The 57,671-nt window shown below is 34.1% G+C and carries 47 protein-coding genes (1 of these 47 running past the window's edge); 26 read left to right on the plus strand and 21 right to left on the minus strand.

Annotation, left to right across the window (positions count from 1 at the left end):
- Positions 1-606 precede the first annotated feature (606 nt).
- Positions 607-1,287 (minus strand): DUF4294 domain-containing protein, encoded by a 681-nt coding sequence (locus ABXT06_RS07175; RefSeq protein WP_502909022.1) that lies wholly within the window; start codon positions 1,285-1,287, stop codon positions 607-609.
- An 81-nt stretch (positions 1,288-1,368) separates the two neighbouring features.
- Between ABXT06_RS07175 and ABXT06_RS07180 the strand changes: the two genes are divergently transcribed.
- The 6 genes from ABXT06_RS07180 (at position 1,369) to ABXT06_RS07205 (ending at position 10,092) form a co-directional block, all read left to right on the plus strand.
- Positions 1,369-2,457 carry a M42 family metallopeptidase gene (locus tag ABXT06_RS07180; RefSeq protein ID WP_354590119.1) on the plus strand — a complete coding sequence of 363 codons (1,089 nt, stop codon included), beginning with the start codon at positions 1,369-1,371 and terminating at the stop codon, positions 2,455-2,457.
- Positions 2,458-2,521: 64 nt separating this feature from the next.
- Positions 2,522-3,202 (plus strand): response regulator transcription factor, encoded by a 681-nt coding sequence (locus ABXT06_RS07185; RefSeq protein WP_354590120.1) that lies wholly within the window; start codon positions 2,522-2,524, stop codon positions 3,200-3,202.
- The gene (locus ABXT06_RS07190; RefSeq protein WP_354590121.1) at positions 3,199-4,560 is read left to right on the plus strand and encodes a sensor histidine kinase; all 1,362 of its coding nucleotides are present in this window, start codon (positions 3,199-3,201) and stop codon (positions 4,558-4,560) included. The genes ABXT06_RS07185 and ABXT06_RS07190 overlap by 4 nt, the downstream gene beginning before the upstream one ends.
- Before the next feature lie 84 nt (positions 4,561-4,644).
- The gene (locus tag ABXT06_RS07195; protein WP_354590122.1) at positions 4,645-5,892 is read left to right on the plus strand and encodes a TolC family protein; all 1,248 of its coding nucleotides are present in this window, start codon (positions 4,645-4,647) and stop codon (positions 5,890-5,892) included.
- Between the two features lie 12 nt (positions 5,893-5,904).
- Entirely contained in the window at positions 5,905-6,990 is a 1,086-nt protein-coding gene (locus ABXT06_RS07200) for an efflux RND transporter periplasmic adaptor subunit (RefSeq protein WP_354590123.1), read from the plus strand.
- A 3-nt stretch (positions 6,991-6,993) separates the two neighbouring features.
- A complete protein-coding gene (locus ABXT06_RS07205; protein WP_354590124.1) occupies positions 6,994-10,092 on the plus strand; it encodes an efflux RND transporter permease subunit in 3,099 nt (1,032 codons plus the stop codon).
- 165 nt (positions 10,093-10,257) lie between these two features.
- Here the strand turns inward: ABXT06_RS07205 and ABXT06_RS07210 are convergent, their stop codons facing one another.
- Positions 10,258-10,638, minus strand: a complete 381-nt coding sequence (locus ABXT06_RS07210; RefSeq protein ID WP_354590125.1) for an ankyrin repeat domain-containing protein — start codon at positions 10,636-10,638, stop codon at positions 10,258-10,260.
- Between the two features lie 383 nt (positions 10,639-11,021).
- Between ABXT06_RS07210 and ABXT06_RS07215 the strand changes: the two genes are divergently transcribed.
- On the plus strand, positions 11,022-11,558 hold the full coding sequence (locus ABXT06_RS07215) for an SRPBCC family protein (RefSeq protein WP_354590126.1): 537 nt from the start codon (positions 11,022-11,024) through the stop codon (positions 11,556-11,558).
- A 55-nt stretch (positions 11,559-11,613) separates the two neighbouring features.
- On the opposite strand, the gene ABXT06_RS07220 is transcribed toward ABXT06_RS07215, so the two are convergent.
- The 8 genes from ABXT06_RS07220 to ABXT06_RS07255 all read right to left on the minus strand — a co-directional run bounded on the left by ABXT06_RS07220 (position 11,614) and on the right by ABXT06_RS07255 (position 17,697).
- Positions 11,614-12,015: an ankyrin repeat domain-containing protein gene (locus ABXT06_RS07220; RefSeq protein WP_354590127.1), complete on the minus strand. Its 402-nt coding sequence runs from the start codon at positions 12,013-12,015 to the stop codon at positions 11,614-11,616.
- 153 nt (positions 12,016-12,168) lie between these two features.
- Complete coding sequence (locus ABXT06_RS07225) at positions 12,169-12,549, minus strand: ankyrin repeat domain-containing protein (RefSeq protein WP_354590128.1); 381 nt, start codon at positions 12,547-12,549, stop codon at positions 12,169-12,171.
- A gap of 278 nt (positions 12,550-12,827) precedes the next feature.
- Positions 12,828-13,781 carry a phosphoribosylaminoimidazolesuccinocarboxamide synthase gene (locus tag ABXT06_RS07230; RefSeq protein ID WP_354590129.1) on the minus strand — a complete coding sequence of 318 codons (954 nt, stop codon included), beginning with the start codon at positions 13,779-13,781 and terminating at the stop codon, positions 12,828-12,830.
- An 86-nt stretch (positions 13,782-13,867) separates the two neighbouring features.
- On the minus strand, positions 13,868-14,461 hold the full coding sequence (locus ABXT06_RS07235; RefSeq protein WP_354590130.1) for a hypothetical protein: 594 nt from the start codon (positions 14,459-14,461) through the stop codon (positions 13,868-13,870).
- A gap of 110 nt (positions 14,462-14,571) precedes the next feature.
- Positions 14,572-15,402, minus strand: coding sequence for a Cof-type HAD-IIB family hydrolase (locus ABXT06_RS07240; protein ID WP_354590131.1), 831 nt, complete (start codon positions 15,400-15,402; stop codon positions 14,572-14,574).
- A 138-nt stretch (positions 15,403-15,540) separates the two neighbouring features.
- Positions 15,541-15,903, minus strand: coding sequence for a DUF1801 domain-containing protein (locus ABXT06_RS07245; RefSeq protein ID WP_354590132.1), 363 nt, complete (start codon positions 15,901-15,903; stop codon positions 15,541-15,543).
- 12 nt (positions 15,904-15,915) lie between these two features.
- Positions 15,916-16,605 (minus strand): hypothetical protein, encoded by a 690-nt coding sequence (locus ABXT06_RS07250; protein WP_354590133.1) that lies wholly within the window; start codon positions 16,603-16,605, stop codon positions 15,916-15,918.
- Positions 16,606-16,746: 141 nt separating this feature from the next.
- Positions 16,747-17,697, minus strand: coding sequence for a PhoH family protein (locus ABXT06_RS07255; protein ID WP_354590134.1), 951 nt, complete (start codon positions 17,695-17,697; stop codon positions 16,747-16,749).
- 267 nt (positions 17,698-17,964) lie between these two features.
- On the opposite strand from ABXT06_RS07255, the gene ABXT06_RS07260 reads away from it, so the two are divergent.
- From ABXT06_RS07260 to ABXT06_RS07285, 6 genes are all read left to right on the plus strand, one after another.
- Positions 17,965-18,792 carry an SAM hydrolase/SAM-dependent halogenase family protein gene (locus tag ABXT06_RS07260; protein WP_354590135.1) on the plus strand — a complete coding sequence of 276 codons (828 nt, stop codon included), beginning with the start codon at positions 17,965-17,967 and terminating at the stop codon, positions 18,790-18,792.
- 333 nt (positions 18,793-19,125) lie between these two features.
- Positions 19,126-19,422: a putative quinol monooxygenase gene (locus ABXT06_RS07265; protein WP_354590136.1), complete on the plus strand. Its 297-nt coding sequence runs from the start codon at positions 19,126-19,128 to the stop codon at positions 19,420-19,422.
- A 78-nt stretch (positions 19,423-19,500) separates the two neighbouring features.
- A complete protein-coding gene (gene gldF / locus ABXT06_RS07270; RefSeq protein WP_354590137.1) occupies positions 19,501-20,226 on the plus strand; it encodes a gliding motility-associated ABC transporter permease subunit GldF in 726 nt (241 codons plus the stop codon).
- Positions 20,226-21,911: a gliding motility-associated ABC transporter substrate-binding protein GldG gene (gene gldG, locus ABXT06_RS07275; protein WP_354590138.1), complete on the plus strand. Its 1,686-nt coding sequence runs from the start codon at positions 20,226-20,228 to the stop codon at positions 21,909-21,911. Before gldF ends, gldG begins: the two co-directional genes overlap by 1 nt.
- A gap of 108 nt (positions 21,912-22,019) precedes the next feature.
- Positions 22,020-23,138, plus strand: a complete 1,119-nt coding sequence (gene dnaN, locus ABXT06_RS07280) for a DNA polymerase III subunit beta (RefSeq protein ID WP_354590139.1) — start codon at positions 22,020-22,022, stop codon at positions 23,136-23,138.
- 432 nt (positions 23,139-23,570) lie between these two features.
- Positions 23,571-24,200, plus strand: coding sequence for a DsbA family oxidoreductase (locus tag ABXT06_RS07285; protein WP_354590140.1), 630 nt, complete (start codon positions 23,571-23,573; stop codon positions 24,198-24,200).
- Positions 24,201-24,288: 88 nt separating this feature from the next.
- Here the strand turns inward: ABXT06_RS07285 and ABXT06_RS07290 are convergent, their stop codons facing one another.
- Entirely contained in the window at positions 24,289-24,420 is a 132-nt protein-coding gene (locus tag ABXT06_RS07290) for a hypothetical protein (RefSeq protein ID WP_255596598.1), read from the minus strand.
- A gap of 225 nt (positions 24,421-24,645) precedes the next feature.
- Here ABXT06_RS07290 and ABXT06_RS07295 point away from each other — a divergent pair, with 225 nt between their 5' ends.
- From ABXT06_RS07295 to pdeM, 6 genes are all read left to right on the plus strand, one after another.
- Positions 24,646-24,966 carry a hypothetical protein gene (locus ABXT06_RS07295; protein ID WP_354590141.1) on the plus strand — a complete coding sequence of 107 codons (321 nt, stop codon included), beginning with the start codon at positions 24,646-24,648 and terminating at the stop codon, positions 24,964-24,966.
- A 17-nt stretch (positions 24,967-24,983) separates the two neighbouring features.
- Positions 24,984-25,370 (plus strand): YidH family protein, encoded by a 387-nt coding sequence (locus ABXT06_RS07300; RefSeq protein ID WP_354590142.1) that lies wholly within the window; start codon positions 24,984-24,986, stop codon positions 25,368-25,370.
- A gap of 20 nt (positions 25,371-25,390) precedes the next feature.
- Positions 25,391-26,395, plus strand: a complete 1,005-nt coding sequence (locus ABXT06_RS07305) for a ligase-associated DNA damage response exonuclease (RefSeq protein ID WP_354590143.1) — start codon at positions 25,391-25,393, stop codon at positions 26,393-26,395.
- Positions 26,396-26,603: 208 nt separating this feature from the next.
- Complete coding sequence (locus ABXT06_RS07310) at positions 26,604-28,205, plus strand: ATP-dependent DNA ligase (protein WP_354590144.1); 1,602 nt, start codon at positions 26,604-26,606, stop codon at positions 28,203-28,205.
- The gene (locus tag ABXT06_RS07315) at positions 28,205-30,664 is read left to right on the plus strand and encodes a ligase-associated DNA damage response DEXH box helicase (RefSeq protein WP_354590145.1); all 2,460 of its coding nucleotides are present in this window, start codon (positions 28,205-28,207) and stop codon (positions 30,662-30,664) included. The genes ABXT06_RS07310 and ABXT06_RS07315 overlap by 1 nt, the downstream gene beginning before the upstream one ends.
- Positions 30,665-30,669: 5 nt before the next feature.
- Positions 30,670-31,302, plus strand: coding sequence for a ligase-associated DNA damage response endonuclease PdeM (pdeM, locus tag ABXT06_RS07320; protein ID WP_354590146.1), 633 nt, complete (start codon positions 30,670-30,672; stop codon positions 31,300-31,302).
- A gap of 272 nt (positions 31,303-31,574) precedes the next feature.
- On the opposite strand, the gene ABXT06_RS07325 is transcribed toward pdeM, so the two are convergent.
- The 4 genes from ABXT06_RS07325 to ABXT06_RS07340 form a co-directional block, all read right to left on the minus strand.
- A complete protein-coding gene (locus ABXT06_RS07325) occupies positions 31,575-32,705 on the minus strand; it encodes an efflux RND transporter periplasmic adaptor subunit (protein WP_354590147.1) in 1,131 nt (376 codons plus the stop codon).
- 1 nt (position 32,706) lies between these two features.
- Positions 32,707-37,083, minus strand: a complete 4,377-nt coding sequence (locus ABXT06_RS07330) for a CusA/CzcA family heavy metal efflux RND transporter (RefSeq protein WP_354590148.1) — start codon at positions 37,081-37,083, stop codon at positions 32,707-32,709.
- Between the two features lie 80 nt (positions 37,084-37,163).
- Positions 37,164-37,424, minus strand: coding sequence for a hypothetical protein (locus tag ABXT06_RS07335; protein WP_354590149.1), 261 nt, complete (start codon positions 37,422-37,424; stop codon positions 37,164-37,166).
- A 191-nt stretch (positions 37,425-37,615) separates the two neighbouring features.
- A complete protein-coding gene (locus ABXT06_RS07340; protein ID WP_202006421.1) occupies positions 37,616-37,912 on the minus strand; it encodes a winged helix-turn-helix transcriptional regulator in 297 nt (98 codons plus the stop codon).
- A 90-nt stretch (positions 37,913-38,002) separates the two neighbouring features.
- Between ABXT06_RS07340 and ABXT06_RS07345 the strand changes: the two genes are divergently transcribed.
- The 7 genes from ABXT06_RS07345 (at position 38,003) to ABXT06_RS07375 (ending at position 52,724) form a co-directional block, all read left to right on the plus strand.
- A complete protein-coding gene (locus ABXT06_RS07345; protein WP_354590150.1) occupies positions 38,003-38,251 on the plus strand; it encodes a hypothetical protein in 249 nt (82 codons plus the stop codon).
- Positions 38,252-38,355: 104 nt separating this feature from the next.
- Positions 38,356-40,710 carry a mechanosensitive ion channel family protein gene (locus ABXT06_RS07350; RefSeq protein WP_354590151.1) on the plus strand — a complete coding sequence of 785 codons (2,355 nt, stop codon included), beginning with the start codon at positions 38,356-38,358 and terminating at the stop codon, positions 40,708-40,710.
- A gap of 228 nt (positions 40,711-40,938) precedes the next feature.
- Entirely contained in the window at positions 40,939-41,532 is a 594-nt protein-coding gene (locus tag ABXT06_RS07355) for a phage tail protein (RefSeq protein WP_354590152.1), read from the plus strand.
- Between the two features lie 53 nt (positions 41,533-41,585).
- Positions 41,586-42,713, plus strand: a complete 1,128-nt coding sequence (locus ABXT06_RS07360; RefSeq protein ID WP_354590153.1) for an ABC transporter substrate-binding protein — start codon at positions 41,586-41,588, stop codon at positions 42,711-42,713.
- Positions 42,714-42,727: 14 nt separating this feature from the next.
- On the plus strand, positions 42,728-50,536 hold the full coding sequence (locus tag ABXT06_RS07365) for an MBG domain-containing protein (protein ID WP_354590154.1): 7,809 nt from the start codon (positions 42,728-42,730) through the stop codon (positions 50,534-50,536).
- Positions 50,537-50,565: 29 nt separating this feature from the next.
- Positions 50,566-51,885: an OmpA family protein gene (locus tag ABXT06_RS07370; protein ID WP_354590155.1), complete on the plus strand. Its 1,320-nt coding sequence runs from the start codon at positions 50,566-50,568 to the stop codon at positions 51,883-51,885.
- A 242-nt stretch (positions 51,886-52,127) separates the two neighbouring features.
- Positions 52,128-52,724, plus strand: a complete 597-nt coding sequence (locus tag ABXT06_RS07375; RefSeq protein WP_354590156.1) for a Crp/Fnr family transcriptional regulator — start codon at positions 52,128-52,130, stop codon at positions 52,722-52,724.
- Between the two features lie 140 nt (positions 52,725-52,864).
- Here the strand turns inward: ABXT06_RS07375 and ABXT06_RS07380 are convergent, their stop codons facing one another.
- The 6 genes in view from ABXT06_RS07380 to nosZ are tightly spaced (at most 54 nt apart) and all read right to left on the minus strand, a layout consistent with a single transcriptional unit that may run on beyond the window.
- A complete protein-coding gene (locus ABXT06_RS07380) occupies positions 52,865-53,236 on the minus strand; it encodes a group III truncated hemoglobin (protein ID WP_354590157.1) in 372 nt (123 codons plus the stop codon).
- A gap of 29 nt (positions 53,237-53,265) precedes the next feature.
- A complete protein-coding gene (locus ABXT06_RS07385; RefSeq protein ID WP_354590158.1) occupies positions 53,266-54,033 on the minus strand; it encodes an ABC transporter permease subunit in 768 nt (255 codons plus the stop codon).
- Complete coding sequence (locus ABXT06_RS07390) at positions 54,017-54,739, minus strand: ABC transporter ATP-binding protein (protein ID WP_354590159.1); 723 nt, start codon at positions 54,737-54,739, stop codon at positions 54,017-54,019. Before ABXT06_RS07390 ends, ABXT06_RS07385 begins: the two co-directional genes overlap by 17 nt.
- Positions 54,736-55,968, minus strand: coding sequence for a nitrous oxide reductase family maturation protein NosD (locus ABXT06_RS07395; RefSeq protein ID WP_354590160.1), 1,233 nt, complete (start codon positions 55,966-55,968; stop codon positions 54,736-54,738). Before ABXT06_RS07395 ends, ABXT06_RS07390 begins: the two co-directional genes overlap by 4 nt.
- A gap of 28 nt (positions 55,969-55,996) precedes the next feature.
- Complete coding sequence (locus ABXT06_RS07400; protein ID WP_354590161.1) at positions 55,997-56,998, minus strand: nitrous oxide reductase accessory protein NosL; 1,002 nt, start codon at positions 56,996-56,998, stop codon at positions 55,997-55,999.
- A gap of 54 nt (positions 56,999-57,052) precedes the next feature.
- A protein-coding gene (gene nosZ, locus ABXT06_RS07405) for a Sec-dependent nitrous-oxide reductase (RefSeq protein ID WP_354590162.1) crosses the window boundary here: on the minus strand, positions 57,053-57,671 show its 3' end. It continues 1,355 nt past the right edge of the window; only the last 619 of its 1,974 coding nucleotides appear in the window; its start codon lies beyond the right edge, outside the window; it ends in the stop codon at positions 57,053-57,055.

The following is a 57,671-nucleotide window of genomic DNA, read 5'->3' on the forward strand; positions in this document are numbered from 1 at the left end:
AGCTGCCGGAATGTCTAAGAGCGTTTTTCGCCGTTGCGGGTGCAAAAGTAGAACCTTTTTCCAGTTATCCAAGCTTTTTTTCCAACTATTTCCAATCTTTTTTCGCTATTTTTCTTAACCTGCTGGTAACATAAGATTTACAGTCTGATGTTTTTTCATCCGCTGTGGGGTTTTTCTGAATTCCGCATTTCTTTTGGCTGTTTTGCCGCGAAGGCACTAAGACGCAAAGCCGCTTTTTCTGCTGTTTTTGTTCTCGCAAAGACGCAGAGCCTCTAAGTTTTCTCCCTGCTTTCTTCTGAAAACAGCTTCCCTAGCCCCGATAGAAGCGGAAATCCTTTTTGTGCCGGGGTTCGGCACAAAAAGATTGCAGCGGATAGCGGGAAATAGCTTCTAAATAATATTAAAATTACAATTCCTGAAATTTCAAATTACAGCCAGACTGTCGTAAATAGTATTTTCAATTATATCTCTGATGCATATTAGACACACTGAAGTGCGTCTCTACAGAAAATTGGAATTCTGATTTAAATATCTATAACTATATATGTATAAAAATAAACCCGACAGATTTCAAAAACTGTCGGGTTATACCTTATATATAAAGAACTACTTCTTTTCTAATTCTTTTGCTTTTAGCTGCCACTTCTCTGATAAATCTTCATAGTCGACAGGATGAGCGGGCCTCTGATTTACCAATCGACCAGATTCAAATGCCCTAACTAAAATCGTTTCGATTAAATAGTCTTCGTTTTCATCGTATGGCTTATACTCTTCTTTTAGACTAATATCAAATAAATTGGCTGTTGTATTTGACACAAAGGCTTTGAATCCGCTTTTTAGTGTTTTAATTAATTCGTACGTTGTAATTCCGGTTTGACGATGAACTAGTTTTACCAAAATTTGTCCTTGTTTTCTGGATAGTTTTTTTAGCCTTTCTTCAAATTCATTGTTTAAGTAGTCTTCGACTATTTTGAAATACTTCTTTTTTTCACGACTTGTTTTTAAACGAGCCATTCCGTTATTTAAAGCAGTTAGTCTTTCTGAAGCTAATTTTGCATAAGGATAAACTTTATATACTCTGTTTTGAAGAATCTGAAATTGTTTCATTTCCTCTGCACTCATCTTTTTTCCTTTCGAAATAATTATTTCTGGCAGCTGAATGGTATCGCCTAAAATAGAATCTTTCTCGGTAAGTATGTATCCCATTTGTTCGTTCTCTTTTGGAGTAACTTGGGCTTTAGAAGAAAAACAAATTAAGAATATAAATAAAAAGGTGGTTAGTCTCATTGAATCATAATTAAAGTGTAAAATTATATATTTATACACAACTCTAATACCAAATTTATATTTTAGCGGAAAAATATTTTTATGAGTGCAAAATCGATCTTGAATAATACTTCTATAGCTTTTCTAGAAAGCTATCTAAATAACGCTTCTCCAACTGGTTATGAAAGTGAAGGGCAAAAACTTTGGATGAATTATTTAAAACCTTATGTAGATACTTTTATTACAGATACTTATGGAACAGCTGTTGGAGTAATCAATCCAGATGCTCCTTACAAAGTTGTTATTGAAGGTCACGCAGATGAAATTTCTTGGTATGTAAATTATATTACAGAGGATGGTTTAATATATGTAATACGAAATGGTGGTTCTGATCATCAGATTGCTCCTTCAAAAAGAGTTAATATTCATACTAAAAACGGAATTGTAAAGGGTGTTTTCGGATGGCCTGCTATTCATACTCGTTTGCGCGATAAGGAAGAAATTCCTAAATTAAGCAATATTTTTATTGATTTAGGATGTGAAAACAAAGAGCAGGTTGAGGCATTAGGTGTTCATGTGGGATGCGTTATTACTTATCCTGATGAGTTTATGATTTTGAATGAGAATAAATTTGTCTGCCGCGCTATCGATAATCGAATGGGCGGTTTTATGATTGCTGAAGTTGCTCGACTATTACACGAAAACAAAAAGAAACTTCCTTTTGGTTTATATATAGTAAATTCTGTTCAAGAAGAGATTGGTCTTCGCGGAGCTGAAATGATTGCTCACCGCATAAAACCAAATGTGGCAATTGTGACCGATGTTTGTCACGACACTACTACACCAATGATTGATAAAAAGGTGGAAGGTGATCTTAAAATGGGTAAAGGTCCTGTTATTGGCTACTCTCCTGCTATTCAGAATAAATTGCGCGATTTGATTGTTGATACTGCAGAAGAGAATAAAATTCCTTTTCAGAGACATGCTACTTCGCGTGCAACGGGTACAGATACTGATGCTTTTGCGTATAGTAATGGTGGTGTTCCAGCTGCATTAATCTCGCTTCCGTTAAGATATATGCATACTACTGTAGAAATGGTTCACAAGGATGATGTTGAGAATGTGATTCAACTTATTTATGAAGCTTTATTGAAAATTGAGAATAACGAGACTTTTTCTTATTTTAAATAATATACTTTTAATGTAGATCTGATTTGAGTTTATCAAATCAGATCTACAAATAATATAATCAGGCATGAAAATATTACTACTCGAAGATGATTTTACTTTATCAAAAGAAATCACCGCATTCTTTACTTCAAAAGAATTCGAGTGTGTTCCTTATTATGATGGCTCTTTGCTTCTTAAAAAGTACTTTCCGTACGAATATGATTTAATTGTCCTAGATATAAATGTGCCTGGATTAAATGGAATTGATGTTTGCAAAGGAATTAGGGAAACAGATAAAAAAACACCTATTATAATGCTTACTGCATTTAGCGAAATTGAAGATAAATTGTCTTCTTTCGATAATGGTGCCGATGACTATCTTGTAAAACCATTTCATTTTGACGAATTGTATGCACGAGTACAGTCTCTTTTAAGGAGAAAAGAAATTCCGCAGCAGATAGAAAGTAAAATCGCCATTAAAGATTTAGAAATCTTTGAGGAAGAAATGAAAGTTTTTAGGGCTGGAGAGGAAATTAAACTTACTCCAAAAGAATTTAAATTGATTTTGATATTAGCGCATGCAAAAGGAAAAGTGCTTTCTAAACAATTTATAGCAGAGAAACTTTGGGATTATCATATCGAAACCAATCAGAATACTATTGAGGTTTATATTAATTTTTTAAGAAAAAAGATTGATAAAGACCATGAAATAAAACTTCTCCGAACCAAAGTCGGCTACGGATATTACTTAAGCGATCAGGAATGACATTAAAAAATCGAATATCACTTTTAGTAAGTTTACTGTTTACCATCCTTTTCGGATTGGCTTCTACAGTGATATTCATTTTATATTCCAATTACAGAAAAGAAGAATTTCGAGATCGATTAGAAATCAAAGCTTTATCTAATATTAAGCTATTAGTAAATGTAAAACAAGTTGATAATCAGCTTTTAAAAATAATAGATCAGAATTCCATCAATAAATTATATGATGAAAAGACTTTGGTTTTTGATTCTAATTATAAACTGATTTATAGCAGTATTGATGATGCCAAAATCAATTGGTCTGTTGATGATTTAAAATACCTAAAAAAGAATAAAACTTTTTTTAAGCAACAAGGCGATTATGAAGTTTACGGTGTTTTCTACGACACTAACGATAAAGATTTTTATGCCTTAATTTCTGCTACTGATGATTACGGCAAGAAGAAACTGCTTTTCTTGAGATATACCTTAATTATTTCATACATCTTTTTTACTTGCGTTTGCTGGATTTTGACTTCTTTCATGGTCAGAAAAGCAATGAACCCGATTCATGCATTCCATCAGAAAATTAAAAATATAAACGAGAACAATCTAGACACTAGGATTGAATCTAAAAGTACTAAAGATGAAATTGATTTAATAGCAGACGAATTTAATTTCATGATGGACCGTATTGAGGTGTCGTATCAAAAGCAAAAAGAGTTTACTGCTCATGCATCTCACGAATTAAGAACACCTCTTTCTAGAATGACTTCTCAGATTGAAAATGCTATGGCTGAACCAGAACTTCAACAAAAAGATAAGTCATTTTTAAACTTAATATTGGCCGATGTCAATCATTTAAGCGAATTAATCAATTCTCTGCTTATCCTTTCAAAAATAGACAGTCGAAATACTAATAATCATGAAGTTCAAAGAATAGACGAAATTTTATTTTCTTCAATCGAAAAAATAAATAAAGCCTATCCGGATTTTGTTATTCTTTTTGAAATGGAAGAAAGTGACAATCTAGACACTGCTTTAGAGATAAATGGAAACAAAAATCTTTTAGAGATAGCTTTAAGCAATATCTTAAAAAATGCCTGTGTTTATTCAGACACTAAGCAGGCAAAAGTAAAAATAAGTACAGACCATTATCATCTTATTGTTTCTGTATCAAACACAGGAGAAACATTAAATGAAGAAGAACAAAGAAATCTTTTTCAGCCTTTTATGCGTGGCCAAAACTCAAAAGGAACCTCTGGTTTTGGACTGGGTTTAAGAATCGTACAACGCATTTTAACTCTTCATAAAGCAAACATAACTTATTCGACTCCAGATATTAACACGAATTTATTTCAGTTATTTTTTAATTTGTAAGCAATTTTAAGCTATTTTTAAGGTAGATTTTAAGCTCTCTTAAAGCCTGTTGATAGCATATTTGTACAACTTAAAGATGATACAATGAAAAAGTTATTTGCATTGCTGTTATTTGCACTTTTAAATCAAGCTGCAATAGCACAAAAAACAGTTACTCTCCAAGACTGTGAAAGCCAATTTTTAAAAAAGAATCTATTTTTACTGGCATCCCAATATAATCTTGATGCCTCGAAAGCACTCACAATTCAGGCTCGCATTTGGGAAAATCCCACTCTATCAGCAGAGTTGAATGCCTACAATCCTGAACGAGACAAATTTTTTGATATTGGCAAAGATGGTCAGAAAGTTTTTGCAATAGAACAACTAATCTATCTTGGTGGTAAAAAACGCAATGAGGTTAAATTAGCGCAAACTAATGAAAAACTGGCAGAACTTCAGTTTAACGATTTGCTTAGGACTTTAAAACTGCAATTGCGCAAAAGTTTTTTCACTGTATATTACAACACTAAAAATCTTGACAATACAGACAAGCAATTAGCTCACATCGAAAATTTAATTAATTCTTATTCGGTTCAAGCTCAAAAAGGAAATATTCCTCTAAAAGATGTTGTTCGTCTACAATCACTCTATCTTAATTTCAAAAACGAAAGATTAGAAGTTATTAATAACAATATAGAAGAGCAGGCTAATTTAAAATTGCTTTTAAATGAAACTGAAAATGTAGTTCCAGTTGTAAGCAAAGATGATTCTGATAAATATCTAAAAGTTATAGCTTTTGATCTTAAAAATTTTGAAGAACAAGCCATAGCTAATAGACCTGATTATTTAGCAAAACAAAAAGAAATCGATGCTAATGAACTGAATGTGAAATTACAAAAATCGCTTTCAGTTCCAGATATTACCCTTGGAGCAAATTATGATCAGCGAAGTGGTGCTTTTAATAATGAAGCCAATTTAACTGTTGGAATTCCTTTACCACTTTGGAATCAAAATAAAGGAAACATTAAGTATGCAAAAACAATTTTGGAACAATCTAAAATTGAAAAACAAAACTTCGAACTACAGCTCAAAACAGAAATCACATCAGCATGGACCAAATGGGATGAATCCAGACAAAATTATGCTGTTATAAAGCCAACTGTAAATTCAGATTTTGAAGCAGTTTATAACGGAATGCTTACCAACTTTCAAAAACGAAACGTAAGCCTTTTAGAATTTACCGATTTTATGGAAAGCTACAATCAGGCTATAATTCAATTAAATGAATTAAAGAAAAAAGTAGTGATTGCAGGCGAAGAGTTAAATAGCACCATCAACAAAGATTTATTTTAAAAAATTACAGAAATGAAACATATATTATTCATCGGAATCGCACTAGCAGGCTTATCTCTTACGAGCTGCAAAAAAGAAGTTGAAAATCCTGAAACAAATACCTCTTTTGTTTTAAGCGATACTATGCTTAAAAGCACTACAACTGCAGAAGCTAAATCTCAGCCATTAAAAAATGAACTTAGTTTTTATGGTAAAATTACGGCTGACAATAATAAAATGATTGATGTTTACCCACTGGTTGGCGGAAATGTAATGAAAGTAAATGTTGAACTTGGTGATTATGTTAAAAAAGGACAAGTTCTTGCCACGATAAAAAGTACTGATGTTGCCGATTTTGAAAAACAATCCATTGATGCGAAAAGCGATTTGCTTGTTGCCAAAAATAATTTGAAAGTAGCTCAAGAATTATTTGAGGGAAAACTGAATTCTGAAAGCGACGTGCTTCAGGCAAAATCTGAGGTAAATAAAGCGCAGTCGCAATTAAGCAAAATACAGGAAACCTATAAAATCTATAATATTAAAGCGGGTTCAATTTACGAAGTAACAGCTCCGATAAGCGGTTTTATCATTCAGAAAAGTATTAATCAAGACATGCTTTTACGAAACGACCGTTCTGAAAACATATTTGATATTGCAGAAATCAGCGAAGTTTGGGCAATGGCTAATATTAATGAAATAGATATCAATAAAGTAAAACTGGGAACGAGCGCTACTGTAACTACTTTGAGTTATCCTGATAAAGCATTTTACGGAAAAGTAGATAAAATCTATAATGTAATTGACCCTGAGACTAAAGCTATGCAAGCCAGAATTAAGCTGAATAATCCAGATTACATGCTGAAGCCTGATATGAATGCTAATATAAAATTGTCTTTTAATGAAAACCAATCTATGATAGCCGTACCGAGTAAAGCTATTGTTTTTGATAAAAGCAAAAACTTTGTTGTGGTATTTAAAGACCGTAATAATATCGAAACTAGACAAGTCGAAGTTTATAGAGTAGTTGGAGACACTACTTACCTTTCAAGCGGTTTAAAAGAAAATGAAAAAGTAATCACCAACAATCAGCTATTTATTTATGGTGCTTTAAATAATTAAGACATGAACAAATTCATAAAAAATATTATTGCTTTTTCGCTAAAGAATAAAGCATTTACCTTCTTTTGGGTTGGATTATTGGCTGTTGCTGGATTTATTTCATTCAAAAATATGCCTATTGATGCTTTTCCAGACGTTACCAATACGCAGATCATTATTATTACGCAATGGAACGGAAAAAGTGCTGAAGAAGTAGAACGTTTTGTTACTTCTCCAATCGAGATTGCCATGAACTCGGTACAGAAAAAAACAAGTGTGCGAAGCATTACTATGTTTGGTTTATCGGTTATTAAAATCATTTTTGATGATGGTGTAGACGATACTTTTGCCCGCTTTCAGGTAAATAACTTATTAAAGAATGTTTCCCTTCCTGATGATGTAGAACCAGACGTACAGCCTCCTTATGGCCCTACAGGAGAAATTTTTAGATATCTTGTAAAAAGCGATAGCAGAGACAGTAGAGAATTATTGACTTACCAAAATTGGGTTATCGATAAACAACTTCGTTCTCTGCCTGGCGTTGCCGATTTAAATGTTTTTGGAGGTCAAACTAAAACTTATGAAGTTGGGGTTGATCCTATCAAATTGGCAAAATACAACATTACACCTTTACAAGTTTACAACGCTGTAAATGCCGGAAACTTAAACGTAGGTGGTGATGTTATTGAAAAGAACGGACAAGCATTTGTTGTTCGCGGTGTCGGTTTATTAAAATCGAAAGAAGATATTGGAAATATTATCGTAGATGACGCAGCAGGAAATCCAATCTTGGTTAAAAACTTAGCTGACGTTTACGAAAGTTCAATGCCAAGAGTTGGACAAACAGGTATTGGAAATAATGACGACGCTGTTGAAGGAATTGTAGTAATGCGAAAAGGTGAAAATCCGCAGGAAACACTTGCCTTAATAAAAGCCAAAATCAAAGATCTTAATGATAATGTTTTGCCAAAAGACATTAAAATTGAAACATTTTACGATCGTGATAATTTGATGAATTTTACGACCGAAACAGTAATGCACAACTTATTTGAAGGTATTATTCTCGTTACTGTTGTCGTGTTTCTATTTATGGCCGATTGGAGAACTACTTTTACAGTTTCGATTGTCATTCCGCTTTCATTATTATTTGCATTCTTGTGTCTTAAGATGATGGGAATGAGTGCCAATCTATTAAGTTTAGGTGCAGTCGATTTCGGGATTATTATTGATGGAGCCGTTGTAATGGTTGAAGGCTTGTTTGTGGTCTTAGATCATAAGGCGCATCAATTAGGGATGGAAAAATTCAATAAAATTGCAAAAGGAAGCATTATAAAAAAGACGGGGACAGAAATGGGTAAAGCTATTTTCTTCTCAAAACTGATTATTATTACCGCCTTACTTCCTATTTTCTCTTTCCAGAAAGTAGAAGGAAAAATGTTCTCTCCCCTAGCCTTTACATTAGGTTTTGCATTATTAGGAGCACTTATTTTCACTTTGACTTTGGTTCCAGTTCTTTCTCATATTTTATTAAACAAAAATGTAAAAGAAAAACATAATCCGTTTGTGAATTTTTGGGATAGAATTGTTGGTAAAGGTTTTCAATGGACATTCAAACATAAAGTGCAGACATTGATTGCGTCTATAACTTTATTAGCGGGTGTTTTCTTTTCTGCAGGTTTCTTAGGAACAGAATTTTTACCTCAATTAAACGAGGGCGCTTTGTGGGTAACAGCAGAATTGCCAATGAGTACTTCACTCCCAGAAAGTGTTAAGACGGCTGCAATGATTAGAAAAGACTTAGAAAGTTTTCCTGAAGTTAAAAACGTATTATCTCAAACTGGACGAAGCAATGATGGAACTGACCCAAATGGTTTTGGTTTTATTCAGCTTCAAGTTGACTTGCTTCCAAAAAAAGAATGGAAACGCAAAATTTCTATGGATGATCTGATTAATGAAATGGATAATAAACTAAAAGTACATCAGGGAATCACGTATAATTATTCTCAACCTGTAATTGATAACGTTGCAGAATCGGTAGCTGGATTTAAAGCTTCAAATGCTGTAAAAATTTACGGTGATGATTTAAATAAATTAGATCAGCTGGCTAATGAGGTTTTAGCACAAATTAAAAATATTCCAGGTATAAAAGATGTTGGAATTTTACGAAATGTTGGACAGCCAGAAATTAGCGTAATCCTAGATCGTGAAAAAATGGCTGCATACGGAGTAACATTAAGTGATGCGCAAGCAGTTTTAGAATTAGCTTTTGGAGGAAAAACAGCTACTGAAAAATATGAAGACGAAAAGAAATTTGATGTTCGTGTTCGTTTTTCAAAAGAATACCGAAAAGACGAGAAAGATCTAGAAGAAATTAAAGTTCCTACAATTAGCGGAATAAAAATTCCTTTAAAAGAAATCTGTGATATTAAAACCATTACAGGACCAGCGTTTATTTATAGAGATAATACGAAACGTTTTATTGGAGTAAAATTCTCTGTTCGTGATCGAGATTTAGGAAGTACAATTGCTGAAGCACAGCAAAAAGTAAATCAGCTTAAACTTCCTGCTGGCTATACAACAGGTTGGACAGGTGAATTTGAAAATCAAGTTCGTGCAAGTGCGCGGCTGGCTCAAGTTGTACCGATTAGTTTAATTGGAATTTTTGTTCTCCTATTTATTCTGTTCGGAAACTTTAAAGATTCTCTACTTGTTTTAGCCAATGTACCGTTTGCCATTATTGGTGGAATTATTGCACTGCACTTAACAGGGATGAATTTCGGAATTTCTGCAGGAGTTGGATTTATAGCGCTTCTCGGAATATGTATTCAGAATGGAGTTATTCTAATATCGGAATTTCATCATAATCTCAAGGCTAAATTTTCTCTCGAAGAATCGATATTTATGGGAGTAAAGGCGAGAACTAGAGCAGTAGTCATGACAGCGTTAATGGCTTCAATCGGATTAATGCCGGCTGCAATTTCTACAGGAATTGGTTCAGAATCACAAAAACCACTTGCAATTGTAATTATCGGCGGACTTATGACGGCAACTGTTTTGACTCTCTTAGTGTTTCCAATTTTATTTTGGATATTCAACAGAAAAAAGCATGTGCCGATAGAATAAACAATTAAAATATTTAGTTTTAAATCAATTTGTTGGGATTTAAAAAAGGAGAAGCATCATTCTAGTAATGATGCTTTTTTTGTTTAATTAGCGTTTCCTTTAAACAAAAAAAAATGACCTTTTGCTCAGAAAGGTCATTTTTACTAACTCAAAACTTTTAAACTGTTATTTCAAATCTTTCAAAAGCTCAATTGCTTCCGTAGCATTTGATCCTTGTGCATATTTTAATGCTGTATAACCTTTTTCATTTTTAGTATTAGGTTTTGCTCCATTAGCCAATAAAACTTTTATAATTTCGTGTTTATTGTAAAGTGCAGCCGTCATCAAGGGAGTAAAATCTTCAGATAACTGGTTTACATCCGCGCCGTATTCAATAAATTTTTTAACGGTTTCAAGATCTCCTTTACTAATAGCAACATTTAAGGGAGTTCCTACATAACTTTTAAGCTCAACTGATTTTTTAACAGTTGAAACTCCGTTTGAAGCCATTGCTACATTTCCAAATGTTACTAAGGCTAATCCTAAATAAATAACTGATTTTTTCATAATGATTGATGTTTATTAAATGATTGATGATGATTTTAATTTGATGATGTAAAAGTAAATTATTTTATCGTATTATGTATTGCAAAGTACCATGTTTTAACTAATTCTTAACACTTACTTAATAAAACGGTAATTAAAGAACCTAAACGTCATCAAATTATTGATTTTACTATAATAGACTACAAAAAAGAAAAAATGTTACAACAAATCTTATTTTTTTTTCACTTTAAGAAAATATCATTTTTAATAGATTGATTATTTTTCTAAATTTACTATAGAATTAAAAATCAAAAACATAGCGTTATAATCATAGACATCAAAAAATTTAGCGCTTTATCTGAGAAACAAAAGTTCAAAAGACTAATAACCTTAAAACTAAGAGTATGATTTTTATTAAAAGAATTCTAGTTATTTTAATTTTACTTATTTCGATTGTTTTAATTGGTGCTTATTTTATGCCTAAAGAATATTTGGTTGAAAGAGAAATAACGATCAATAAACCTACAGATAGTGTTTTCAAATATGTTAGGTCACTTAAGAACCAAAACGAGTTTAGTACGTGGGCTAATATGGATCCGAAAATGAAAGTTCATTATAAAGGAATTGATGGCATGGTAGGTTCAGTTTCTTCTTGGGAAAGCAATATTAAGGAAGTTGGTGTTGGAGAACAGGAAATTACAAAAATAATAGAAAATAGACGTTTGGACTTTACACTTCGTTTTAAAAAACCTGTTGAAGATACTGCTGTCGGTTTTATGTCAACAGAACCTGTTTCTGGAAATCAGACAAAAGTTAAATGGGGAATTAGTGGCGTAATTCCGTATCCAACTAATATTATGCTCCCGATGCTAAGAATGGACCAAATGGTTGGAAACGATTTACAAAAAGGCCTAGAAAATTTAAAAGATAAAATGGAATAAAGTTACAGCTCTTAAAAGAAAAAGTGCAATTCAAAATAATTGAATTGCACTTTTTTCATTTACGCTTTCTATTACTTTTATCTTTTCTTTCTTTCAAAATAGCAATAGATTCGGTCGATTTGCCAAATTCTGCAAAATGTAAAGCAGTAAGCCCTCTATCATTTTCAGCTGACAGATCTGCTCCTTTTTCGAGTAAGATTTTAATAATTTCAACTTGGTTAAATCGTGCTGCTACCATTAAAGGAGTCATATTATTCACAATTTTGTTTACATCTGCTCCATATGATATAAACTTTTTTACACTTTCAACATCGCCTTTGCTTATAGCAAGATGAAATGGAGAATTCGAATAAATTGAAAATTCAGCTAGATTCTCAGTACTCAACTGATAAGTTGTTGCTTTTGATTCATTTGCAAAAATGAAAACTAATCCTAAAATAATTACCGTTTTTTTCATGATGATTATCTATTAAATGATTGATGATGATACATTTAAGATTTAGACGACTAAAAAAAGAATTAGGTTTCAAGTTTTTCTTTAAAAAGTAAAAAATAAAAAAAAAGCATCATCTTAAGAAGAATGATGCTTTTTTGTTTTGCTAAAGAGAAATTATTTCAGTCCTTTTAAAATAGCTGCAGATTCAAGTGCTTTTGCATATCTGGCATAATCCAATGCTCGAAGTCCGTGTGCATTTTCAATTGAAGGCTTAGCTCCATTTGCCAATAAAATTTTTACGATTTCGACATTGTTAAAACGAGCTGCAAGCATTAAAGGCGTCATATTTCGCACAATTTTATTTACATCTGCCCCATATTCGATGCTTTTCTTTACGGTTTCAACATCTCCATTGCATACCGCCAAATGTAAAGGCGATGAAAAATCGAAAGGAATTTCAATTTGATTTTTATTTTCTAACTTCAAGTTAGAAGCTGTTGCAAAATTTGCAAATACGGCCAAAGCCGTTCCGAAAACGATTACTGTTTTTTTCATGATTGATTGCTTGTTTAATGATTAATGATTGTGATGATTACTTGTTAGACGCTCATTATGCACAAAACGTTGCATTAAAAATGAAAAAAAAGATGAAATTTCTTGAAAAAAGATATAGAAGCGCAATCAGATAGGCTCAATTGCATTTTTCACATAATAAAATTTGGATAATTCCAAATTGGATTTCCTACCGCAAATCTATTTACACGAAAAAAGCCTTGCTGAATTTGTTACAGCAAGGCTTTTTTATATTTCGTTTTTAGCTTAAATCGAAATTGTTATTTTGAAGAAAGATAAACTATTACATTTTTCTCGATACGCTGATCAATATTGGCAATATCAGCTTTTACAAATTTTTCTCCTAAAATATTTTCAAACAATTCAATATATCTTTCAGAAACAGATTCAATATATTCGTCTGTCATATTTGGAATCTGCTGTCCTTCTTGCCCTTGAAAACCATTTTCAATTAACCAACGGCGAACAAATTCTTTAGATAATTGTTTTTGCTCCTCCCCTTTTTCTTGTCTTTCAGCATATCCTTCAGCATAGAAATAACGAGAAGAATCTGGAGTATGAATTTCATCTATTAAAACAATAACACCATCTTTTGTTTTACCAAATTCATATTTTGTGTCCACTAAAATTAATCCGCGTTTAGCAGCGATTTCAGTTCCTCTTTGGAATAAAGCTCTAGTATATTTTTCTAAAACTAAATAATCTTCTTCAGAAACAATTCCTTTTGCTAAAATATCTTCGCGAGAAATATCTTCGTCATGAGAACCATTATCTGCTTTTGTAGTTGGAGTAATAATTGGCTCAGGAAACTTATCATTTTCTTTTAAACCTTCAGCCATAATTACACCGCAGATTTGTTTTCTTCCTGCAGCATATTCACGAGCTGCATGACCAGACAAATAACCGCGAATAACCATTTCTACTTTAAAAGGATCACATAAATGTCCAACAGCAACGTTAGGATCCGGAGTTGCAATCAGCCAGTTTGGAACGATATCTTGTGTCAATTCCATGAATTTTGTTGCAATCTGATTTAGGATTTGTCCTTTGTACGGAATTCCTTTTGGCAAAACTACATCAAAAGCCGAAAGTCTATCGGTAGCCACCATTACTAAAAGTTCGTCGTTAATATTATAAACTTCTCTAACTTTTCCGCGGTAAACTGATTTCTGATTCGGGAAATTAAAATTTGTAGTTGTGATTGTATTACTCATTATCTAGTTGTGTTGTTTTTTATGAAGGCAAATTTAAAACTATTTGACAGAGCAAACAAAGAAAATATTACTTCAATTTTAGTGAATTATTTAAAGCTTAAAATTCCTTTACCAAAAGACTTTATTGAATTATCTAAACTATGAATTGTGGTTTCGTTTAACTTTTTATAATCTTCGGATTGTACAATCAGAATCTGTCCTTGATCTTTAGCTGGTGCAATTGGAACAAAAATTACGGCAGAACCATTTTCATCCTCTTCAATTAAATGTGCTGGCTGCCAAAAATTTCCATTTTTAAACAAAATTGGCAAGTCTGTAATAGGTTTAGGTTCATTATTCCTTTTCAGCAATTTCTCTTCTGCTTCTTTTTTATTTTTTTCATAACCTGGCAAAAAGATCATTAGTTTTTCGTCTATCCAATTAGTAAAACGTCTTAAGAGAGCTAATCGCATTAAAAAACCACTGAGATAAATTAAAAACAGCAAAATAATTCCGCCAGCAATATCGGTGGCATATTTTCCTAACACCAAATCTAAGCGGAGAAAATGCGCAAACTTTTCACCGTAATTCTGGAAAAATTTCCAAACTTTTTCTAACAAAATAAAAAAAACTAAAAGCGGCAGTAAAACCAATGCTCCCGAAATACAATTTCGTTCAGCTTGAAGTAAAAATCTTTTCATTGCTAAAACAAATTTAAGGTTAAAAAAAGAGCTAACTCTCTATGAATTAGCTCTTATAAAAATAACCATTATTTGTTATCCAGCAACAACAGAATGTAAAATATTCTTAATTAAGTTGTTGCAAATTCTTTATCTAAAATCTTAGAAGCAATATATCTTGCAACTCCATCTTCTGCATTTGTTTTAATAACTTCTAAATTTGGCAATTCTTCTTTTAGCGAAGCTGGAGCGTTTCCCATAATTAAACCTTTTCCAGAAACAGATAACATCTGAACATCATTGAAACCATCTCCAAAAGATACTGCTTCCTGCAAAGTGAAACCTTCTTTTTCTAAAACTCTTTCGATTGAAACTGCCTTGTCTATAGATTTATCCATAAATTCTAAACAAGTCGGCAAACTAAAGGCATGATGCAAATGTTCTGATGAATTGGCTAAAATTTGATCTTTTAGCTTAACTAGTTTTTCGTGATCACTGCAAGAAAAGAAAATTTTAATTGCAGCAAAATCATCCAATGTTTTGTAGTCAACTAATTCTGGATGATATTTTAATTCTTCCTGAAAAGAATTCAATTTTTCATTCCATTTATTGGTTTGCCATACATTTTCTTTAAATAAAACAACCGTAATTTCAGGATCGATTTCAACATTCAAAGCAGCTTTTACCACATCGCTGTCTAAGTTAAAAGAAAAAAGTTCTTCTTTATTTGGCGAATGAATTCTAGCTCCGTTTGAACTTACTAAATAAACTGGAACTTCTAGTTTTTCAATAATTCCCATCGCATCAAGATGATGGCGCCCTGTAGCTACCACAATTAGATAACCTTGATTGTGAAGTTCCTGAAAAATTGATTTGGTATAATCTGATATTCTATGTTGCGGGTTAAGTAAAGTTCCGTCAAGATCACTTACTATAGCTTTTATATTTTTAAGTTTTGTCATAATTAATTATCAAATTCGATGATATGCAAATTTACGGTTTTATATACGACCAGACAAAGATTATAGACTTTCACGACTAAAAATGAAGTAAGTTTATTATTTATTTAACTATTCCGTTAAATATTGCTTTTTAAACAATTAAATTTTAACAATTCCTGTTTTATATAAATTTATCGCCTTTTGGATTATCGTTTCAATCTGCTCCAAAGGCAAATCTTCATTGAAATCAAACATCATAACTTTCATTCTAGAACGATTTTCTTGAATCAAAAAAACTTCATCAAAATGTTTTCCTTCCACAATTCCAACATAAGGCTTTTTGAATTTTTTATGAATCCATAAGTAGCAAAACATTTTTCCTTTATAAGAGAAAAATGGCATTCCATATTTTAAAGTATTGGTTATTTCTTGATCTTGTTTTAGAATGATTTCTTTTAACGCAAGAAAAACACCTTTTATAGGTTCTTCTTGGTTTAGGTAGAAATCATCGAGTTGTTTCATTTCTTTATATTTTTAATATTTGAAGTCATCTTTCCAATCTATAATTTCTTTTGGATGATCCTTATTAATTGGATAATTTTCTCTCACAAATTTAAATTGTTCTTTGGTCAATAAAACAATTCTGCCATCATTTCCTGAATTAATTGGATAAAATTGTTCGTCAGTTCCTTGAATTTTAAGCTGATCATTTAACATTTCAATAAAATTCAAATACGCTATCGTCCAGTCATAATTGCCAAAATCATTATTGAAAGCAATATATTCTTTCCCGTTTAATTTTATCTTATGAAGTAAATGTTTATCAGTCTGATCTTCAAATTCCTCAGATATTAAAAGTTTTAAATTTAATTTATCAAATGAAATTTTTACAGTTTCTAAATATTGAATTAATCCTTCTCCTTCAAATAATGTTTCAGAATCAATAAAATAAAATCTATTGTCAGTAAAACTTAAATCTTCTCTCATTTGACCTTCAAAGAAATTCAATTTATCATAAGATTTTTCAAATTCATCTTTTGCAATTTTTAAATCATTTTTATCTGTTAGATTGAAAAAATTTAATCTATTTAATTCTGAAACAATCTCTTTTCCTGATAATTTCTTTATGTAACTGTCTGAGTTTTTCTTTTCATTTTTTTGAGCATAAATCCTAAAAGCAAAGAACAATACTAAACCTATTACAAATATAATTTTACTTTCCATTCTTTAAATCGACTAATTATTTAATTATAATCAAAAAAATATTCGTTTTGCACTTTTCAAAAGAAAACATACAAAACGAATATTAATAAATGTTAAAACACAATTCACGATTTACATTTAACATTTCACTAAAATTTATAATTAATCGTGATTTTCAATTTGTTTGTAAGCATCGATTACCTTTTTAACCAATCTGTGGCGAACGATATCTTTATCATCCAAATAAATAATTCCGATGCCATCAATGTCTTTCAGAACCAAAAGAGCTTCTTTAAGACCAGAAATGGTTCTGCGAGGCAAATCGACTTGTCCAGGATCACCTGTAATCATGAATTTGGCATTTTTTCCCATACGGGTCAAAAACATTTTCATTTGCGAGTGAGTGGTATTTTGAGCCTCGTCAAGAATTACAAAAGCATTATCCAGAGTTCGTCCACGCATAAAAGCCAAAGGCGCAATCTGAATAATTCCTTTCAAGATATAGTCTTCCAGTTTTTCATTCGGAATCATATCTCGCAAGGCATCATAAAGTGGTTGCATATAAGGATCAAGTTTTTCTTTCATATCACCTGGCAAGAACCCTAAGTTCTCTCCTGCTTCAACTGCAGGACGCGTCAAGATGATTCTTTTTACTTCTTTATCCTTCAGCATTTTTACAGCCATTGCGACTCCCGTGTACGTTTTTCCTGTTCCGGCAGGACCTACTGCAAAAACCATATCGTTCTTTTTTACAGTATCAACCAGCAATTGCTGATTTGGAGTCATTGCTTTCACAATCTTACCGCCAACACCATGAACTAAGATTTTATCATGATCGTAAGCTCTTTTTTCTTCCTGACCATCACTCATAATTACACGCTCAATTACATTATCGTCAATATTATTGTAACGTGTAAAGTGAAGCATTAATCTTTGAAATCTTTTTTCGAATTCGTCTAAAACTTCTTTTTCGCCAAATGCTTTTAAAGTTGTCCCTCGCGCTACGATTTTAAGCTTTGGGTAATACTTTTTAATTATTTCTAAATGGCTGTCTTGCGCGCCCCAAAACTCTTTTGGAGCAATGTCTACTAGCTCGATTATTCTTTCGTTCAAATGAAGTAGTTTTTAAATTAAATAATTCAGTTATTATTTTTAAGAGTTGTCGGGTTCTTTTTTATTTAGTCACAGTACTCAGTCGCAGCTTCATTTTTAAAAATAAACTTAAAAACAGTGTTTCTGAATATTGTAACAGGCAAAAGCTTTTAAAAAAAACAATTTGTCTTTTCTTTCTTTCAATTTGTGTTTACTATTATTAGCTTTGCATTTCTCAAATTTAATGAAAATTAGATTTAAATACTATCAATAGTTATAAACAAAAATATGTCAATAATTACCCTTACTACAGACTACGGCTTAAAAGATCACTTTGTGGGGTCGCTGAAGGGTAAAATACTTTCTGAAAATCCAGAGGTTCAAATCGTTGACATTTCTCATGACATTGATCCCTTTAATACTGCCGAGGCAAGTTATATTATTGGCGCTGCATATTTGAGTTTTCCAAAAGGAACCGTACACCTAATTGGTGTTGATATTGAGCGCAATAAAGAGAACCAGCATATTGCCATGCAATGGAACGATCACTATTTTATTTGTGCAGACAACGGAATCTTAAGTATGTTGACACAAAAAATCGTTCCGCAGAAAATTGTGGCAATAAACATTCATGATCGTTTCCCGATTGAATCTACAGATTTGGATATTTTTATTCAGGTCGCTTCTCATTTATCCAAAGGCGGATTATTGAATGTTATTGGAAAAGAAATTCCTTCTATTAAAGAAGCTACAGAATTGCAAGCGCTTGTAGCCGACGATGGAAATTCTATAAAAGGAAACATCATTTATATCGATCATTTCGGAAACGTTGTAACGAATATTTCTAAAAAACAATTTCTTGAAATCTCACGCGGGCGTCCGTATGAAATTGTGATGAAACCTAAAAGTATCAAAACAATTCTTCCAAATTATTCGGCTATTGCAACTTCAGACAAATATCCGATTAAAACTTATGAAGGTGAGAAACTGGCTATTTTTAATGAAGCTGGATTCTTAGAAATTGCTATTTTTAGAAGTAATCCTTCTAAAGTTGGTTCCGCAAATAGTTTGTTGGGGCTGAATTATCGTGATGTGATTACGATTAAGTTCTCCTAAATTAATTTTAGATTTTAGATTTCAGACCTTAGATTTTAGATTTTTTTAGCTCGCAGATTTCGCTGATTGAGCAGTTTTTTTATTGTTTTTGATCATGTACATAGCCCGTGGTTTCAACCACGGGAACACAACGCATATCACTCAACGTTTCCCGTGGTTGAAACCACGGGCTATATTTAAAAATACTGTGAAAATAGAATTTAAAAATCGACATTTATAATATTTCATTTTTTATTTAAAACAACAATCAAATTTGGTATTTTTGCGCACCTGTAAGACTTTAGGCAATTCAAAAAAATCTAAAATCAACAGTCTAAAATCTAAAATAATAACATGTTTGTTCGAATAGTAAAAATGAGTTTTCACGAAGAAAAAATTCCTGATTTTCTGGAGAATTTTGAATCGGTGAAAGAGAAAATACGAAATGCAGAAGGAAATCGTTTTTTAGAATTGTATCAGGATAAAAATGATAAATGTATCTTCTTCACTTACAGTTATTGGGAAACTGAAGAAGATTTAGAAAATTATAGAAAATCTGAACTATTTCAAACCGTTTGGGATTTTACAAAAAAACTATTCAATGCAAAACCAGAAGCATGGAGCGTTGATAAATTGGTGAGCTTAAATTAGTTTCAGGTTTAAGGTTTCACGTTAAGCGTGCGACTTGAAACATGAAACGTGAAACGATACAAAAACAAAAACAAACAAATGAAATCAATCATTTTAAGAGAAATAAAATCCTTTTTTGGTTCTCCTATTGGCTACTTGGTCATTGCGATATTTTTAATTAGCAACGGACTATTTTTATGGGTATTTGAAGGAGACTACAACATCCTCAATACAGGTTATGCCGATTTAACTCCTTTTTTCACTTTAGCACCATGGATTCTGATTTTCTTAATTCCAGCCGTAACGATGAGAAGTTTCTCTGACGAAAAAAAACAAGGAACTTTAGAATTGCTACTGACAAAACCTTTGTCTATTTGGGAAATCGTAAATGGTAAATTCTTTGGTTCATTTTTACTGATCATTTTAGCAATTATTCCAACCTTAATTTATGTAAAAGTAATTTCAGATTTAGGTTCGCCAGAAGGCAATATTGATATGGGAAGCACAATTGGTTCTTACTTCGGATTGTTATTTTTAATCGCGTCTTATTCTGCAATCGGAATCTTTACTTCTACTCTTTCAGAAAATCAGATTGTGGCATTTATTGTTGCCGTTTTTCTTTGCTTTTTCTTTTATTTTGGTTTCGAAGGTTTGGCTTCGCTAATTCCAGGTTCAAATAATTTCATTTCAGTTTTAGGAATGCAAAATCACTTTAAGAGTATGAGCCGCGGTGTTATTGACACTCGAGATGTTATTTACTTTTTGAGCATTGCAGTTGCTTTTTTATCTTTAACTGTTTACCAATTAAAATCTTATAAAGCCTAATGAAACTATCAACAAAACAAAATTTAAAGACACTAGGCATCACTATTTTAATTTTAGTTGTTCTAAATGTTCTCGGAACACTATTTTTCCATCGTTTTGATTTAACGAAAGACCAACGTTATACACTATCGCCAACTTCTTTGGGAATTGTAAAGCAAGTTCAAAATCCGCTTTCTATAAAAATTTATATGGCTGGAGATCTTCCTGCCGATTTCAGACGTTTACAGCAGGAAACCAAGCAACTATTGGAAGAATTTCAAGCTTATAATAGCAATATTGTTTTCGAATTTGTTGATCCGTTAGAAAATGAAGACGAAAGCGAAGAATTGACAAAATCACTTTTCCAAAAAGGATTAACTCCTGTAAATATTACCGTTGACGATAAAGGAAAACAATCGCAAGCTATGGTTTTTCCGTGGGCAGTTGCAGTTTACAATAACAAAGAAGTTAATATTCCTTTATTGAAAAATATAATGGGAGCCTCAACTACACAAAAAGTAATTGGTTCTATTCAGCATTTAGAATATTCTATTGCAGATGCAATCAATAAAGTAACCAAAAACAAACAGAAAAAAGTTGCTATCATAAAAGGAAATGGTGAATTGAATGAAATTCACGTTGCTAAAATGTTGATGCAAATTCGCGAAAGTTATTTCATTGGGCCATTCACTTTAGATTCTGTTGCAAAAGATCCAAACGGAACTTTAAATGCGCTGAAAAAATATGATTTAGCCATTATTTCTAAACCAACAGAAAAATTCTCTGACGAAGAAAAAGAAGTTCTGGATCAGTTTATTATGAATGGTGGAAAAACAATTTGGCTTATTGATCAAGTTGCTGCCGACATGGATAGTTTGTATAATGATGCAGGCGCAACATTGGCTTATTCTAGAGATTTAAATTTAAATGATATGTTCTTCAAATACGGATTCAGAATCAATCCTGATTTGGTAAAAGATGAACAAGGAACACCAATAAAACTGGCAACAGGCGAACAAGGAAGCGCAACGCAATATCAAGATTTTATCTGGAAATTTGCTCCGCAGGTTTTCCCAACAAGCCAACATCCTATTGTAAAAAACTTAGGCGGAATTAAATTTGATTTTGCTAACCCGATTGATACTTTGAAAAACGGAATAAAGAAAACAGTTTTATTGCAATCTTCTCAATATTCTAAAACTATTGGTTCTCCAGCAGAAATCAGCCTGAATATGGTAACAGAGAAAACAACTCCACAAGATTATCTAAACAAAGGAAATCTAAATTTAGCTGTTTTGTTAGAAGGAAGCTTCCACTCTGCTTTTGAAAATAGAGTTTTACCTTTTAAAGACAATTCTTTTACAGCAAAAGGAAAACCAAATAAAATGATTGTTGTTGCTGATGGGGATATTGCAAGAAACCAATTAGACAAAAATATGATGCCTGTTGAATTAGGTTACGACCAAAGAACTGGCCAATTATATGATAACAAAGACTTCATAATGAATTGTATCAATTACCTTCTTGACGATACAGGACTTATTAACATTAGAAGCAAAGATGTCGAATTGCCTTTATTAGACAAAGAAAAAGTTTACCAAAGTTATACTTTGACCCAATTCATAACTATCGGAGTTCCAATTCTAATTTTAACAGTTTTTGGATTCGTATTTACTTTTGTAAGAAAAAGAAAATACAGCAAATAGATGTTAATAAAAAAATGTAATACTTTGGATAGTTTAAGATATATTTGTAATCCGTATATTTAGCCCCAAATTAGATAAAAAGGCCTATCAAAAAATAAAATAAAGCAGATGAAATTTATAGTATCGAGTTCGTACTTATTAAAACAATTACAAGTTTTAGGTAGTGTAATCAATAGCAACAACACGTTGCCAATTTTAGACAACTTTTTGTTTGAACTAAACAATAATGAATTGACAGTTTCGGCTTCAGATCTTGAAACGACTATGTCGGCTACATTATCGATCGATTCTACTAGCAAAGGAAGCGTAGCTGTACCTGCTAAACTTTTGCTTGAAATTTTGAAAACATTCCCAGAACAGCCGTTAACTTTTACTGTTGAAGACAATAACACAGTAGAAATTAGCTCTAACTCAGGAAAATATGCATTAGCTTACGCAGCAGGAGAAGAATTCCCTAAAGCGGTAAGTCTTGAAGATCCATCTGTAACTTTAGTTCCTGCAGAAGTTTTAGCTACTGCTGTAAGCAAAACTATTTTTGCAGCAGGAAATGACGATTTACGTCCTGTAATGTCTGGGGTATTCTTCCAGTTTTCACCAGAAGGATTAATCTTCGTCGCTACAGATGCTCATAAATTGGTAAAATATTCTCGTACAGATGTAAAAGCGTCTCAAGTAGCAGATTTTATCATGCCTAAAAAACCATTGAATATTTTAAAAAGTATTTTAGGAACTTCTGATGCTGAAGTAAAAATTGAATACAACGATTCAAATGCGACTTTCTCATTTGACAATTATATCTTAATGTGCCGTTTAATCGACGGAAAATATCCAAACTACGAAGCAGTAATTCCTAAAGAGAATCCGAATAAATTAATGATTGACCGTTCTTTATTCTTAAGTTCTGTTAAACGTGTTGCAATTTTCTCTAACAAAACTACACACCAGATTCGTTTGAAAATCGCTGGAGCAGAATTAAACGTTTCTGCAGAAGATATTGATTACTCAAACAAAGCAGAAGAAAGATTGACTTGCGATTATCAAGGTGATGATCTTCAAATTGGTTTCAACTCTCGTTTCTTAACAGAGATGCTGACAAACCTACAATCTGACATGATCATGCTTGAAATGTCGTTGCCAAACAGAGCTGGAATTTTAACTCCAGTTGATGGTTTAGATGAGGGAGAAACAGTTACTATGTTGGTAATGCCTGTAATGTTAAATAGTTAACATTAAAGTTTCTTTCTGTTACAGGGATATTTTTTAGTTTTAAATAAAAGATATATCATTGTAAAAAAAAAGATATCGCTATTAACCAACCATTTTTTATACCTAGAAACCGCAATTCCCATAAAGAGTTGCGGTTTTTTATTTGAGTTTTTTTGTTTCAGGTTTCAGGTTTCAAGTTGCTTTACTTTGTGTTGATTTTAACGCAAAGATCGCAAGGTATTTAAATATGCTTAATCTACAGTAAACGCAAAGTTCGCAAAGCTTTATGTAAAACTTTGCGACTCCGCGACTTTGCGAGATTATCTCATCTTGCTTAAAAAAAAACTTTCTGCACTTTGCGTAAACCTTTGCGTGCTTTGCGGTAAGAAAAACACAAAGCATATCAACTTGAATCCTGAAACTTGAAACAACAATTTTCCGTATCTTTGCAATATGAAAATAGAAATTTGGTCGGACATCATGTGTCCGTTTTGTTATATCGGAAAAAGACAATTGGAAACTGCACTTGCAGTATTTCCTAATGATGAATTTGAAATTGAATGGAAAAGCTTTCAGCTAGATCCAACCATTACTTCAGAACCTGGGATGGACGTTTATACGTTTTTAGCAGAAAGAAAAGGAATGTCGATTGAACAATCTAAAGAAATGCATAAAGGCGTTGCAGAACGCGCTAAAAGTGTTGGTTTGGATTATAATTTTAATAAAGCAGTTATCTCTAATTCTTTGAATGCTCACAGAATTATTCAATTAGCTAAAACTAAAGGATTCGGAGATCAAATGGAAGAAATCTTCTTTAAAGCTTATTTTACTGATGGAGAAGATTTAAATAACGGACTTACTTTAATAAAATTAGGCGTTCAAGCTGGATTAGAAGAAAATGAAATTAGAGAAGTATTGGAAAGTGATAGTTTATTTTTGAAAGAAGTACAATCAGACATTAAAGAAGCTGGAGAAATTGGTGTTCAAGGTGTCCCATTCTTTGTATTTGATCGTAAATATGCCGTTTCTGGTGCTCAGCCAGTAGAAACATTTATCAAGACAATTCAAGAAGTTCTGAAATAAACTTCAAAAACAATAAAATTTAAAAGCGTGCTGTCTATATCTAAACAGCACGCTTTTATTATTTAGTTCTACTTAGAAACTAAAAAAATTAATGGCCTGCTCTACCTTTAGAATCAGTTGATTTTGTAGTAGTGCTTTTTCCTCTAGAACCAGAAGTTGATTTTTGAGTTTTTCCAGAATCTTTCATTCCAGATTTTGAATCTTTTCTTGAAGTTTCCATAATGTTATAATTTTTTAAATTATTAGTTATACAAAGTTGCAAAACACATAAACAATTGATTTACAGAATTAAACTTGATTTTTACAAAATAAGAACTAAACCCAATTTACAGAATAAACGAATCATGTAAAATTAAATTCGAATCTTATAATTTTTTCAACTGCTTAATTTTCAAATTTGTATATATCATTTAAGATAAATACTTACTAATTTAAAATAGCAGCCATGAGAACAGATATCGACAACAGAAAAACTGCATTACTAAATGATTATAAATGCAGTAAACCAGATCATGTAGACACTGCACATGAAAATGAAGCTATGGATCAAGAATTTACTTCAGGACAAGATCCAGATACTCACTATAGAAATCAATGCTATCATTTTTCTGATGATTGTTACGAAATCATAGAAAGCGGACTCAATCTGGCTGAGGATAACACGCCCTATTCTTCTTATGATGATACAAATCCTTATAACAGTTATAATTTAGATAACGAAGATGATAGATATAACTGTCCTCCTTACAGAAATTTTGAATTTTAAAAAACTCAATAACAGCTATGTCGCCAAAGAATGATCAGGAAATTATGAATGAATACTTGTCTAATGAAAGAACTTTGTTAGCATGGCTTCGCACGGGAATTGGCATAATGGTTTTTGGATTTGTAACCGTAAAATTTTCTTTATTTCTAAAACAGCTTCCAGCAAAATATATAGCCGAAACTGTACCGCCAAATAGCAATTTTACCATTTATTTAGGCATTGGTTTATTGATTGCAGGTGCTATGACTATTTTGCTGTCTTATCTGCGTTACATTCACACAATCAAACTATTAAAAAAAGGAAAGTATCAATATTCAACAGCAATGCTTACCTTTATTACTATGATGCTATTTGTATTAAGTATATCTCTTATAGCTTATCTAGTCATTGCAGCAAGCGCATAGAACAATTATCTAATTAAAAAATGACTTCGCCATTATTACAATTTAACGATAAAGGAATTTACTGCCAACAGGCAGATGTCTATCTGGATCCGTGGCGACCAGTAAAAAATGCCATTATCACGCATGGACATTCTGATCATGCGCGTTGGGGACATCAAAATTACATTACACATTATTCGAATATTCCCATTATAAAACATCGTTTAGGCGAAATTAATGTTTCAGGAAAAAATTGGAATGAAACTTTTACGATAAACGGAGTGAAATTTTCTTTTCATCCTGCGGGTCATATTATTGGATCTGCGCAAATAAGAGTAGAATACAAAGGCGAAATCTGGGTTTTTACTGGTGATTACAAAACCGAAGATGACGGAATTTCTGTTCCGTACGAGGTAGTAAAATGCCATTCTTTTATCACCGAATGCACTTTCGGACTTCCAGCTTTTAAATGGGAACCACAAGCAGATGTCATGACTGAAATTAATAATTGGTGGGCTGAGAATCGTGCAGAAGGAAAAACATCTGTATTATTTGGATATTCTTTAGGAAAAGCACAACGATTACTAAAATATCTTGACCCAAGCATCGGTCAAATTTATACACATGGCGCAATAGAAAATATGACCAATATTGTCCGGCCAATGATTGATTTGCCTCCAACCATAAGAATAACTTCCGAAACAAAAAAAGAAGATTTATTGGGCAATATTGTAATTGCTCCGCCAAGCGCACATGGAAGCACTTGGATCAGAAAAATGACTCCTTTTGTAACAGGAACAGCAAGCGGCTGGATGGCTTTTAGAGGAGCAAGACGCAGACGAGCCGTTGACCGCGGATTTGTCTTAAGCGATCACTGCGATTGGACAGGTTTATTGGAAAGCATAAAAGCAACAGGCGCAGAAAAAGTAATCTGTACTCACGGATATTCAGATATATTCTCGAGATACCTAAGAGAATTAGGATACGATGCCAGAACCGCAAACACCCAATACGAAGGAGAAACGAATGAAGCGGAAGAAAGTTAGGAGTTAGACGTTATGCGACACTTTAAGTTAAGTAACTAAGTTATAAGTTATGCTCAAAACGTTGTTCGATATCTAACTCCTCCCCATAACCATAACCATAACCATAACCATAACCCATAACCCATAACCCATAACCCTTAACCCATAACCCTTAACCCTTAACCCTTAACCATAACCCATAACCCATAACCCATAACTTAAAAAAAGCATGAAAAACTTTGCCGAGCTTATAAAAACCTTAGACAGTTCTAATAAAACATCGGTAAAAGTTGATGCGCTGACTAATTATTTTCTAAAAGCAAGCGACGAAGATAAAGTCTGGACAATTGCCATTCTTTCGCACCGTCGTCCTCCACGTCCAGTTAATACTACTTTGTTACGTTTATGGGCAAACGAATTGGCAAATATTCCGCTTTGGTTGTTTGAAGAAAGCTATCATATTGTGGGCGATTTGGCAGAAACAATTGCGTTGGTTATTCCGACCACAAAAGAACATTCCGATAAAAGTTTGACCGAATTTCTACAAGAAATCATTGCTTTAAAAAAGAAAACTGATTTTGAGAAAAAAGAATACTTGCAAACCAATTGGCTTAATTTAAATTATTACGAAAGATTCGTTTTCACTAAATTAATCACAGGAAGTTTTAGAATTGGTTTAAGTCAGAAGTTAATGACTCGCGCACTTTCAAAAGCCGAAAATATTGACGAAGATACATTGGCTTATAAATTAATGGGCGATTGGAATCCGAATGCGATTACGTTTCAAGAATTGATTTTGGATGAAAAAAGTAGCGATTATTTATCGAAACCTTATCCTTTTTATTTGGCTTATCCGATTGAAGCTGAAATTGAAAATCTTGGAAATCCAGAAGATTGGAGCGCTGAACATAAATGGGACGGAATCCGTTCTCAAACCATAATTCGTGATAATGAAATTTATGTTTGGAGTCGTGGCGAAGAATTAGTAACCGATAAATATCCTGAATTTCAATCTTTCATCGGAAATATTCCAGACGGAACTGTTATAGATGGCGAAATCCTTCCTTTTATTGATAATCAAATTGGGACATTTAATGATTTGCAAACCCGAATTGGAAGAAAAAATGTATCGGCTTCTGTTTTAAAAAATACGCCTGTTATCATAAAAGCTTATGATTTATTGGAATGGCAGGGAAATGATATTCGAAATCTTCCTTACATAGAACGCCGTACATTATTAGAAGAACTATTTACCACTTTAATTGGTAAAGAAATTCCGCTACAGCTTTCAGAGCGAATCAATTTTTCGACTTGGGAAGATGTTACAAACGAAAGATTAAAATCTCGTGAAATGAGAAGCGAAGGTTTGATGCTGAAACGAAAAGACTCTCCCTATTTAGTTGGAAGAAAAAAAGGTGATTGGTGGAAATGGAAAATCGAACCTTTAACCATAGATGCCGTTCTCACCTACGCCATGCGCGGTCACGGAAGAAGATCCAATCTTTTTACCGATTATACTTTTGCTCTTTGGCAAGAAAATGAAAATAATGAGCGTGAACTCGTCACTTTCGCGAAAGCGTATTCCGGTTTAACCGATGCCGAATTTAGAATGGTAGATGATTTTATTAAAAAAAATACTTTAGAACGATTTGGCCCAGTGAGAAGCGTTACACCAAAATTGGTTTTTGAAATTGGTTTTGAAGGAATAGCACTTTCCAAAAGACATAAAAGTGGCGTTGCAACACGTTTTCCGCGAATTTTAAGATGGCGACACGACAAAAAAATTGAAGATGCCAATTCGATAGAAGATTTAAAAAATATGATTTCATAATGAATAGAGAGCAGTTATTTACCATAGCCAATAATTGGTTTGAAAATCAGGGATGGAAACCTTTTCCGTTTCAGACACAGACTTGGACTGCTTTTTTGCAGGGAAAAAATGGTTTACTAAATGCTCCGACTGGAAGCGGAAAAACCTATGCGCTTTGGCTTCCCATTATTTTAAACTACATTAAAGAAAATCCGAATTACAGGACGAAACACAATTCAGGATTAAAAGCGATTTGGATTACACCTCTGCGTTCTTTATCTGTTGAAATCAAACAAGCGGCAGAAAGAGTTTTAACTGATTTAGACATTCCTATGACGGTTGGAATTCGTTCTGGAGATACTTCTGCTTCAGAAAGAGCCAAGCAAAAAGGAAAAATGCCAGATCTGCTGATTACAACTCCCGAAAGTTTGCAATTGCTTTTGGCAACAAAAGGTTATGCAAGTATTTTTAAAAATTGCAGTTCCATAGTAATTGACGAATGGCACGAACTACTCGGAACAAAACGTGGCGTGCAAATAGAATTAGGTTTGTCAAGACTGAAAACCATTGCTAAAAGCATACGCATTTGGGGAATCTCAGCAACAATTGGGAATTTACAGCAAGCGCAAGAAGTTTTACTTGGAGTCGATTCGGAAGCCTTTCATAATTCTGTTTTAATCAAAGCGGTCATTAATAAAAAAATAAAAGTTGTTTCCATTATTCCAGACAAAATGGATACGTATCCATGGCGCGGACATATGGGATTGCATCTAATTGATGAAGCAGCAAAAATTGTAAAAGCCAGTAAAACGACGCTTATTTTTACCAATGTTCGTTCGGCTTGCGAAATCTGGTATCAAAGATTATTAGAGAAATATCCTGAATTTGCAGGAGAAATGGCCATGCATCACGGAAGCATTGACAGAGAAACCAGACTTTGGGTAGAAAATGCCATTCGAAATGAAGAATTAAAAGTCGTAGTCTGCACTTCTAGTTTGGATTTGGGTGTTGACTTTGCTCCTGTCGAATCGATTATTCAAGTTGGAGGTCCAAAAGGCGTTGCACGTTTTATGCAACGCGCCGGACGAAGCGGACATCAGCCTGGAAAGGAAAGCGTTATTTATTTCCTAGCTACTCATGCGATTGAATTAATCGAAGCTTCTGCCTTGAAAAAAGCTGTTGAAAATAGTGTGATTGAAGATCGTGTTCCCTATTTGAACAGTTGGGATGTTTTGGTTCAATACCTTAATACGCTGGCCGTTTCTGATGGATTTTATCCAAATGAAATTTTAAAAGAAATTCAGGGAACTTTTAGCTATCAAACTATCAGCGACGAAAACTGGAACTGGATTTTGAATTTTATTACTCAGGGAAGTCAGAGCCTACATGCGTATGACGAATTTAAAAAAGTTGAAATTGATGAAAACGGCTGTTACAAAATAAACAGCAGAATGATTGCCATGCATCACAGAATGCAGATTGGGACTATTGTTGGCGATGCCGTGATGAATGTAAAATATGTCAGCGGCGGTTATATTGGTACTATTGAAGAATGGTTTATTTCGAAACTAAAACCGGGTGACACTTTTATTTTTGCTGGAAAAAAGCTGGAATTATTCAAAATCAGAAATATGCAGGTTTTGGTTAAAAAAGCCAGTCCGAAAAAGGAATCTAAAATTGCCAGCTGGATGGGCGGACGTTTGGCTTTATCTTCTCAAATGAGCGAATTGCTTCGAAAAGAATTATATCGTGCCAATACCGATAATCTTTCGCCAGAATTAAAAGCTTTACAGCCTTTATTCAAAAGACAGCGAAAAGAGTCTATTGTGCCGAGTTCAGATGAATTTCTAATTGAAACTTTTAAAACCCGAGAAGGTTTTCATGCCATTTTTTATCCGTTTGAAGGGCGCTTTGTGCATGAAGCTTTAGCCAGTTTATTGGCATTCAGAATTAGTTTATTGCAATCGATCACTTTTTCTTTGGCGTATAATGATTATGGTTTTGAATTGCTTTCGGATCAGGAAATTGATATTGAAGCAGTTTTAGACAATAATCTATTTTCAACGGAATATGTTCATCATGATTTGCAGAAAAGCTTAAATTCGACCGAAATGGCTCGAAGAAAGTTTAGAGATATAGCAGTAATTTCGGGATTAGTTTTTACAGGTTTTCCAGGAAAAATGGTTAAAACAAAACATTTACAAAGTGGTTCGCAATTACTGTTTGAAGTTTTCAGAGATTTTGAACCTGATAATTTATTATTGCATCAAGCGTACAGAGAAACCTTTGAACATCAGCTGGAAGAAGGACGTTTGATTTTAGCTTTAGAAAGAATTGCAAATCAGAAAATTGTTTGGAAACAATGTTTAAAACCAACTCCTTTTAGTTTTCCTATCATTACCGATCGATTGAGAGAAAAACTTTCGAGCGAAACTCTAGCTGAAAGAATTCAGAAAATGACTGCGTCTTACATGAAATAATATTTATGAATATTCAAATACAAAACGAAAACTTTATTCTTCACCCAAGCGGTGCTGTTTTTTGGGAAAGAAAAAAAATGATTATTATTTCTGATGTACATTTAGGAAAAGTGACACATTTTAGAAAACATGGAATCGCAGTTCCGCAAAGTGCCGTTTCAGAAAATTTTAGGAAGATCACCGAAATTTTGGATTATTTCCTTCCTGAAAGAATCGTTTTTTTGGGAGATTTATTTCACAGTTCAAAAAATAAAGAATGGGATTTGTTTGAAGAATGGATTTCCAATCATAATCAAGAAACATATTTAGTTGCAGGAAATCATGATATAATCGACCAAAAAAATTATTATGAAATTGGAATTCTTGTTGTTGACTCTTTAGAAATTGATCATTTTCTCTTCACTCATCATCCAACAGAGAAAGAAGATTATTTCAATTTTTCCGGACATATTCATCCAGGAATAATTTTACGCGGATTAGGGCTTCAAAGTTTAAAACTGAAATGTTTTTTCCAGAAAAAGAACCAAATGATACTACCTGCTTTTGGGGAATTTACAGGAAAGTTTATTATGAAACCTGAATCAGAGCATACTGTTTTTGCGATAGCAGGAGATGAAATTATTTTGATAAATAATTAATTTCTATCATCAATAATATTCCGTTAGGAATATCTCGTCGGTAGAAAAAAAAGCATATTCGTTTGTGAGTGTCCTGTAGGGACACTTGATTTATACATAAACAGCAAATCATTAATTAATCAAACGTTCCTACGGAACGTAGAATCACAATTCTTTTTTTTCTACCGACGAAACATTCCTACGGAATGAATTATTTATATAAATTAAAAACCCAGTAAAACTAAATTTACTGGGTTTCATGTTTAATCTAAATTGCAATCAGAAATTAAACATTATTGTTCGTCGTTATTCATTGCAGACATCAATAAAGTGTAAGCGTTTTTTATGACCACTTTAGAAGAACTAGAAATAGCATCAGAGATAATCTGATTATATCCTTCGTTTTTAACTCCAGACTTCACTTCTACCATTTGAAACTGGTTATTGCCAAGTTCTGTAAATACATAAAATTTGCCTTCCCAACGCACAACAGCATCTTCTGGAACGGTTAATGCCTTTTGGTTTTCAATTTCAACTTCTGCATTTACAAACAAACCTGGCAGTAAAGCCGGATTATATGTATTTACTTTACAGATAATTTCAGCCGCACGATCTCCGTTTAAACTTTGATTGATAAACGCAATTTTAGCTCCGTATTTCTTAGTGTCAGAAGCATTTGCGTAAACCGTAACGTTCTGCCCAATCGAAAGAGAAGTAACATCTTTTTCGAATGCGTTTAAAGTTAAAACAATGTCTTTTTTATCGATTAGTTCAAAAAGCATATCAGTCGGATTTACATATTTTCCGATGTTGACATTTACTTTAGAAACCAAACCATTTATAGGCGAAACTACTTTTATGGTTTTGCTAATATTGTTTACATTTAATGTTTTAGCATTAATTCCTAATAAATTTAATTTTTGTTCTAACGAAGACATTGTAATTCGTTGAGTTCTCATTTCGGTAGTAATCTGCTCTAAAACCTTATCGCTTGCTGCTTTGTTTAAATTCAATTCTTTCTGTCTTCTATGTTCATTTAGAGCCAATTCAAACTTTTCTTTTGCCATAAGATAATCCTGCTGCAGTTCGATAAACTGCATATCTTCCAAAACAGCCAAAACCTGACCTTTCTGAACATTCATTCCCGCAATAAGATTTGTGCTTTTTACATAACCTCCCAGCGGAATACTAATACTGATAACACTTTTTGGAGGAACCGTTACAGTTCCTTGAAGCTGTAAAATCTCTTTGACATTTTTTATAGTCGGATTACCGCTTTCTAGTCCAGCGTTTTTTACTTGTTCAGGACTTAATTTGATAATATTAATGCTTTTATTTTCAGCACTTTTAGTTTCCTCATTTTTCTTATTTCCGCAAGAAATTAGAAATATAGCGCCTATAAACGCTGCAATATATTTTTTCATTTTAGATGTTATTTAGATTTTGAAGTGTCACGACTGCTTTATTATAAGCATTCAAGGCATCCAGATATTCGCTTTTAATTGTAATAGCTTGATTTACTACCAAAACCCATTGCAAATAGTCAATATCTCCATTTTGTAATTGACTGCTTGAAGCTTCGATAATCGTTTGAGCACTTTTCAATCCGTCCGTTTCATAATACGCCAAGCTTTCTTCGTATTTTTTGAGTTCTCGATCAGCGTTTTCAATATTAGTTTTTACTTCAATTTTCAAAGCTTCAGACAGCTCCGCATAACTTTCATACTCTGCTTTTGCGGCTCTTTTTCGTTCAGACTGACTTGTAAAAAAAATAGGGATTGAAAGTCCAGCATTTATATAATTAAATCTTTGTGAACTATCATAATAAACTTCTTGACCTAAAGTATTAGTTTGGGTTCCGATAATACTTAAATTATTATAACCTAAAGTAATTTCTGGAAGCATTTTGGCACTTTCAGTTTTCCATCTCCATTTGGCAGATTCCGATTCAAATTGCGAACGCTGAACGGCAGGAAGATTTTCTGTCTTTAAATTTTCGATTGATGTTCGATTTAAAACCGCTTTTAGTTTTTTCTTTTTGGGAGTATGTTCAACTTTATCTTGAAGAATGGCATTAAATGAATTTAAAGCAATTTCGATATCTCTGTTTACCATTACCAATTGATTGCTGTAAAACTGTCTGGCAGATTGCGAAGCGCTTTTTTCTAAAACATTAGCTTCACCTGCTTTAAATCTTAAATCCGATTTCTTTTCCATAATTCGGTAAATCGAATCAGCGTAAACCAAAAGTTCTTTTTTGCTTTGAAGCCATAAATAGTCATAATAAACATTTCTGACTCTGGTTTTAATTTCCTGAGAAGTAAGCTGCACTTCAGCTTTTGCTTTATTAAAATCGGCTTGAAATGCTTTTTTCTGATTGCTGTAAACGGTAGGAAAAGCAAACGTCTGACTAATTCCAAATCTCGTGTCTTTCTGTGCGCTATTAAACTGTCCGTAATCGGCATCGATTTGCGTTTGCGGAAGATTATATCCCGTATTTTGCAAATGACTTTTAGACTGTTCATTTAATTTGGCCGATTTAATCGTTCTGTTATTCTGGATCGCAATTGAAATCGATTCGTCAAGCGAAATTGGCAATTCTTGTGCATTTGCCATATTACCAATAAAAAGAATGCTCAATAAAATAGTTAGATTATTCATGTGTTTTTTTCTTTTTTTAGAAAATCCTTTTGCGTGATAGGTCATTAAATAAATGGCTGGAAGTACAAAAAGCGTTAAAAGCGTTGCTGTAACCAATCCACCGATTACTACAGTTGCCAGCGGTCGTTGCACCTCTGCTCCTGCTCCGTTGCTCAACGCCATTGGAAGAAATCCGAGAGAAGCCACAGCTGCTGTCATTAAAACGGGACGCAACCTGTTTTTTGTTCCTAATAAAATAATCTGGAAAGGATCGGTAATTTCTCCTTGTTTCTGAATTCGGTTGAACTCGGATATTAAAACAATTCCGTTTAATACTGCAACACCAAAGAGTGCAATAAATCCAACTCCGGCAGAAATACTAAAAGGCATATCGCGCATTACCAAAGCAAATACGCCACCAATTGCAGATAGAGGAATTGCTGTAAAAATGATAATTCCTTCTTTAAACGATCTAAAAGCAAAATACAACAGAGCAAAAATCATTAATAAAGCAACAGGAACTGCAACTCCCAATCTGGCTTTTGCCTGTTGAAGGTTCTCAAAAGCTCCGCCATAAGTGATATAATATCCTGGATCAAATTTGATTTGCTGATTTACTTTTTGCTGTAATTCTTCTACAATTGACTGCACGTCTCTACCTCGAACATTAAATCCGACAATGATTCTTCTTTTGGCATTTTCTCTCTGAATCTGGTTTGGCCCTTCCACTTCATCTACATTAGCCACTTGATAAAGCGGAATCTGCATTCCTGATGGTGTTGCAATCAACAGATTTCTAACGTCTTCAATACCTTTTCTTCCGTTGTCTTCTACACGAATTACCATGTCAAAACGCTTTTCACCTTCGTAAATACTTCCAGCAACAGCACCTGCAAAAGCGGCGTTAATCGTTGCATTCACATCAGCAACACGCAAACCGTATTTCGCCATTTCTGCCCAATTGTAATCAATTACGATTTGAGGCATTCCTGTAACTTTTTCAACATAAAGATCGGCTGCGCCTTCAACGGTTTTACTAATTGTTCCTAATTTTTCGGCATATTCTGAAAGCTTCTGAAGATCTTCTCCGTAAATTTTACAAACCAAATCTTGTTTAGCTCCTGTCATTAATTCGTTAAAACGCATTTGAACAGGAAATTGAAATCCGGTTGTAACTCCTGGCGCAATTCGTTTAACAGTTTTCGTCATTTTATCAGCCAATTCGGAAAATGAAGAAGCGCTTGTCCACTCTGATTTGTCTTTTAAAACAATAATCATATCCCCACCTTCAATTGGCATTGGGTCAGTTGGAATTTCGGCACTTCCAATTCTCGAAACTACTTGCTGAACTTCTGGATATTCTTTTTTCAATTCCTTAGAAATTTTCGTGATGGTTTCAGTAGTTGTTGAAAGATTGGTTCCAAGAAGCAAACGGGTTTCAACGGCAAAATCTCCTTCTTCCAACTGCGGAATAAACTCACCTCCCATTCTTGCAAACAATAAGACTGCGATTCCGAAAAGTACAAATGCTCCAATTACAATCGATTTTCTAATGCGTAAAGCTTTAGTTAGCCAACCTTCGTAAGCATTTTCTAATCTTTCCATAACACGGTCAGAAAGATTCTTTTTATGGCTGATTTTTTTACTTAAGAATAAAGCGCTAACCATTGGCACATAAGTCAATGATAAAATGAAAGCTCCTAAAATGGCAAAGGCAACAGTCTGCGCCATTGGTTTGAACATTTTACCTTCAATACCTTGTAAAGAAAGAATTGGCAAATACACAATCAGAATGATAATTTGTCCAAAAACTGCTGCGTTCATCATTCGTGCGGCAGATCCTGTCACTTCTTTATCCATTACTTCTTGCGAAATAGAATCTATTGCTTTGTATTTTTTTGAACTGTGAAGATGATGCAGAATGGCTTCTACGATAATAACAGCTCCATCTACAATTAATCCGAAATCTAAGGCGCCAAGGCTCATTAGGTTACCGCTTACGCCAAAAGTATTCATCATAATAATGGCAAAAAGCATGGCTAATGGAATAACTGAAGCTACAATAAAACCGGCTCTTAGATTTCCAAGAAATAAAACTAAAATCAGAACCACGATTAAAGCTCCTTCAATTAAGTTTTTTTCTACCGTTCCAATGGCGTTGTCTACCATTTTGGTTCGGTCCAGAAAAGGTTCAATTTTTAAACCTTCGGGAAGGATTTTTTCAATTTCGGCTATTTTGTCTTTTACATTCACAATAACATTATTCGCGTTTTCTCCTTTCAGCATCATCACGATTCCTCCAACAGATTCTCCATATTCGTCAGTTGTTAAAGCTCCGTAACGAATTGCCGAAGAAATCTTAACATCGGCAACATCTTTAACTAAAATTGGAAGCCCGCCTTGTGTACTCTTAACTACAATATTTTCAATATCTCCAATACTTTTAGCTAAACCTGTACTTCTGATATAGGAAACTGTTGGACCTTTCTCTATATATGCTCCACCTGTGTTTTCATTGCTATTATTTAAAGCTGTAAAAACTTCACTTATCGTTAAATTCTGCGCTTTAAGTCGGGCGGGATTTACGGCAATTTCATACTGTTTCAATTTCCCGCCAAAAGTAGAAACATCTGCAATTCCTGCTGTTCCTAAAAGCTGTCTTCTGATGGTCCAATCTTGAATGGTTCTTAAATCTTCAAGAGAATATTTCTCTTCAAAGCCTGGTTTTGGTTTTAAAACATATTGATAGATTTCTCCTAAACCTGTAGTAACGGGAGCCATTTCGGGTCTATTGGCATTTCGATCGATTTCTACTTGCTGGAGTCTTTCCGTTATCTGTTGTCTTGCCCAATACACATCGGCATCGTCTTCAAAAACAACACTTACCAATGAAAGTCCGAAACGTGAAATACTGCGGCTTTCTTTAAGATGCGGAATATTGCTAATGGCTTGTTCGATCGGGAAAGTAATTAGTCTTTCTACATCTTCAGCTCCTAAAGATGGCGCTGTCGTAATAATTTGCACCTGATTATTAGTGATGTCTGGCACGGCATCAATTGGTAATTGAGTAACCTCATACACTCCGTAGACAATCCACAGCAATGTAAAGATTCCAATTGCCAGTTTGTTCTTAACTGAGAACTGAATTACTTTATTAAGCATACTATATTAATTAAAAAAATAATAAATGAGCAGCTGGAAACAGTACGTTTCAGCCACTTCAATAAAAATTTTAAAAATAATTATGCTACCGGAGGTCGGAATAAAGAAAGCAGGTTTGGATCTGAATGAAGATCAGATCTGTAAGTTGGTATTTTTGATTGGGGTAATTCCAGGTTAAAAGGAACTGGAAGCAAATCTTTGTCGTCTAAAATAAAAACAAAGTGAAGGGAACTACTGCTTATGGTTTTAAAAGGAAGCTGCATATCACGATCTCCATCATTATCCTTTAAATCTTCTCCCCAGTAATGCATAGACAAGAAATCGATGAAAGTTAAGTCCATCAATTTTTTGTGCTCTTGATAATGCTCAATCAGTATTGGCAATTTGTAAAACTGCTGTACAAAACTGCTGTTTGAGGCTATTAGAAAAATAAATATGTAGACAATTTGTTTTCGCACAATGCAAACTTAACCCAAATAATATAATTTTTCACTATTAAAAATAGTTTGAATATATCTTTAACAATATAGAATTACTGAGATAACCCTTCTAAATGCTGAAAAACAGGAATTAAAGCTTTTCCCTTTTCCGTCAAATTATATTCAATATGGAGTGGTTTTAATTTGATTGTAATTTTTTCTAAAAGTCCTTCTTCTTCCAGCTCTTTTAAGGCTGTAGCCAAAGATTGTTTATTTGAGCCTTGAATTTGGCGTAACAAATTATTAAAACGCAAAGGCGATTCTACAGCCAAACGGAAAATTTCGGCTTTCCATTTTCCAGATAGCATTTTTAAAAGTCTTTGTGCCGGACAAGTTTCTGTTTCTTCCATAATGATTGTGAGTAGTCAAAAAAAATTGACTTATTGTTTCGGAAAGTTTTTTAAATAAAATTTGTTGCAATTCTAAAGTAAAAATATAAAATGAAAGCAAAGAAACCAAGCGAAATGAGCATTGAAGAGCTGTTAAAAATGCAGAAAACAATTCAGTTTACAATTAAGATTTTGATTGTGGTTGCCATCATACTCCTATTTCTTATTGTATTGTTATTTCTAAAAAAGGGATTTTTGATTTTAATACTGTTTCCTTTTTTGATGGCTTTTATTATGATTACCCGTTCTAATTCTCTTAAAGAAATTGAACAAGAAATTACTTCTAGAGATCTGGAATAAAATCTCTTACTAAATATACAGTTATAGTTTTTAAATTTTGATTTTTCTTAACTGAAAGTCATTCAAAAAAAATTAAATTTGGGCTCCCAAATAAGCCCTTAATTATGATTATTCAAAAAAGAACCTTTTATTTTTTTCCTTTATTTTTACTTCTTTTTTTCTCACATTTTAATTACGCTCAACAGCAAAAAACGGTCAAAAAAGAAAGCCGCGGAAGATTATTTAATGACACTACAGCTACAGACAGCGATTACTTAATGGCAATCGAAAAAGCTGGTGAAGTATTAGAATCTGCCTATAATGACATTGATTTCGCAGGTGATACCCGCCATCTTTTTGGCGATATGAAACGTACAGAAAGCAAACTAGATTTAATTTTAGCCAGCTTGAAAGGAGCTAATCCAAATGTGCGAAACCAACAGATGTATCGTATAGTTTTACAAGAAATCCAACAGGAATTAGAAGAACAAAACAAGGCGATCAATACACGAAATCTAGATCTTGAAAACATTAAGAAACGCGTAATTGATCTTCGAAAAGACAAAACTTTAATTACTTTATTAAAAGATACAATACGTCGTAAACAATTTCAAAAAGAATTCGGAAATCTTAGAAAGAGGTATGTTGCTACTGATAGTTTGATGACTAAAAATCAGACTACCTTAAACAATAAAAAAAGACTTACGGTACAGCGAAAAATTTCGGTTTCTAATGCTTTGGTAACTGTTGAAGGTAAACTGGAAAAATCTGGAATCAGTATTTTCAAAAAAGAATATCCTTCTTTATGGCAGATTAATGATACTGCAGCAAAGAAAAGGGTGACTCACAACATTAAAGCAAAAATTATAATTGAAGAAAATGTTGCAGCTTACTATCTAAGTTACAAAGCTGGCGGTCTAATTACTTTGTGTTTCTTTATGGGACTTTTGTTTTGGTATATTTCCCAAAATATCAAATATCTTAAGACAAATGGTTACGCAGAAAATCTTTTACTTTTAAATTTTAAATACTTAAATCGCGGTGCGCTGCTTCCTGTTTTGGTTATTGCATTAAATATTGCTGTGGTTACCAATTTGTATGCTCCTGCTCTATTTTTAGAATTAATCCAGCTTCTCTTGCTTGGGGTTCTAATATTCCTTTTCAAAAATCAGTGGTCAGGTGTTGCCATGAGAAACTGGCTTTTCCTTTTAGGATTATTCTTTGCACTTTGCTTTCTGGACTTGTTTATAACAATCGGATTATTACAACGATTTGCTTTTGTAGCTATAAATGTTTTAGGAATTCGTTATGGTTTAGTTCAGATAAAAACACTTAAAGAAGAACTTTATATAAAGGGCTTTTTTAAATGGGCAAGTATCATTTTTATTGGTTTAAATGTTTTATCTATTCTTTATAATTTATTCGGAAGGGTTTCTCTTTCTAATATGTTAAGCCTTACAGCTTTTATATCACTTACTCAAATTGTTGCTTTAAGTGTCCTTTTGAAGATTATTCTAGAAATTATTTTGCTTCAAATTTACACTACTAGAGTAAAAAGAGGAATCGAAAAAATGTTTGATTATGAAAGTTTATCAGACACTTTAAAAAAACCTTTTATTATTGTAATTAGCTATATGTGGCTAATCGTGATTGCTTCAAATCTGAACATTTGGGAATCACTTCGTGCTTCTTTAACTAAATTATTAAGCCATCCGAATACGATTGGTAGCATTACTTTTACGCTTGGTAATATTGTTTTATTCTTTATTATTATCTGGGCTGCGCATTTACTGCAAAAGTATGTTGCTTATTTCTTTGGTGAAATTGACGATGAAAACGAAGAAAATATTAATAAGAGACAGCATTCAAAATTACTTATTACACGATTGGTTGTTTTGATAAGCGGTTATCTGCTTGCTGTTGCGGCTTCTGGAATGCCGTTAGATAAATTGAGTATTCTTTTAGGTGCTTTAGGTGTCGGTGTCGGACTTGGGCTTCAGAACGTTGTAAACAATTTTGTATCGGGAATTATTTTGATTTTTGACAAACCAATTCAAGTTGGAGATGTCGTAGAAATTAGTTCAGAATCTGGCCGTATCAAATCGATGGGACTTCGTACAACTAAAATCAATGCTTCAAATGGTGCGGAAATCATTATCCCGAATGGTAATTTATTATCTCAAAATATTACCAACTGGACGTATACTGATAATTTTAAATTGGTTGAAATTACATTTGAAATCAACGGAGAAACAATTCCAGAGGAAATTAACACAATCGTAAACGAAACTCTTGCTAATCTTCCATTAGTAAACAATTCAAAACCATCACAAATATATTATAGCTCAATTTCTGATGAAAAATATAAACTTTTAATCAAGTTTTGGTGTAGTATTTATAGAACTGAAGAAACGATAAGTTCCGCGAGACAAGAGCTTTATGCAAGTTTCAAAAATAAAGGCTTGACATTCTCAAGTTAATACACAAAAAAAGGCAGCAACGAATTACTGCCTTTTTTATTGCGCTAAACACCCCTTTTTTGATCTAGAACATTGAATTATTTTCTTGCTTTTGCAATAAAATGTTAAATAATAGCATTTTAGCAAAAACACGTATAAACCCGCGTATCCATAATTTAGTTATAAAGTAATTTAGCATTGTAGTAAAATACTACGAAAACTAACATTAACTACTAAATCTAAAAAATTATGATGGAAGTATACATGGGAACAATTTTAAGTTTCGGATTTAATTTTCCACCAAGAGGATGGGCATATTGCAATGGCCAACTCATGTCAATTTCACAAAATTCAGCATTATTTTCATTATTGGGAACAATGTACGGTGGAGATGGTATGAATACATTCGGTCTTCCAGATCTAAGAGGAAGAGCTCCTATACATTTCGGCCAAGGCCTTGGCTTAAGCCCTATCACACAAGGTGAAAGAGCAGGTAATGAGCATATTACTTTATTAACAACAAATATACCTGCTCACGCACATACCCTTGCGGGCACTGGTACAGCAGCAGTAAGCGTAACTGCAACAGCTATAGTTGGAGGAACAATTACTAATGAAACTGATGGCGGAAACAACTCTTTTTCATCTGGTACAGCAACTGCGAATATATATAGTGAACCAGGTGGAACAGGAACTGCAAAAATCGCAGGTTTAGCTGCAAGTGCTGCACTAGGAGGTACTACAGGACTAACTGGAGGCACTCAACCTTTTGATTTACGTAATCCATATCTTGCTGTCAATATGTGTATTGCAACATCTGGAATTTTTCCTTCTAGAAACTAATTAAACTTAAAATAGAGGCAAAAAAAATGCCTCTATTTTTTATATATAATTTTATGAATAACGACGTTAAAATAGGAATTTTAATATCAAAGTCTCAACAGTACCCTTCGCTAGATAAAGATTTTATAAGAGGTTTAAAACTAAATAATCTAAATGTAAAATTTTATGTAGAAAGCATTGGTATTGGTGCTAATGAGAAACTAATAATTGACAAAATACAGAAACTTAATTTTCAAGAAGATATATCAATTATAATTGGTTTCCTTGGGCATCATAATATGTCAGATGTTTATCAATATGCTTCTAATAATGACATCTTATTGTTGGCAGCAGATTTGGGAGCAACAATTCCTTATCAATCTACATACAAAGGCATATATATAAACTCTTTGGGATTAACTGAATCTTGCTATCATTTGGGCAGATATTTTTCTAATAAAAAATATAAAATAGCAACTTCTACGTCTTTTTATGATTCGGGATATGGGATGCTATATGCTTTAGAATATGCTTTTAAGGAGCAAAATCATTTTACAGGACATTATATAACTCCTTTTAATCCTAGAGAAAATGAAGCCTCTTATATGGATGAAATTATAAATACGAAGCAGCCTAATGCTGTTTTTGCTTTTTATAGCGGTCTATACGCAGAAGAGAATGCTGATTTTATGAAACAAAATAAAATCACTCAAAAATATCCTTTTTATGTCACACCTTTTTTTATCAATGATAAAATTTTGGATGACTATAAAAATAATCCTCATGAACTTTATGTAGTGAGCACATGGATGCAGCATGATACTGATGCAACAGATTTCACTTCAAATTATAAAGAAGTTTATAATGAAAGCCCTTCTCTATTTTCAATTCTAGGTTATGAAAACGGACTGATATTAAAGCATATGCTTTTAAATGCAGCGAATTTAAAAACGAGCTCTTTAATGGAGGCAATTCATAAATTAAATATTGAGGGCCCTAGAGGCCCTATTCGATTTGACAAAGACACCAACCGAACATTATTCAATCATTTTATATACCAATTAACCTTGGATTCTTTTAATACTGTAAGCTTTAAAAAAATTGAAACATTGATAAACGATGGGGATTTTATTAAGGCTTTTGCCTCACTTACAAAACCTGAGCATATAGGAGGCTGGGACAATGCTTATCTATGTCACTAACTAAATTTTTTGTTATGAAAAAAAAATTACTTTTATTTTTTACGTTCTTTTGCATCTTTGGTTTGCACCAAAATATAAAAGGACAGACTTTAGCACCAGGTGATATCGCTTTCCTGGGCTTCAATAGCAATCCGCTGGATGGTTTTTCTTTTATTGTATTAAAAGACCTGCCAGGAGGAACGGTAATTTATTTTACTGAAAGAGGATGGAACGGTACAGCTTGGGTATTAGGAAGTACAGAATCACATCTTAAATGGACTGTACCGTCATTCACTCCTGTAGGCACAATTGTTTCTATAATGGAAACTACTGACAATATATTTACAGTAACTGGAACATCTGGTATTGGTTATGCACCAGGTTTTACAGGATTCAGTCTATCTTCTGGAGGTGACCAAATATTGGCTTATCAGTCAGCAACTGGTGCTGCTGAACCAGCTTCACCTACATTTATTGCTGGTATTCATTCAGACTATAATTCTGGTGATTATAACGGTACAACTAAATGGAACAATACTGGCACAACTGGAGGAAACTCAAGTACTGTACCAGAAGGTTTAGAGAATGGCAAAACGTGCATTTCTTTATTCCCTGCACCTGGTCCGGAACACGCTAACGCAAAATATAATGGCACTTTAACTGGCAATGTTGCTGATTTATTGCTCAGTATAAATAATCCTGCAAATTGGCTTGTTGACACAACTGATAATGTCAATTTTCAAATAACAGCCGCTAACTATAATACTCCAAATATAACTCTTGTCGTTGCACCAACAGTAAGCACTACAACTCCCGTAACAAACTATGGAGCCCTCACTGCTACATTAGGTGGTTCAAACAATGATGGTGGCGGTACGATACTGAGTAGAGGTATTGTTTGGTCTCTCTTTCCAAACCCTGTTATTGGCGGTTCGAATGTAACAAATTTGTCGGCAAGTATTGGTACTGGCCCTTTTAGTGTAAATGCAACTTCACTTCCTTCGGGAACTACTATACATTATGCGGCTTATGCATCGAATTCAGCTGGAATTACTTATGGTACTCCCGCATCATTTTCGACAAATACACCATTATCTGCTACACAGTCACAAAAAAATGCTTGCAGTGGCGTTAATAACGGAACCGCGACGGTAACTCCTTCAGGAGGAAAAATGCCTTACACTTATGCATGGTCTACTGGTTCGACTGCAGCAACAGTAACAGGTTTAATGCCATCTAATTATTCTGTTAATATAACAGATGCAGAAGGAACTTTGATAACCAAAACCTTTACTATAGGACAAGATTCGGCTATACAAGGACCCTATACGGTTACTAATGTCTCGTGCTTTGGAGGAAATAATGGATCCATAGATCTTACACCTACAGGAGGCAGCGGATCTTATACGTATAACTGGGGAGGCGGAATAACAACACAGGATAGAACAAATCTTGCTGCTGGCTCTTATTCTGTTACTATTACCGATTCTAACAATTGTAGCGTGGTCATCAGTAATATTGCAGTTGGCCAGCCTACAGCAGCGCTTAACGGAACAACAGTTATAACTAATGTATTATGCAATGGAGCGAACACAGGAGCTATAAATCTTACTCCAACTGGAGGTACAGGACCTTATACTTTTAACTGGGTAGGTGGCCCATCTACCGAAGATAGAACTGGACTTGTTGCAGGTACTTATACCGTTACTATTACTGATGCTAACAGTTGTTCAGTAACTTTAAACGGCATTCAAGTAAGTCAACCTGCTGCAATTTCTTCTGCTAGTATAGTCGTAACTCATGTGGCGTGTTTTGGAAATAATACAGGAGCTATAAACCTTACTCCAACAGGAGGAGTTGGCCCTTATACTTTTGTGTGGAGTGATGGCCCAACTACAGAAGATAGAACAGGACTTTTAGCGGGTACTTATACCGTAACTATAACTGATGCTAATTCTTGTTCAAAAACATTACCTGGTATTACAATCAATCAGCCTTCTTCTGCCTTGGGAGGTACTGCAATCCCAACAGATGTTTCATGTTTTGGAGGATCTAATGGTAGTATAAACCTAACTCCTACTGGAGGTGTTAGCCCTTATACCTTTAATTGGGTAGGTGGCGCATCTACCGAAGATAGAACTGGACTTGTTGCAGGTACTTATGCAGTTACTATTACGGATGCCAATGGCTGTACGGCAACAATAAGCAATATTGCAGTAGGTCAACCTGCTGCACCGCTTGATGGCACAGTAACTGTAACTCCTATACTTTGTAATGGAAACAATACGGGAGCCATAAACCTTACGCCAACTGGTGGTACAGCACCTTATACATTTGACTGGGGTGGCGGAGTAACCACTGAAGACAGAACAGGACTTGCAGCTGGCACTTATTCAGTTACTATTACTGACAATCATGGCTGCACTAAAACAATAGCTGGCATACAAGTATCACAACCTCCAGCTATTGCTACCACAACTGCCATAACACACATTGCTTGTAATGGTGCGGCAACAGGAACAATAAACATTACACCATCTGGAGGTGTTGGACCTTATACTTTCTTATGGAATGACGGAGTAACAAATGAGGACAGAACAGGACTTACAGCTGGCACATACTCTGTTACAATTACTGATAATAGCTCGTGCAGTAAAACTTTCAACAACATCACAGTTGGTGAACCTTCAGCACTTTCAGGAAACATATCAGTTAATAATGTTTCTTGCAACGGAGGGTCAAACGGTTCTATTGGTCTTACCGTTACAGGAGGTGTATCTCCTTACACCTATAGCTGGACTGGTGGAGTAACATCACAAAACAGATCTGGACTTGTGGCAGGTACATACACTGTTACTATTACCGATAGCAATTCTTGTACTAAAACTATTAGTGATATTCTTGTAAGTCAGCCGCCTGCCCTTGTTACAAGCATTGAGCAAAACAATGTTTCTTGTAACGGAGGATCAAATGGTACGGCTACCGTTAATGTTTTGGGAGGAGCGGGCAACTATACCTACCAATGGACTCCTACTGGAGGAAACGCAGCAACAGCAACCGGTCTTCAAGCAGGAACTTATACGGTAACTGTAACAGATGGCAACGCTTGTGTCAAAACTCAAGATGTTACCATTTCAGAACCGGCAGTTTTAAGCGCCACACAAACACAAACAGATGTTTTATGTAATGGCGGATCAACAGGAACAGCAACTGTTAACCCACTTGGAGGTGCTGGAGACTATACCTATGCATGGACTCCTACTGGAGGAAGTGCTGCTACAGCTACTGGACTTGCAGCTGGAACTTATACTTGTCAAATTACAGACAAGAACGGCTGTTTTATTTCTAAAAGTTTTACTATAAACCAACCATCTGCTTTAGATGCCACTACATCTCAAACAGATGCGACTTGTTCTGTTGGTGGAGAAGCTACAGTATTTCCTTCTGGAGGTGTGGGAGGCTATACCTATTCTTGGTCGCCTTCTGGAGGTGCATCTGCTACTGCAAGCGGATTAACAGCTGGTACTTATAACTGTGTAATCACAGATGGGAATGGTTGTTCTATTATGAAAAGCGTTACCATCAATACAACCAATACCTTAGTTGCTAGTACTACTCAAGTAGATGTACTTTGCAATGGTGCAAATACGGGATCTATTACAGTTACTCCTTCGGGTGCTCCTGGACAGTTTACGTACGAGTGGACTCCTAACGTAGGAAGTACCGATACAGTAAACAACCTAACTGCTGGAAACTATTCTGTAAAAATTATTGCTGCGAATGGATGCTCTATTACAAAAGACTTCACAATAGTAGAACCATCAGCCATTATAATAACACCTGCATCACAATCAAATGTGAGTTGTAAGGGAGGAAGTAACGGATCTATAACTCCTGCTATAACTGGAGGAACAGGCGCACTGACCTACTCATGGAACACAAATCCGGAGCAAACATCTGCTACAGCAACTGGTCTTAAAGCAGGAACTTATACGCTAACTGTAACTGATGCAAACTCATGCACCAAAACACGCAATTTTACCATAACAGAACCTGATGCACTTACGGCAACAACATCTCAAACTGATGTTTCTTGTAATGGAGGTTCTAACGGATCTGCAACTGTAAATGTTACCGGAGGAACGGGACTTTATACATATTCTTGGTCACCATCAGGAGGAACTAATGCAACTGCAAGCGGATTATTGGCAGGAACTTATACAGTAACTATAAAAGATGCCAACCTATGTCAGACTACGGCAAGCGTAACTATTATAGAGCCATCTGCTCTTACCGCAACAATAGCCAAAACAGATGTTTTATGCAATCAGGCAAATAACGGAACAGCAACTGTAACTCCTTCTGGAGGAACTGGAACTTATACCTATTCTTGGTCTCCGTCTGGAGGAACTGCCGCAACAGCAACTGGATTAAGTCCAAACACTTATACTGTAACTGTAACCGATGAAAACGGGTGCTTTGTAACAGAGTCGGTACAAATTATAGAGCCTACAGCACTTTCTGCAACTGACACACATACAAATGTTTCTTGCAATGGAGGCAATAACGGTACTGCAACTGTAGTTGCAACTGGAGGAACTGGAGCCTACACTTACTCTTGGTCTCCGTCTGGAGGAAATGCGGCAACAGCAACAGGCCTTACTGCAGGAACATATACTGTAACGGTTACAGATGAAAACCTATGTTCTACTACGAATACCATTATCATTGCAGAACCGGATGCTTTAAGCATAACTGCAACTCCTGTAGCAGTATCTTGCCATAACGGAAGTAACGGCTCAGTTACTGTAAACGTAACTGGCGGTACGGGTGCTTACACCTATTCATGGTCTCCATCTGGAGGAAACGCTGCAACTGCAACTGGTCTTAATGCTGGAACTTATACCGTAACTGTTACAGATGCTAATTCATGTACAAAAGCAGAAAGTTTTATCATTTCAGAACCTGATCCACTCACGGCAACAACATCTCAAACCGATGTTTCTTGTAATGGAGAATCTAACGGCACTGCAACCGTAAATGTCACTGGGGGAACTGGAACTTACACTTATTCTTGGTCACCAGCTGGAGGAACTAATGCAACTGCCACTGGCCTTACTGCTGGAAACTATACGGTTACAATAAAAGATGCTAACTTATGCGAAACAACAGCTAGTGTTACTATTGCCGAGCCACTAGTCCTTACAGCAACAATAGCAAAAACAGATGTTTTATGCCATCAGGCTAGCAACGGAACAGCAACTGTAACTGCATCTGGAGGAACTGGAACTTACACATACTCTTGGTCTCCCTTTGGAGGAAATACTGCAACAGCGACTGGATTAAGTCCAAACACTTACACAGTAACTGTAACCGATGAAAATGGCTGCTTTGTAACAGAGTCGGTACAAATTACGGAACCCGACGCACTTACAGCAACAATAACAAAAACGGATGTTTTATGCAATCAGGCAAATAATGGGACAGCTAGTGTAGCTCCTTCTGGAGGGACTTTACCTTATAGCTATTCTTGGTCACCATCTGGAGGAAGTGATGCAATTGCTACTGGATTAAGTCCAAATACATATTCTGTTACAATTACCGACGCTAATGGATGTTCTATAACAGAAACGGTACAAATTAAAGAACCTGATCCACTTGTGGCAACAACATCTCAAACCGATGTTTCTTGCAACGGAACTTCTAACGGAACAGCAACTGTAAATGTCACTGGAGGAACTGGAACTTACACCTATTCTTGGTCACCAGCTGGAGGAACTAATTCTACTGCAACTGGCCTTACTGCTGGAACCTATACGGTTACAATAAAAGATGCTAACTTGTGCGAAACAACAGCTAGTGTTATTATTGCTGAGCCGTCTGCTCTTACGGCAATAATAGCCAAAACAGATGTTTTATGCAATCAAGCAAATAACGGAACAGCAACTGTAACTCCTTCTGGAGGAACTGGAACTTATACCTATTCTTGGTCACCATCGGGAGGAACAGCAGCAACAGCCACTGGATTAAGTCCAAACACTTACACTGTAACTGTAACCGATGAAAATGGATGTTTTGTAACAGAGTCTGTTCAAATTACAGAGCCTACAGTACTTTCAGCAACTGATTCGCATACAAATGTATCTTGTAAGGGAGGTAATAATGGTACCGCTTCAGTGGTTGCTAATGGAGGAACAGGAAGCTACAGTTATTTATGGGCGCCTTCTGGAGGAACGGCAGCAACTGCAACAGGTCTTACAGCAGGAGTTTACACCGTAACCGTAACAGATGAAAACTCTTGTACAGTTACCAACACCGTTACTATTACAGAGCCTGATGCTTTAACCTTAACTCCTACTCTTACAGCAGTTTCTTGCCATAACGGAAGCAACGGGTCAGCTGCAGTAAGTGTAACAGGCGGAACAGGAGCTTACTCCTACTCTTGGTCTCCATCAGGAGGAAATGCAGCAACTGCAACTGATCTTGTAGCTGGAACTTACACTGTAACTGTTACAGATGCTAATTCATGCTCAGCTTCTGCAACTGTTGAGGTAACTCAACCTGCTAATCCAGTTAATTTAAATACTGCAGTTGTATCTGGAATAACTACAACTGGCGCTTCATTATCGGGTACAGCATCTTCTGACGGAATTAACGTTGACAGTGGATCTTGTTTAACAGAAGTTGGTTTTGTATATGCACAGCACGCTAACCCTACTACAGCCGATACTAAAATTAATGTTACCACTGCATTAGGAACATTTACTAACTCTTTAACAGGCCTTAGAGGAAACAGAACATATTACGTAAGAACTTATGCTGTAAACAGTAATGGTTTTGTTAATTATGGTAACGAAGTAAGTTTTACAACGCAAAAATATACTCTTACTATAACTGCAGCAGCTGGACATACCAAAGTTTACGGTACAACTGATCCTGTATTCAATTATACCGCTTTAGGTTTTGCCAACGGAGATACAAATAGTATACTTACAGGTCTGCTTTCTAGAGATGCTGGAGAAAATGTTGGAAAATACAACATCAAACTAGGAACAATCAATGCAGGTGCAGATTACATAATCAATTTTACTGGTGCAAAATTTGAAATTACTAAAGCCAACCAAACGATTACTTGGAACCAAACTTTAGAATTTGGCTGTGCAGATTCAAACAATGTTACTTTAACTGCAACAACAGACAGCGGTTTACCAGTTTCTTATGCAATAGCAAATCTAGCATTGGGAACAATTTCTGGATCAACTTTAAACATTACGGGATCAGGAAACTCAACCATTACTGCAACGCAAATTGGAGATCAGAATCATAATGCTGCAACAGCCGTTGTTAAACCAATTGAAATAAGCCAATCTGGACTTGTTATACAGCAATGGGCTAATGTTTTGTTCTTTGATAATAAATCAAACAATTATGTAGCTTGGCAATGGTATAAAAACGGAACAGCTGTTTCTGGTGCAACTAAGCAGTATTATAGCGAACTACAGCCTCTAAACGGTACTTATTATGTAATTGCAAAAGACAAAAACGGAAACTCAATTAAATCTTGTCCAATTGAAACAACTGGAACAATTTTCACCAAGAAAATCAAAGTTTATCCAAACCCAGTTAAACCTAATGCCGAGTTTACTTTAGAGTGTGATTTTAGCGAATCTCAATTAAATGGATCTGAGGTGGTTATTTATGACATTGCAGGGAAATTAGTGCAGACTATTTCAAATGTAAAAGCCAAAAATCAAATTATCGCTCCATCACAGACAGCCTTATATATTGTTGTTCTTAAACTGGCTGATGGTCAGTTAAAAACAATCAACTTATTGGTTAAATAAAAATGAGATTTAATTTAAAATTACAAGCAATGAAAATTAAAGCCACCATAGCTATACTAACACTGTTTAGCGTCACGATAAAAGCACAAGAAATTAATTTTAAAATTAACGGCGGTCCGTCTGGAATTATATACGATAGCAATGTCGGAGACGGTAAACTAAAATTCGGAGGAGGAATAGGTGTTGGATACACCTATTTCTTCAGCGATCATTGGGGAATTTCAACTGGGGTCGATGTAACTTACAACCAAAATAGCTTTAAGCTGAATAACGGAACTACGATTTCAACTTATGAAGTCGATGACCAGACCTCTGCATTTGAGTATCAAGTAACTCCAACTAATTACAAAGAAGAGCAACATTTTATTGGTTTCGCAATTCCCTTAATGATGCAATACAGAACAGCGATTGCTTCTCAAACAGAATTGTATTTTGGATTTGGAGGAAAAATCATGTTTCCAGGAAAACAAACTGTAAAAGCTTCGGCTTCTGAGTTACAACTGAGCGGTTATTATCCTGATATTAATCTTTTGATTGATGATTTACCTTCTCACGGATTCGGTAAAGTAACCAACTGGCAAGATAAAACAACTGTAAGCTTAGATCCTGCTTTTATGTTAAGTTTTGAAACTGGCCTTACATTCAAACTAGCAGAAAAAACAAAGCTTTATACAGGTTTGTATGTTGATTATGGTTTAACCGATTTAGCAAAAGAAACTCCAAATACCAATATTGTTGCCTACAATCCGAGCGGACTTGATAATATTCAGGCAAACGGAACAGTTGGAAATAGCAAAATCGTTCAGGAAAGCCGTTACTTGTCTGCAGGTATTCAACTAAAATTAGGTTTTTCATTAGCTAAAGATAAACCAGAGCCTGTACAGCCAAAAGCAGAAACAGTTACTCAAACACAGACAGCTCCGGTTCAAAAAGAGGTTCCTGTACAGCAAAAAGTTGTAGAAACTCCTCCTGCTAAAACAGAATTGACAACAGAGGAAAGAAACTATATTGAGAAACAGCCTCTAGCATTCCAAGAAGTTGGAAATACAAGCGTAACTCCAGAATTGGCAACGAGATTGGATGAAATTGCTAAAATTCTAAAATCAAACAAAGACACAGATCTAAATATTACTGGATATACTTGTGATATAGGAACTGAAAAACGCAATCTTGAAATTGGAATGAAAAGAGCGCAGGCAGTTTCAGATTATCTGCAGAACAAAGGAATAGAGTTTAACCGTATGCATTTATTTTCAAAAGGAGAAAGCGAACCTTTGGTTCCAAATACTCCAGCAGAAAATAAACCTCTAAACAGAAGAGTTACACTTACGCTGATAGACACAAAATAATTTTTTTAAATTACAATTATAAAAGCATGACAAAAGAGTCCGTCTCTTTTTCATGCTTTTTCTTTTTTATTCTAGATCATACCAACTAATCCTAAAATTTCACTAGAGTATATTTTGATTCAAAAACATTTCAAAAGCTAACATTTATCATGTTTTCTTTTTTTCTTAATCCCTTTCTTTGCTTTAATTAAAACTAATCCAGACACTTAACCAATTCTTCGCAACGTATTAATTGTTTTGCCATGCATATTGATACTGATTTACTTTACACTTGGGGAGCTGTAGCTAAAAAGATTCCTAAAAACTCCATTATTTTCTTCGAAAATGACGCAGCCGTTTCCTATTTTCAAATTTTAGAAGGAACAGTAAAAATGAGTTATACCAACGAAGATGGCAAAGATTTAACGGTTGGCATTTTTAATGAAGGAAACAGTTTTGGCGAACCGCCTCTTTTTATCGGACAGCCCTACCCTGCTTCTGCAATTGCTCAAACAGATTGTGTCATTCTAAAATTATCCAAAACCAGCTTTTTTTCCTTTCTTGAAGAAAATCCAGAAATGCAATTTAAGGTGCTCAAATTATTTGCATGGAAAATCTATAACAAGATTGTTTTTTCTAAAAATATAGTCAATCATAAACCTGAATATCGCATTCAGTATTTTTTAGATAATTTAAAAAAACAAAACAATATAGCCACTTCAATAAGAATGAAAATTCCGTATACAAGACAAGAAATTGCCGATTTTACAGGCCTTCGTGTAGAAACCGTAATACGTACATTATCGCTTATGAGCAAGAACAAAAAAATTGAAATTATAGATCACAAATTATTTTATTAATTTGATGTCTTATGATTTGAGTCATACCAAAACAAGACGATTTTTTCTTTTTTTGCATCAAGGTTAAAAGAAATTATTAATTCAGTTCTAATATCTTTAAAAACTAAAAACGGGAACTTTTTTGAGTTCCCGTTTTTATATTAAAAAATGACTTTATTCATCATCCATTTTGAGATATTTTCTGCCCTAACTTTTATCTCATCTGCTTTTTCTCCTTCAAACAAATCATCTACGGTTTTTTTCCAAAGTTTGGTCCAATGCCTAAAATGAACTTCTGTAAGCGTACTTTTCTGGTCTAGCATGCGATGTTTCAACATAGGATTTCCGTCAAAATTTCCGGTATGAAACATAATATTATCCCAAAAATCATACATAATCGGAAGATGTTTCTCCCAATTTGTCATCGCAATTTCTGTAAACAAATATCCTATAGTCGCGTCTGTTTTTACTTTTAAATAAAAGGCGTCGACCAATACCGTTATATCATCTTTATTTCTAATATCTGTTTTCATATTTTTTGATTCTTAGTGAAAATAAAACATTAAAGATCTTTGCGGTCAAATTTCCTAATCGAAATTAGAAACGGAACAGCAATCCATAAAACGAGTAACAAAAAAGAAACAAACAAACCAATAGCGGTTCCAAAAAAATCTTTAAATATGGCTCCTGTATATCCCATCATAGCAGACTGATCCAAATGAAGCAATATCTGTATTCTGGCCAAGTCAATCGGACTAGAAGCTGTAATACCAACCATGGCTTCTTCGATTGGATATTCTGCAAATTGAAACAAAAGAAACAATACCAATGCATCAAACAATATAGCAAAATACATCCAAAATAAAATGGCCAAACCTATTCCTTTTGCTTTATCTCGAGTTAGAATACAACTCAAAAAAGCCAATGAAACAAAAACAATCGAAATTAAACTTCCCGACAAAAGCATCATTAAGCCTGCCATACCTGAAGCATTTAGCAAAAGCGGAATTCCTGCACCAAGAAAAAAAGCTAGAAACATTGCAATGGCAAGACCAGCAAACAAACTAATCCAAATTTTTTTTCTTTTAATGGGCTGGCTTAGCAAAAGCTCTATAAATTCTGAACTATTGTAAATGTAAATAGTCGAAAAAAGAATAGATACCAACGGAACTGTAAATAAAATGACATTCAAAATCGTCAGTAAACCTTTTGCCGTATTGTCTTCAAGCATAAAAGATCCCCAAGAAAGCAATGCCAGAATTAAGGCATAACTCACAATAATCTTATTTTTAAGAATATCCAATAAGACAATTTTAATTATTCTGTTCATGCTGTTTTTCTTTTAATATGGTAGCGATAGATTTTGAAATTTTAGTTTCCCCAGTTGATTCCAAAAGATCTTTTATTGTTTTATGAAAATGAACTTTTCCGTCCTGCATAAAAATAATCTGAGTAATCATATCGTCTAGTTCGCTTAACAAATGAGAAGTAATCAAGATTAATTTTCCTTTGTTTTTCTCTTTAATGATTTTCTCCTTCAAAATTTCTGCAGCCAGCGGATCTAGTCCTGCTGTAGGTTCATCCAGAATTAAAACGTCGGGATTAAAAAGAAAAGCCAATGTTGCGCTTACCTTCTGTGTTGTTCCGCCAGAGAGAGTTCGCATTTGTTTGTCACTCATTTTATCCAGTTTAAAACTATAGATTAAATCTTCATCCAACTCATCTTTAGAATTTCTAATTTGCTTGATCATGGCTATAATCTGGGCGATTGTCATATTATCTGGATAACGCCCAATTTGCGGCATATACCCTATTCGGTTTCGATATTCAAACTGCTTTAAAATAGATTCATCATGCAGCAAAATATCTCCGCTATCGGGCAGAACCATCCCTAAAACCGATTTTATCAAAGTTGTTTTTCCGCAACCATTCGGGCCAATAAGAGCAATGCATTCTCCTGCTTTAAACTCAAGGTTTACATCTTGCAAAACCTGAAGTCTGCCAAATTTTTTATTTATATTTTTTAAAGTAATCATAATACAAGAGATTTCATTTCGGGAGATTCATCAACAAAATTATCAGGCGTTATGCTCGGAAGGATTTTCTCTGATTTATCCAAAAGCGTAATCATAAAACTTCGGAACAAAAGCATCGCCGACGGATTATTCTCAGTAATAACAGCAAAAAGACTCAGCGGATGAAAAGGCACATCACCAATTCCGTCCCGATTTAAATCGTAGCCTTCATATTTATCCCAATAATTATTATTGAAATGATTTAGAACCAAACTTCCGTTAGTACTGATATCGAAAGTATTGGAAAGAAAATTATTAAACGAAATCACATTATCCATACAGCTTGCCTGCACTTTCATTCCCCAGCCATTATCTTTAAAAATGTTCCTTTCCAGTTTTACACGACTAGTTCCTTCCATATAAATTCCAGAAGTATTGCGGATAAATTTATTTCCAACAATATAGCTATCCGAAATTTCTTTGAGCAATAAACCATAAGCAGCGTCGCCCCAATTCTCTTCAAAATAATTGTTGAACATTTTTACATTTTTAGTAAACATAACCGCTACTCCCGCTCCATTATTTTTAAAAACATTGCCGATATAAGCATCATCATTAGAAAACATAAAGTGCAGTCCGTAGCGGATATTAGCTTTAGATATGTTTCGCCAAATAACCGAATTAGAAACAAACTCAAAATAAATTCCGTCCCGATGTCCAGAAATTTTATTCCCAATAATCTGCATATTCTCACTTTTCCAGCAATGAATTCCGTTTCCAATGCGTTGTTCCTCTTTTTGATACGCTTTTATGACATTATTTTTTACAATGCAGTTTGTGCCTTTTTGGACATAGATTCCGAAAAAATTATTCTCCAAAAAATTATCTTTTACGACAACTCCTGTTTTATTGTATATTTTAATTCCACACGGATCATTAAGTGAAGCATATCCTGAATTGATCACTTTAAATCCAGAAAAAACTACACTATCGGCTTTTATGGAAACTACTTCATATTTTAGCTGTCCGTCCAGAATTGGCAAGTTTTTTCCTTTAACAACTAATTTTTTATCTATACTAATGTTGCCTTCTCGATAAATGCCATTATTAACTATAATGGTGTCGCCAGACTTGGCAAGTTCAATTGCCTTTTTGATTGTTTTAACTGACTTATCTGAACCTACTTCAATCTTTTGAGACCAGAGACAATTAAAAAACAATAGGAATGAAAGGCAAATATGAAATTTCATGATTTAAGATTTTAATTAAGACAGCATTTTATTGATTCAAAATTGCGGTCCATTCTTTTTCTTCTCCTTTTGTTTGTGCTTCAAATGCTTTTGCCTCACTTTTATTGGTAAAGGCAGCAATGTTTCCATTCATTGGACTTTTGATTGCTCCTCCTGAAACGAAAAAAGCACTTTCAGCTGGAATCAGTTCATTATTTTTAGTGTAGTCGTGTACATAATATTTCTTGATTTTAGTATCATTGTGATCTTTACAATAATGCGCCATGCAGGCAATATCATCAAACTTGTATATCCTTCCTTTTTCAGTAATGATTTCAGCTCCATGTCTGCCATCGCTAATTCCCATCATACAGAAATCACAATTGTCTGCATTTAGCTTTATCGGAACAGGTTTATCATTGGAACATGAATAAAGAAAAGCAGGAACCAACAGTATGCCCAAGAGCCGACCAGATGGTTTAGTATATTTTTCTTTTATAATAGCAGCAAAAAGCAAAACTCCAACTGCAATCAGCATCCATCCACCAATATCAGGAATTGAATAGGCGCCAAAATTTAATAATTGTTTATATCCAAGCATTGGCGGTTGATATGCCATTCCGGGAACTCTAATAGCAGCATTCGGATCTAAATTATGCCCATATTCATAATTCCATCTGTAGAAATCGCAAGCAGATAATATTCCAAAAAGCACAAAAGAAAAGAAGAAAACAAAAAGACCTTTTCTATTTGATTTCCATGCGCAAACAATCGAAACAATACCTAAAGCTGCTAGGATAAAAGGCAAAACTTTAAATTCAATAAAATCTTCTGTATGCAATGTTTTCATTCCGATGTAATGATTCAATCCGTTTATAATATCCACATCTCCTGCAATCTTAGAGGCATGAAGTTTTAATACCAAACCTTCAGGATATTGGGGCGCCCTAAGTTCAATTTTCCAGATAGGAAAAAATACAGCTCCGATTAATAAAAGCCCTGATAAAAACAGCATGACTTTAGAAAAAGAGGATAGTTTTTTATTTCTCATAATAATTCAAAATAAAAGGGAACAAAGAATACTTTGCTCCCTTAAGGTTACTGGCTATTCTTTTGGTAAATTGGTACCTACACTGTAAGTAATCGGAACGTTGCTTCCTGCAGGCGAAACGCGCACATATCCTTGCATTTCCTGATGCAATGCACTACAAAAATCTGTACAATAGAATGGGTAGATTCCTTTTTTCTCAGGCACCCATTTTAATGTTAAGGTTTCTCCTGGCATAATTAGCAATTCTGCATTATTGGCTCCTTTGATAGCAAATCCGTGCGGAACATCCCAATCTTGTTCAAGATTTGTAACATGGAAATACACTTCATCTCCCACGCGAATTCCTTCAATATTATCTGGTGCAAAGTGAGAACGGATAGAAGTCATGTAAATATGAACTTTATTGCCTTCTCGAACTACTTTAGATTCTTTTTCACCTTTAGTTGCAAAAGGATGTTTGTTGGCCCCAATATCATAATATTTCAGCTGTCCGTTATTTCTAACTTTATCTGCTGGAATACCTTGTGCATAGTGAGGTTCTCCAATAGTTGGAAAATCCAGAAGCAATTTCATTTTATCGCCACTAATATCAAATAATTGAGCACTTTGGGCTAATTCTGGACCAGTTGGCAGGTAACGATCTTTGGTAATTTTGTTGTAAACCACCATATAT

It is taken from the genome of Flavobacterium sp. UW10123 (assembly GCF_040538975.1).
Lineage (GTDB): Bacteria > Bacteroidota > Bacteroidia > Flavobacteriales > Flavobacteriaceae > Flavobacterium.

Coding starts and splice junctions, on each gene's coding strand:
- ABXT06_RS07390 (WP_354590159.1), bottom strand. CDS start 54,739: ATGATTACTTTAAAAAATATAAATAAAAAATTTGGCAGACTTCAGGTT.
- ABXT06_RS07375 (WP_354590156.1), top strand. CDS start 52,128: ATGCATATTGATACTGATTTACTTTACACTTGGGGAGCTGTAGCTAAA.
- ABXT06_RS07310 (WP_354590144.1), top strand. CDS start 26,604: ATGAAAAACTTTGCCGAGCTTATAAAAACCTTAGACAGTTCTAATAAA.
- ABXT06_RS07185 (WP_354590120.1), top strand. CDS start 2,522: ATGAAAATATTACTACTCGAAGATGATTTTACTTTATCAAAAGAAATC.
- ABXT06_RS07335 (WP_354590149.1), bottom strand. CDS start 37,424: ATGGACTTAACTTTCATCGATTTCTTGTCTATGCATTACTGGGGAGAA.
- ABXT06_RS07205 (WP_354590124.1), top strand. CDS start 6,994: ATGAACAAATTCATAAAAAATATTATTGCTTTTTCGCTAAAGAATAAA.
- ABXT06_RS07325 (WP_354590147.1), bottom strand. CDS start 32,705: ATGAAAAAATATATTGCAGCGTTTATAGGCGCTATATTTCTAATTTCT.
- ABXT06_RS07240 (WP_354590131.1), bottom strand. CDS start 15,402: ATGACAAAACTTAAAAATATAAAAGCTATAGTAAGTGATCTTGACGGA.
- ABXT06_RS07360 (WP_354590153.1), top strand. CDS start 41,586: ATGAATAACGACGTTAAAATAGGAATTTTAATATCAAAGTCTCAACAG.
- ABXT06_RS07290 (WP_255596598.1), bottom strand. CDS start 24,420: ATGGAAACTTCAAGAAAAGATTCAAAATCTGGAATGAAAGATTCTGGA.
- ABXT06_RS07250 (WP_354590133.1), bottom strand. CDS start 16,605: ATGGAAAGTAAAATTATATTTGTAATAGGTTTAGTATTGTTCTTTGCT.
- gldG (WP_354590138.1), top strand. CDS start 20,226: ATGAAACTATCAACAAAACAAAATTTAAAGACACTAGGCATCACTATT.
- ABXT06_RS07365 (WP_354590154.1), top strand. CDS start 42,728: ATGAAAAAAAAATTACTTTTATTTTTTACGTTCTTTTGCATCTTTGGT.
- ABXT06_RS07225 (WP_354590128.1), bottom strand. CDS start 12,549: ATGAAAAAAACAGTAATCGTTTTCGGAACGGCTTTGGCCGTATTTGCA.
- ABXT06_RS07300 (WP_354590142.1), top strand. CDS start 24,984: ATGTCGCCAAAGAATGATCAGGAAATTATGAATGAATACTTGTCTAAT.
- ABXT06_RS07370 (WP_354590155.1), top strand. CDS start 50,566: ATGAAAATTAAAGCCACCATAGCTATACTAACACTGTTTAGCGTCACG.
- ABXT06_RS07175 (WP_502909022.1), bottom strand. CDS start 1,287: ATGAGACTAACCACCTTTTTATTTATATTCTTAATTTGTTTTTCTTCT.
- ABXT06_RS07345 (WP_354590150.1), top strand. CDS start 38,003: ATGAAAGCAAAGAAACCAAGCGAAATGAGCATTGAAGAGCTGTTAAAA.
- ABXT06_RS07355 (WP_354590152.1), top strand. CDS start 40,939: ATGATGGAAGTATACATGGGAACAATTTTAAGTTTCGGATTTAATTTT.
- pdeM (WP_354590146.1), top strand. CDS start 30,670: ATGAATATTCAAATACAAAACGAAAACTTTATTCTTCACCCAAGCGGT.
- ABXT06_RS07330 (WP_354590148.1), bottom strand. CDS start 37,083: ATGCTTAATAAAGTAATTCAGTTCTCAGTTAAGAACAAACTGGCAATT.
- ABXT06_RS07295 (WP_354590141.1), top strand. CDS start 24,646: ATGAGAACAGATATCGACAACAGAAAAACTGCATTACTAAATGATTAT.
- ABXT06_RS07245 (WP_354590132.1), bottom strand. CDS start 15,903: ATGAAACAACTCGATGATTTCTACCTAAACCAAGAAGAACCTATAAAA.
- ABXT06_RS07315 (WP_354590145.1), top strand. CDS start 28,205: ATGAATAGAGAGCAGTTATTTACCATAGCCAATAATTGGTTTGAAAAT.
- ABXT06_RS07230 (WP_354590129.1), bottom strand. CDS start 13,781: ATGAGTAATACAATCACAACTACAAATTTTAATTTCCCGAATCAGAAA.
- ABXT06_RS07190 (WP_354590121.1), top strand. CDS start 3,199: ATGACATTAAAAAATCGAATATCACTTTTAGTAAGTTTACTGTTTACC.
- ABXT06_RS07400 (WP_354590161.1), bottom strand. CDS start 56,998: ATGAGAAATAAAAAACTATCCTCTTTTTCTAAAGTCATGCTGTTTTTA.
- ABXT06_RS07380 (WP_354590157.1), bottom strand. CDS start 53,236: ATGAAAACAGATATTAGAAATAAAGATGATATAACGGTATTGGTCGAC.
- ABXT06_RS07215 (WP_354590126.1), top strand. CDS start 11,022: ATGATTTTTATTAAAAGAATTCTAGTTATTTTAATTTTACTTATTTCG.
- ABXT06_RS07350 (WP_354590151.1), top strand. CDS start 38,356: ATGATTATTCAAAAAAGAACCTTTTATTTTTTTCCTTTATTTTTACTT.
- ABXT06_RS07260 (WP_354590135.1), top strand. CDS start 17,965: ATGTCAATAATTACCCTTACTACAGACTACGGCTTAAAAGATCACTTT.
- ABXT06_RS07235 (WP_354590130.1), bottom strand. CDS start 14,461: ATGAAAAGATTTTTACTTCAAGCTGAACGAAATTGTATTTCGGGAGCA.
- ABXT06_RS07195 (WP_354590122.1), top strand. CDS start 4,645: ATGAAAAAGTTATTTGCATTGCTGTTATTTGCACTTTTAAATCAAGCT.
- ABXT06_RS07265 (WP_354590136.1), top strand. CDS start 19,126: ATGTTTGTTCGAATAGTAAAAATGAGTTTTCACGAAGAAAAAATTCCT.
- ABXT06_RS07305 (WP_354590143.1), top strand. CDS start 25,391: ATGACTTCGCCATTATTACAATTTAACGATAAAGGAATTTACTGCCAA.
- ABXT06_RS07210 (WP_354590125.1), bottom strand. CDS start 10,638: ATGAAAAAATCAGTTATTTATTTAGGATTAGCCTTAGTAACATTTGGA.
- ABXT06_RS07340 (WP_202006421.1), bottom strand. CDS start 37,912: ATGGAAGAAACAGAAACTTGTCCGGCACAAAGACTTTTAAAAATGCTA.
- ABXT06_RS07220 (WP_354590127.1), bottom strand. CDS start 12,015: ATGAAAAAAACGGTAATTATTTTAGGATTAGTTTTCATTTTTGCAAAT.
- ABXT06_RS07285 (WP_354590140.1), top strand. CDS start 23,571: ATGAAAATAGAAATTTGGTCGGACATCATGTGTCCGTTTTGTTATATC.
- ABXT06_RS07180 (WP_354590119.1), top strand. CDS start 1,369: ATGAGTGCAAAATCGATCTTGAATAATACTTCTATAGCTTTTCTAGAA.
- gldF (WP_354590137.1), top strand. CDS start 19,501: ATGAAATCAATCATTTTAAGAGAAATAAAATCCTTTTTTGGTTCTCCT.
- dnaN (WP_354590139.1), top strand. CDS start 22,020: ATGAAATTTATAGTATCGAGTTCGTACTTATTAAAACAATTACAAGTT.
- ABXT06_RS07385 (WP_354590158.1), bottom strand. CDS start 54,033: ATGAACAGAATAATTAAAATTGTCTTATTGGATATTCTTAAAAATAAG.
- ABXT06_RS07200 (WP_354590123.1), top strand. CDS start 5,905: ATGAAACATATATTATTCATCGGAATCGCACTAGCAGGCTTATCTCTT.
- ABXT06_RS07395 (WP_354590160.1), bottom strand. CDS start 55,968: ATGAAATTTCATATTTGCCTTTCATTCCTATTGTTTTTTAATTGTCTC.